This is a genomic window from Streptomyces sp. NPDC044033 (assembly GCF_056434425.1).
Genome location: NZ_JBWKFF010000005.1, coordinates 132,932 through 190,336, shown reverse-complemented (window position 1 = coordinate 190,336; position 57,405 = coordinate 132,932). Strand labels below are relative to the sequence as shown.

The 57,405-nt window shown below is 73.6% G+C and carries 46 protein-coding genes and 2 pseudogenes (1 of these 48 running past the window's edge); 32 read left to right on the top strand and 16 right to left on the bottom strand.

Translation table 11 applies throughout. From position 1 onward, the window contains the following. Positions 1–287, top strand: partial view of a C40 family peptidase gene (locus AC07AB_RS12050; RefSeq protein WP_478564077.1) — the 3' portion only. The gene continues 184 nt to the left of window position 1, outside the view; 287 of the gene's 471 nt are visible here — the last part of the coding sequence; its start codon lies off the left edge, out of view; it ends in the stop codon at positions 285–287. A 725-nt stretch (positions 288–1,012) separates the two neighbouring features. On the opposite strand, the gene AC07AB_RS12045 is transcribed toward AC07AB_RS12050, so the two are convergent. The 4 genes from AC07AB_RS12045 to AC07AB_RS12030 all read right to left on the bottom strand — a co-directional run bounded on the left by AC07AB_RS12045 (position 1,013) and on the right by AC07AB_RS12030 (position 11,902). Beyond that, positions 1,013–2,626 (bottom strand): PfaD family polyunsaturated fatty acid/polyketide biosynthesis protein, encoded by a 1,614-nt coding sequence (locus AC07AB_RS12045; RefSeq protein ID WP_478564074.1) that lies wholly within the window; start codon positions 2,624–2,626, stop codon positions 1,013–1,015. Further along, on the bottom strand, positions 2,623–4,878 hold the full coding sequence (locus tag AC07AB_RS12040) for a 3-hydroxyacyl-ACP dehydratase (RefSeq protein ID WP_478564071.1): 2,256 nt from the start codon (positions 4,876–4,878) through the stop codon (positions 2,623–2,625). The genes AC07AB_RS12045 and AC07AB_RS12040 overlap by 4 nt, the downstream gene beginning before the upstream one ends. After that, positions 4,875–11,000 carry a beta-ketoacyl synthase N-terminal-like domain-containing protein gene (locus AC07AB_RS12035; protein WP_478564068.1) on the bottom strand — a complete coding sequence of 2,042 codons (6,126 nt, stop codon included), beginning with the start codon at positions 10,998–11,000 and terminating at the stop codon, positions 4,875–4,877. Before AC07AB_RS12035 ends, AC07AB_RS12040 begins: the two co-directional genes overlap by 4 nt. 470 nt (positions 11,001–11,470) lie before the next feature. Then, the gene (locus AC07AB_RS12030) at positions 11,471–11,902 is read right to left on the bottom strand and encodes an ATP-binding protein (protein WP_478564065.1); all 432 of its coding nucleotides are present in this window, start codon (positions 11,900–11,902) and stop codon (positions 11,471–11,473) included. A 222-nt stretch (positions 11,903–12,124) separates the two neighbouring features. Here AC07AB_RS12030 and AC07AB_RS12025 point away from each other — a divergent pair, with 222 nt between their 5' ends. Beyond that, on the top strand, positions 12,125–12,994 hold the full coding sequence (locus tag AC07AB_RS12025) for a helix-turn-helix domain-containing protein (RefSeq protein WP_478564062.1): 870 nt from the start codon (positions 12,125–12,127) through the stop codon (positions 12,992–12,994). Between the two features lie 9 nt (positions 12,995–13,003). Continuing rightward, a complete protein-coding gene (locus tag AC07AB_RS12020) occupies positions 13,004–13,228 on the top strand; it encodes a DUF397 domain-containing protein (RefSeq protein WP_478564059.1) in 225 nt (74 codons plus the stop codon). An 81-nt stretch (positions 13,229–13,309) separates the two neighbouring features. Here the strand turns inward: AC07AB_RS12020 and AC07AB_RS12015 are convergent, their stop codons facing one another. After that, positions 13,310–14,452, bottom strand: a complete 1,143-nt coding sequence (locus tag AC07AB_RS12015) for an 8-amino-7-oxononanoate synthase (protein WP_478564056.1) — start codon at positions 14,450–14,452, stop codon at positions 13,310–13,312. A 148-nt stretch (positions 14,453–14,600) separates the two neighbouring features. Here AC07AB_RS12015 and bioB point away from each other — a divergent pair, with 148 nt between their 5' ends. The 14 genes and pseudogenes from bioB to AC07AB_RS11945 all read left to right on the top strand — a co-directional run bounded on the left by bioB (position 14,601) and on the right by AC07AB_RS11945 (position 28,134). Further along, positions 14,601–15,848, top strand: coding sequence for a biotin synthase BioB (bioB, locus tag AC07AB_RS12010; protein ID WP_478564053.1), 1,248 nt, complete (start codon positions 14,601–14,603; stop codon positions 15,846–15,848). Next, positions 15,841–17,145, top strand: a complete 1,305-nt coding sequence (locus AC07AB_RS12005) for an adenosylmethionine--8-amino-7-oxononanoate transaminase (protein ID WP_478564050.1) — start codon at positions 15,841–15,843, stop codon at positions 17,143–17,145. Before bioB ends, AC07AB_RS12005 begins: the two co-directional genes overlap by 8 nt. A 45-nt stretch (positions 17,146–17,190) precedes the next feature. After that, on the top strand, positions 17,191–17,904 hold the full coding sequence (gene bioD / locus AC07AB_RS12000) for a dethiobiotin synthase (RefSeq protein ID WP_478564047.1): 714 nt from the start codon (positions 17,191–17,193) through the stop codon (positions 17,902–17,904). Between the two features lie 207 nt (positions 17,905–18,111). After that, positions 18,112–18,789, top strand: coding sequence for a class I SAM-dependent methyltransferase (locus AC07AB_RS11995; protein WP_478564044.1), 678 nt, complete (start codon positions 18,112–18,114; stop codon positions 18,787–18,789). A gap of 168 nt (positions 18,790–18,957) precedes the next feature. Then, complete coding sequence (locus AC07AB_RS11990; RefSeq protein WP_478564041.1) at positions 18,958–19,383, top strand: GNAT family N-acetyltransferase; 426 nt, start codon at positions 18,958–18,960, stop codon at positions 19,381–19,383. Between the two features lie 211 nt (positions 19,384–19,594). Further along, a complete protein-coding gene (locus AC07AB_RS11985; protein ID WP_478564038.1) occupies positions 19,595–20,938 on the top strand; it encodes a hemolysin family protein in 1,344 nt (447 codons plus the stop codon). Beyond that, positions 20,935–21,954, top strand: coding sequence for a hemolysin family protein (locus tag AC07AB_RS11980; RefSeq protein ID WP_478564035.1), 1,020 nt, complete (start codon positions 20,935–20,937; stop codon positions 21,952–21,954). Before AC07AB_RS11985 ends, AC07AB_RS11980 begins: the two co-directional genes overlap by 4 nt. Positions 21,955–22,056: 102 nt before the next feature. Then, on the top strand, positions 22,057–22,497 hold the full coding sequence (locus AC07AB_RS11975; RefSeq protein ID WP_478564033.1) for a GNAT family N-acetyltransferase: 441 nt from the start codon (positions 22,057–22,059) through the stop codon (positions 22,495–22,497). Positions 22,498–22,580: 83 nt separating this feature from the next. Beyond that, complete coding sequence (locus tag AC07AB_RS11970; protein ID WP_478564030.1) at positions 22,581–23,555, top strand: aminoglycoside phosphotransferase family protein; 975 nt, start codon at positions 22,581–22,583, stop codon at positions 23,553–23,555. Between the two features lie 157 nt (positions 23,556–23,712). Continuing rightward, positions 23,713–25,149, top strand: coding sequence for a S41 family peptidase (locus AC07AB_RS11965; RefSeq protein WP_478564027.1), 1,437 nt, complete (start codon positions 23,713–23,715; stop codon positions 25,147–25,149). Positions 25,150–25,197: 48 nt separating this feature from the next. Then, positions 25,198–25,989, top strand: a complete 792-nt coding sequence (locus AC07AB_RS11960) for an SGNH/GDSL hydrolase family protein (RefSeq protein WP_478564024.1) — start codon at positions 25,198–25,200, stop codon at positions 25,987–25,989. Between the two features lie 59 nt (positions 25,990–26,048). Next, entirely contained in the window at positions 26,049–27,482 is a 1,434-nt protein-coding gene (purB, locus tag AC07AB_RS11955; RefSeq protein ID WP_478564021.1) for an adenylosuccinate lyase, read from the top strand. 1 nt (position 27,483) lies between these two features. Then, positions 27,484–27,648 (top strand): annotated as a pseudogene (locus AC07AB_RS11950) (uracil-DNA glycosylase family protein); the annotation flags it as partial. Positions 27,649–27,768: 120 nt separating this feature from the next. Further along, positions 27,769–28,134 (top strand): hypothetical protein, encoded by a 366-nt coding sequence (locus AC07AB_RS11945; RefSeq protein ID WP_478564018.1) that lies wholly within the window; start codon positions 27,769–27,771, stop codon positions 28,132–28,134. Between the two features lie 58 nt (positions 28,135–28,192). Here AC07AB_RS11945 and AC07AB_RS11940 read toward each other — a convergent pair whose 3' ends face one another. Together AC07AB_RS11940 and AC07AB_RS11935 are read right to left on the bottom strand one after the other, a co-directional pair. Further along, positions 28,193–30,658 carry a tyrosine-type recombinase/integrase gene (locus AC07AB_RS11940; RefSeq protein WP_478564015.1) on the bottom strand — a complete coding sequence of 822 codons (2,466 nt, stop codon included), beginning with the start codon at positions 30,656–30,658 and terminating at the stop codon, positions 28,193–28,195. Beyond that, the gene (locus AC07AB_RS11935; protein WP_478564012.1) at positions 30,651–31,847 is read right to left on the bottom strand and encodes a tyrosine-type recombinase/integrase; all 1,197 of its coding nucleotides are present in this window, start codon (positions 31,845–31,847) and stop codon (positions 30,651–30,653) included. The genes AC07AB_RS11940 and AC07AB_RS11935 overlap by 8 nt, the downstream gene beginning before the upstream one ends. Positions 31,848–31,898: 51 nt before the next feature. Between AC07AB_RS11935 and AC07AB_RS11930 the strand changes: the two genes are divergently transcribed. The 3 genes from AC07AB_RS11930 to AC07AB_RS11920 all read left to right on the top strand — a co-directional run bounded on the left by AC07AB_RS11930 (position 31,899) and on the right by AC07AB_RS11920 (position 34,135). Then, entirely contained in the window at positions 31,899–32,294 is a 396-nt protein-coding gene (locus AC07AB_RS11930) for a mismatch-specific DNA-glycosylase (RefSeq protein ID WP_478564009.1), read from the top strand. Between the two features lie 76 nt (positions 32,295–32,370). Further along, the gene (locus AC07AB_RS11925) at positions 32,371–33,231 is read left to right on the top strand and encodes a helix-turn-helix domain-containing protein (RefSeq protein WP_478564703.1); all 861 of its coding nucleotides are present in this window, start codon (positions 32,371–32,373) and stop codon (positions 33,229–33,231) included. Positions 33,232–33,271: 40 nt separating this feature from the next. After that, positions 33,272–34,135, top strand: coding sequence for a dioxygenase family protein (locus AC07AB_RS11920; RefSeq protein ID WP_478564700.1), 864 nt, complete (start codon positions 33,272–33,274; stop codon positions 34,133–34,135). A gap of 230 nt (positions 34,136–34,365) precedes the next feature. Here the strand turns inward: AC07AB_RS11920 and AC07AB_RS11915 are convergent, their stop codons facing one another. Both AC07AB_RS11915 and AC07AB_RS11910 read right to left on the bottom strand, forming a co-directional pair. Then, positions 34,366–35,103, bottom strand: coding sequence for an ABC transporter permease (locus AC07AB_RS11915; RefSeq protein WP_478564006.1), 738 nt, complete (start codon positions 35,101–35,103; stop codon positions 34,366–34,368). A 2-nt stretch (positions 35,104–35,105) separates the two neighbouring features. After that, positions 35,106–36,035, bottom strand: coding sequence for an ATP-binding cassette domain-containing protein (locus AC07AB_RS11910; RefSeq protein WP_478564003.1), 930 nt, complete (start codon positions 36,033–36,035; stop codon positions 35,106–35,108). A 108-nt stretch (positions 36,036–36,143) separates the two neighbouring features. On the opposite strand from AC07AB_RS11910, the gene AC07AB_RS11905 reads away from it, so the two are divergent. From AC07AB_RS11905 to AC07AB_RS11895, 3 genes are all read left to right on the top strand, one after another. Beyond that, on the top strand, positions 36,144–37,505 hold the full coding sequence (locus AC07AB_RS11905; protein ID WP_478564000.1) for a sensor histidine kinase: 1,362 nt from the start codon (positions 36,144–36,146) through the stop codon (positions 37,503–37,505). Between the two features lie 9 nt (positions 37,506–37,514). Continuing rightward, complete coding sequence (locus tag AC07AB_RS11900; RefSeq protein ID WP_478563997.1) at positions 37,515–38,165, top strand: response regulator transcription factor; 651 nt, start codon at positions 37,515–37,517, stop codon at positions 38,163–38,165. 112 nt (positions 38,166–38,277) lie between these two features. Continuing rightward, positions 38,278–39,435, top strand: coding sequence for an ROK family transcriptional regulator (locus tag AC07AB_RS11895; protein WP_478563994.1), 1,158 nt, complete (start codon positions 38,278–38,280; stop codon positions 39,433–39,435). 31 nt (positions 39,436–39,466) lie between these two features. Here AC07AB_RS11895 and AC07AB_RS11890 read toward each other — a convergent pair whose 3' ends face one another. Next, on the bottom strand, positions 39,467–40,207 hold the full coding sequence (locus AC07AB_RS11890) for a GntR family transcriptional regulator (RefSeq protein WP_478563992.1): 741 nt from the start codon (positions 40,205–40,207) through the stop codon (positions 39,467–39,469). Between the two features lie 265 nt (positions 40,208–40,472). On the opposite strand from AC07AB_RS11890, the gene AC07AB_RS11885 reads away from it, so the two are divergent. Further along, positions 40,473–41,219 (top strand): SDR family oxidoreductase, encoded by a 747-nt coding sequence (locus AC07AB_RS11885; RefSeq protein ID WP_478563989.1) that lies wholly within the window; start codon positions 40,473–40,475, stop codon positions 41,217–41,219. A 37-nt stretch (positions 41,220–41,256) separates the two neighbouring features. Here the strand turns inward: AC07AB_RS11885 and AC07AB_RS11880 are convergent, their stop codons facing one another. Then, entirely contained in the window at positions 41,257–42,141 is an 885-nt protein-coding gene (locus AC07AB_RS11880) for an RNA polymerase sigma-70 factor (protein ID WP_478564697.1), read from the bottom strand. Positions 42,142–42,335: 194 nt separating this feature from the next. Between AC07AB_RS11880 and AC07AB_RS11875 the strand changes: the two genes are divergently transcribed. The 4 genes from AC07AB_RS11875 (at position 42,336) to AC07AB_RS11860 (ending at position 48,167) form a co-directional block, all read left to right on the top strand. After that, complete coding sequence (locus tag AC07AB_RS11875; RefSeq protein ID WP_478563986.1) at positions 42,336–43,238, top strand: alpha/beta fold hydrolase; 903 nt, start codon at positions 42,336–42,338, stop codon at positions 43,236–43,238. A 204-nt stretch (positions 43,239–43,442) separates the two neighbouring features. Further along, positions 43,443–44,834: a dihydrolipoyl dehydrogenase family protein gene (locus tag AC07AB_RS11870; protein ID WP_478563983.1), complete on the top strand. Its 1,392-nt coding sequence runs from the start codon at positions 43,443–43,445 to the stop codon at positions 44,832–44,834. Positions 44,835–44,922: 88 nt separating this feature from the next. Further along, the gene (locus AC07AB_RS11865) at positions 44,923–46,359 is read left to right on the top strand and encodes an N-acetyltransferase family protein (RefSeq protein WP_478563980.1); all 1,437 of its coding nucleotides are present in this window, start codon (positions 44,923–44,925) and stop codon (positions 46,357–46,359) included. A 125-nt stretch (positions 46,360–46,484) separates the two neighbouring features. Continuing rightward, entirely contained in the window at positions 46,485–48,167 is a 1,683-nt protein-coding gene (locus AC07AB_RS11860; RefSeq protein ID WP_478563977.1) for a DUF885 domain-containing protein, read from the top strand. A gap of 226 nt (positions 48,168–48,393) precedes the next feature. On the opposite strand, the gene AC07AB_RS11855 is transcribed toward AC07AB_RS11860, so the two are convergent. Both AC07AB_RS11855 and AC07AB_RS11850 read right to left on the bottom strand, forming a co-directional pair. Further along, positions 48,394–51,411 carry an AAA family ATPase gene (locus AC07AB_RS11855; protein WP_478563974.1) on the bottom strand — a complete coding sequence of 1,006 codons (3,018 nt, stop codon included), beginning with the start codon at positions 51,409–51,411 and terminating at the stop codon, positions 48,394–48,396. Further along, on the bottom strand, positions 51,408–52,598 hold the full coding sequence (locus AC07AB_RS11850) for an exonuclease SbcCD subunit D (RefSeq protein ID WP_478563971.1): 1,191 nt from the start codon (positions 52,596–52,598) through the stop codon (positions 51,408–51,410). The genes AC07AB_RS11855 and AC07AB_RS11850 overlap by 4 nt, the downstream gene beginning before the upstream one ends. A gap of 248 nt (positions 52,599–52,846) precedes the next feature. On the opposite strand from AC07AB_RS11850, the gene AC07AB_RS11845 reads away from it, so the two are divergent. Further along, positions 52,847–53,599 carry a PepSY domain-containing protein gene (locus AC07AB_RS11845; protein ID WP_478563968.1) on the top strand — a complete coding sequence of 251 codons (753 nt, stop codon included), beginning with the start codon at positions 52,847–52,849 and terminating at the stop codon, positions 53,597–53,599. Positions 53,600–53,669: 70 nt separating this feature from the next. Here the strand turns inward: AC07AB_RS11845 and AC07AB_RS11840 are convergent, their stop codons facing one another. Further along, complete coding sequence (locus AC07AB_RS11840) at positions 53,670–54,053, bottom strand: RNA-binding S4 domain-containing protein (protein ID WP_478563965.1); 384 nt, start codon at positions 54,051–54,053, stop codon at positions 53,670–53,672. A 285-nt stretch (positions 54,054–54,338) separates the two neighbouring features. Here AC07AB_RS11840 and AC07AB_RS11835 point away from each other — a divergent pair, with 285 nt between their 5' ends. Beyond that, complete coding sequence (locus tag AC07AB_RS11835; RefSeq protein WP_478563962.1) at positions 54,339–55,250, top strand: phosphatidylinositol-specific phospholipase C; 912 nt, start codon at positions 54,339–54,341, stop codon at positions 55,248–55,250. Positions 55,251–55,286: 36 nt separating this feature from the next. Here the strand turns inward: AC07AB_RS11835 and AC07AB_RS11830 are convergent, their stop codons facing one another. Further along, positions 55,287–55,913, bottom strand: coding sequence for a YigZ family protein (locus AC07AB_RS11830; protein WP_478563959.1), 627 nt, complete (start codon positions 55,911–55,913; stop codon positions 55,287–55,289). A gap of 86 nt (positions 55,914–55,999) precedes the next feature. Here AC07AB_RS11830 and AC07AB_RS11825 point away from each other — a divergent pair, with 86 nt between their 5' ends. Beyond that, positions 56,000–56,407, top strand: coding sequence for a CoA-binding protein (locus tag AC07AB_RS11825; RefSeq protein ID WP_478563956.1), 408 nt, complete (start codon positions 56,000–56,002; stop codon positions 56,405–56,407). An 86-nt stretch (positions 56,408–56,493) separates the two neighbouring features. Continuing rightward, positions 56,494–56,982, top strand: a complete 489-nt coding sequence (locus tag AC07AB_RS11820) for a GNAT family N-acetyltransferase (protein WP_478563953.1) — start codon at positions 56,494–56,496, stop codon at positions 56,980–56,982. Positions 56,983–57,006: 24 nt separating this feature from the next. Here AC07AB_RS11820 and AC07AB_RS11815 read toward each other — a convergent pair. Next, a pseudogene (locus AC07AB_RS11815) lies at positions 57,007–57,297 on the bottom strand (YbaK/EbsC family protein); the annotation flags it as partial. Positions 57,298–57,405: the final 108 nt, after the last annotated feature.

Here is a 57,405-nt window from a genome sequence, read left to right as displayed (position 1 = left end):
CCACCGGCCCCTACCGCTTCGACTGCTCGGGCCTGACCCTCTACTCGTTCAAGCGCGCCGGCAAGCGGCTGCCGCGCACCGCGGCCGGGCAGTACAACCGCGCCCGGCATGTCCCGGCCTCCTCCCGCAAGGGCGGCGACCTGGTCTTCTTCCATTCCCGCGGTGGCGTCTACCACGTGGGCATCTACGCCGGGAGGGGCCGGATCTGGCACGCGCCGAAGAGCGGGACGGTGGTGCGCCTGGAGAAGATCTGGACACGGAGCGTCAGTTACGGGCGCATGGGCTGACCACCCGCCGGTGTCGGTGACCGAGGGTGGTTCGAGCGCGGCAGGACAGCGCCCGCCCGGCCCTTGAGGAGTCACCTGCCCTTTCACGGTCCGGCGGTGGGACGGCCCCGCACTCGCCTCGTCGCTCACCGACGTGGCGAAGGGGCCTTCCCGCCGCTGACGGCCGTGTCGACGCAGTGCGGCCCCTAGAAACCGCCGTGACGCGGGGGCCCTTTCGCTGACGGGCCGCGCCGTGGCCCTCGCCGAAGCCGACTGGGTACGCGTCCCGCTGCCTCCGGGCGGCCTCCGCGCCCCGCTCGACCCGCCCTTTCCGAGCGCCCGGTGTGCCCTGTCCCCGCACCGGCCGGGTGGTGAACGGCATCGGCCCGCTCACGGTCGCCGAAGCGCTCCCGGGCCCACCCCCGCTCACGCTCGCCCCGACACGGGACCACGGGCACCCGCGCGTCGTACGTGCGCTACGCCGCCGTGATGACGCACGCGTGTGGACACCGTCCCGGCGGCGCGGCACTGGTCGGCCGCGGGTCCGCCGGGCGCCGGGAAACGGCCGTAGAGGTGGAACCGCGCGCCCGAGGCGCCGGCCTCGGGCAGCGGCTCGCGACGGCCGCACGCCATCCGGTGCCGCCCGGTGAGCCCTTACAGGCCCAGGCAGCGCGGCGGGCGTACGGACCCTGCTCGCGGCCGGGTTCACGCCCGTGGGCACGGGGACGCCCCCGGCGGCGGGACGGTCAGGGGGCGGCAGCCGCCGCCCGGCCGACTGGCTCCCGTGCAGGCCCCGGAACAGCGGGCGGCAGGCGGTACGTGCTCGACGCCGCGGGCAACCGCACCCCGGCGAGCCGCAGTTGCGTCACCCGGCTGTGGAAGGCACCGCCGCGCAGCAGCTGTCCGGCGATGGCGGTGACCCGGCGCTGTTCCGGCCGCGCCAGCAGACTGCCCGCGGTCCAGTCGTTGAACGCGCCCATCGCCGGGCCGCACCAGATCTGCCAGTCGCCTCGGCGCTCGGCGTCCCCGGCCATGGCCCAGCGCGAGCCCATCGCCAGATACCAGCGGAAGACCATCGCCATCCGGTATTTGGGGTCCCGCTCGGCGCGCCGCAGCCCTTCGGGGTGACGGTCCCTCAGAAAGTCGGCGGTGTCCTTCCAGACCGCGTCCAGCGGACGGCGCAGGATGCGCTCCTCCACGTAGGCGCGTTCGGCGGCCGGCAGCTCCGCCAGGCCGCCGTGGTCACGGTAGAGGCGGTGGAGGCGGTCGGAGTGGCCCGCGAACATCGTGCCGCGGCCCAGCACCTGTACCCGCACCCCCTGCTCGAACATGTCCGCCGCCGGGGCCATGACGCAGTCGGCCGTACCGGCGTCGGCCAGCAGCCGCTTGACGGCGAGCGAGGTGCCCGCCTCCGTGGCGGCCTGGTTGACCGAGCCGGTGACGACGTACGCCGCGCCCATGGCGAAGGCGGCCACCACCGCTTCCGGGGTGCCGATCCCGCCGGCCGCGCCGATGCGTACCGGTGCGGCGTACGCGCGCTCGCGGGCGATGCGGTCCCGCAACCGGATGACGGCGGGCAGGGCGACGGTGAGCGGGCGGCGGTCGGTGTGGCCGCCGGAGTCGGCCTCGACGGTGATGTCGTCGGCCATCGGGACCGAGCGGGCCAGCTCGGCCTGTTCCGCGGAGATCAGGCCGCGGGCCAGGAGGTCCGCCGTGAGGGCTTCGGGCGCCGGGCGCAGGAACAGCTCGGCGATCTCGGGGCGGGAGACCTTGGCGATGAGGCGGTGCCCGGCCAGGATGCCGGTCGCGCCGGGGTCGCGGCGCAGCCCGGCGAGCCGGTAGCGCACGAGGTCGGGGGTCAGCTGGACGAAGGCCGACGCCTCCACGCACCGCACGGCGTGGCGCAGGCACGCCTCGACGCAGGCGCGCTCCCGGTCCGGCGCCATGGGGCTGTGGATGAGGTTGCACGCGTACGGCGCCTGGTCGCGGCCCAGCTCGTGCTCCAGCCGCGTCAGGGCCTGTTCGACGCGGTCCTCGGACAGCCCGGCGGCGCCGAAGGAGGCGAGGTATCCGCCGCGCGCCATCGCGATGACCAGTTCCTCCGAGGAGATGGCGCCGGCCATCGCCCCGGCCATATAGGCGTAGCGCACCCCGTGGTGGCGCCGGAACTCCGCGGAGCCGAGTCCTTCGGGGTGCTGGGGAGCGGCGGCCGCCAGGATGGCGATGCCGCTGCCCGGGGCGGGCGCGTCGTGGGTGGCGCCCACCCGGCCTCCGCTGCCGACGATGTAGCAGGGCCGGTCGAGTCCGGCCAGTACGGTGTGGACGCCGTCCGGGTCGTGCCGCACGGTGTTCGGGGTCATCGGCCGTCCTCCGTGGAACGCTGCTCGGCGGGCCGGATCTCGACCGCGATGTTGTTCACCTCGTAGATGCGCAGGTCGTCGCGCCAGACGCTGCCGTCGGCGCGGAGGAAGACGCCCGCGTCGTCCCGGCGCACCTCGCGGATGTGCACCTCGCCGCGTACCCGCCGGTGCTCGCGCAGGATCTGGCCCCGGTAGGACCAGCTCAGTTCCTCGCCGACGGCGACGGAGCAGCGGGGGTCCCGCAGGTGGTCGGCCAGGCCCGTGTACAGCGCGTAGGCGTGTACGGCCTGGTAGAGCATCTGCACGCCGGCGGAGCCCGGCATCACCGGGTCCCCGAGGAAGTGCTGGTCGAAGAACCAGTCGTCGGGGCGGACCGGCTTCGTCCCCAGCAGGTAGCCGCGGCCGTGGTCGCCGCCGTCCGGCACGAGGACCGCTTCCGCCGGCGGCGCGAGCCGGCCGCTGCCCAGCCGGCCGTCCTCCCGTAGATCCAGCTTCCGGATGCCGGCGGGCGTCCGGGGCCGGCGGTCCAGCCACGGCGGGACGTGGTCGCCGTCGTCGAGGCCCTGCTGACGGGCCAGCAGATCCGAGGTGAGGTAGCCATGGACGGCCTCGCCGGTGTAGAAGGGCTCGCCGCCGGTGCGCAGTTCGAACCCGTAGCGGTGCAGGATGCCGCCCGGCACGGCGGAGTGCGAACGCAACGTGATGTGCTGTTCGACGGTGGCTCCGGCCGGCTCGGCCGCGCGGAGCAGGCGGGCCCTGCCGTCGAGGTTGCGGCAGCTCAGATTCCGGTCGGGGTACTCCCCTCCGACGCCGAACGACACGCCGAACAGGCCCGCCGGCTGCAGGGCGGTCTCGATGAGCGCCAGTGGTGGCACCGTGCCGCCGTTCTCCCGCACGTACCAGGGGTCTTCCGGCACGTCGTACTCCGCGACCCCCCGGCTGCCGGTCCGGTATTCGCCCCAGGCGCCTTCCAGCAGAACGGTACGGTCCAGCATGCGCATGTCCCCGCGCGGCAGCCGTGGACGGACCGGAGCGGTGATGTGCGGGCCGGCGACAGCATCGGGCAGCTGGACGCGGTCTCCCTCGGCGAACGCCGCCGAGAGCAGTTCGTCGAAGAGCACCCGTCCTCCGCCCAGGGCCCTACGGTAGCTCCCCTGGCCCGGGGGTCCGATGTCCGGGCCCTCGCGGAGCACGAGGCCCACGTCGCGCAGCAGGGCGAGGGGCCGGCCGGCCGCGGAGACCCGGCAGTCGGCGGTCAGGTGCGGCCGGGGGGCCATTCCGGCCCCGGTCACCTCGACGTCCAGGAGCAGTTCGGCGCCGGGCGGCGCCGCACCGTCGAACACCTCCACGAGGACGGGGCGTTCGGTCGGCACAGTGGCGCGGGCCCCGGGAAGACAGAGGTGGAGCCCGCTGTGGAAGGCGTGGACGCGAAGGACCTCCAGGGCCGCCCCCACCAGTCGGGGCCAGGTTTCCGCGGCCTCCTCTCCCTCGTGGGCGGGCAGGTGTGCCGTGGCAAGCAGGCGGCCCTGCCCGTACCGGCCGCCGCGGGGCTCGATGGCGGTGACCTCGTCGAGCAGCCGGGCGGGCCAGCGGGCCGGCAGCGCCTCGGCCGGCACGTCGTGCTGGTCGAAGGCGGGGCCGAGGACCCGGGCGATGTCACCGGCGGCGAGCGCGTCCAGATCGGCGGCGGTCAGCCGGGCCACCGTGGTACGGGCCAGGGGGCGGGGGTCGGGCAGGTAGCGGGGCACGGGGCGTCGGGGCCATGCGCGGCTCACCTCACCGGAGTGCGCGGGCCCGGCGGCGGTGAGCGCGGCGACGGCCCGTTCGCCGTCGAGGATGCGCCACTCGTCGCCCTCCTTCTCGACGCGCGGCACCGCGGGCCCGTGCGGCGCGTCGCCGTGCCAGACCACGACGACGCTGCCCGGGGCCGGGCTCGCGCCGTCGGCCGCCAGCGCCGCGGCGGCGGTCCGCAGGACGGCGGCCACGCCGTCCTCGGCCGACGGCGGCACGGGGAACGGCGTGCACGGCGCCGTCGCTCGCGCCATCTGCCAGGCGATGACGGCCTGATGGGCTTCGAGTACGGACGCGTGCGCGCGCTGCATCCGCTGGGCCAACCGCACGGCCGGCGCCGATGGCGCCGGTCCGGGCGTCCTGTCGTCCCGGGGCACGGGCACGGGCACGGGCACGGTGGACGGCTCGGCGAGCGGCACGCCCTCGAAGACGAGCTCTTCCGTGTTTCCTCCCGCGCTCACAGCCGGCCGCCGTCGCCGGATCCGGCCTGCTCGGCGATGCTCCGGGCGAGGACGACCGGGTCCAGCCACAGCATCCGTACACCGCTCCACCGTTGGAGGACCCGCCCGTCCGGTGTGCACGCCGTGACCGTGAACTCCGAGAAGACCGGTTCGGGCGACTCGTCGGCGTGGGCGTCGGCCGAGATGACGAATCCCCCGTCGTCGGGCAGCGGCGCGAACAGCTCCACGTGCGCTACGGCCACGGGCATCGGGAGATCGCTCCGCCCGGCCCGCGACAGCACCGCCAGCGCGCCGGTCTGCAACAGCAGGTCGGCCAGGGCCGGGCTGAACAGCCGCCCCGCGTACGCGCCCCCGGCCAGTCCGGGGTCGGGCAGCCGCGCGGCGACCACCAGCCGGCCGGGCCCCTCCAGCAGGACGTTCCGCAGCCCTCTCAGAGACGGCCCGTGGAAGAGCAGTCCGTCGCGGTAGCCGGGATGCGGCTCGTCGCCGAGCACATACGGCGGCAGCTCCGCGCGTGGCTGCTCGGAAGCCGCGTCGGCCTGTTGGAAACGGCCCTCGTAGCGCAGTCCTCCGTGCTGACCGGCGTCGTGGACGGTGACGCGCGTGGCGGCGGGGCCCGGGCCGGGCTCCGGGGTCAGCCGGACACGGAACAGTTCCTCGTGGCCGCTGGGGAAGAAGACTCCGTGCGCGATACGGAAGTCGTGGCACTCGACCACCGGCCGGCTGCCGCCGTGGGCGCGTTCGACGGCGTTCAGCGCCCAGCCCACGGCGGCCGTCATCGGCAGCACCGGCGTTCCGTCGAAGCAGTGGTCCCCGACCACCGGCTCGGTGCCGAGGCCGGTCAGCGTGCGGTGCGCGGTGCGCCCCATGCCGGGAAGCCGGTCGACCCGGTGGTACAGCGGGCCGGTCGGGCCGATGACGACGACCCCGCACGCCTCCTTGCCCTGGGCCATCTGCGCGAGGAAGTACTCGCACCCCTCCTCGCGGGAGAGCACCGGCACCCCGGCGTCCGTGAACAGCTGCTGTACGGCGGTCGCCATGCCGCCGGTCCATGGCCCCCAGGCGAGGGGCAGCACACGGCAGCGGGGGTGGGCGGCCTGGAAGGCACAGCCGAATCGGTTCAACCCTTCGTTGGCGAGCGCGTAGTCGGCCTGCCGCAGATTGCCCCAGATGCCCGCGACGGAGGAGAAGAGCACCAGGTGGCGCAGGCGTTCGGTGTCCAGCGCGGCGAGCACATGGTGCAGCCCGCTCAGTTTGGTGTCGACCACGGCGGCGACCGATTCCGCGGTCACCTCCGCCAGCGGACGGTCCCGCAGGCTGCCCGCGCCGTGCAGCACACCGGTGATGCGCGCGGCGTACGGCGCCAGGACCGTGGCCACCGACCGCGCGTCGCGGACGTCGGCCGCCACGTACTCGGCCTCCACGCCGTGGGAGCGCAGCGTGGCGAGGGTGGACCGGATGCCGCGCTGCTGGACGACGCGTCGGCCGTGCCGCTCGATGCGCGCGTGGACCAGCGGTTCGCCGGGGTCCTCGCCGGATTGCCGCGCCCGTTCCTCCAGGGCGCTGTGGAGTTCTTCGGCGCTCTCCAGGCCGGTGGCCCAGTCCGGCTCGTCCTCCAGTGGTGTGCGGCCCAGCAGCACGTATCCGCAGGGGTGTTCGCGGGCCAGTGCCTCGACGCACCAGGCCGTGATGCCGCCCGCGCCGCCGGTGACGAGCAGGAGATCGTCCGCGGTGAGTTCCGTGGCCCCTTCCGGGGCCGGAGCGTGCGGTGCGGGGGTGTCGGCCATCTCAGGCGTGCGGCGTCCCGCGCCGTCCACGCCGATCTCCCGTACGTCGGTGGCCAGGTCGGCGACCTCGGCGGCGAACGCCTTGCCGACCGTCTCGGCGGTGAGGCCGGGCGCGAAGTCCACGGCGCGGCAGAACAGCGTCGTCGCCTCCAGTGCGACGGCCTTGACCAGTCCGCCGAGCCCGCCCGCGAGGGCGGCCACCGGGTCGGCGCCCGCGCCGCCGTAGCCGAGCGAGCCATCGAGCTGAGTGACCGTCACCAGACCGGCACGGGTGCCCGTGCCGGCCGCCGTCTTCAGGAGGGGAACGGCATGCTTGGCGACGAGGACCGCGTGCCGCAGCCGTGCGACGGCCTCCTGGGCGTCCCCGTCCCGGTCGCGGCTCACGGGCAGGACGCACAGGTCGAGGCGGGGTTCGTCGGCGAGGAGTTCGGTGAGGCGCGCGGACAGCGCTTCCTCGCCCCAGTTCTCCAGTCGCCGGCCGTCGGCGTCGCCGTCGGGTGCGGCCCCGGGCAGCGGCAGGCGGCTGACGCGCCAGCCGCGAGCGGACAGGGCCGCGGTGAGCGCGGCGGGCAGCTCTCCGCCGTCGTCGAGCAGCAGGGCCCGCGGCCGCTCGGCGTACGCGTCGGTGCACACGTCGGCCGGGGGCAACTCCTTCAGGGCGACGAAGGCGCGGCCGGCCCGGGTGCCCAGCACGGCGGGCAGCAGTTGGGGGCCGTTGTCGGTGAGGGCCGCGAGGATCAGTTCCATCAGCTCGCGAACGGTCCTGGCCTCACTGAACCGGTACATGTCGCTGCGGGCGATCGCCGGATAGCGCCGCATCAGCTCCGCGCCGATCTCCACCTGTTTGAGCGAGTCGATGCCCAGGTCGGTCTGGATGTACATGTCGGGTTCGATCATGTCGACGTCGTAACCGGTCTTCTCCGCCACCACGGCGCGGAAGACCCGCTCCAGCTCCTCGGGGTCCAGCGCCCCGGCGTCCACGGGGCGCTGTGCCACCGTGCCGTCGCCCTGGCCGGCGGCCCACAGCTCGGCCAGCGCCGACTTCGGCGCGGTCGCGGCGTCCCGCGCCGCGGCGGACTCGGCCGGGGAGGGTCCGTTCTGCTGCGGGAGCAGCGGGACCACGGCAGTCGCCGCCGGTTCGGTGTCCGCGCGCGGTACGTCCCCCTGCCATGGCTCCTGTCTGCCGTCCGGTAGCCGCAGCAGTCCGCTGACGGCCTCCCCGGCCCTGGCGTGCGCCTCCCCCAGCGCGAGACTGTGTTCGGTCACCGTGTTGACCACCGCGATCAGGGACTCGTCCAGCGGTCCGCGCGCACGGCCCTCCCGCAGCAGTTCCGTCAGCTGCTCGGCCGTACGGACCTGGCTGTCCAGGTAGCGGGTGTGCGCGGCCAGGTGCTCGGCGGCCGCGCGCGACAGCGGGTCGCTCGCCTCGGCCCGCGCGGCGGGTACGGGCAGCTCCCGCGGCGGCTCCGGCTCCGCGTGCCGCACGGTATCCGCCTTCGCTGCCAGCATCTCCTCGTACGCGGGCCGCAGGTTCTCCATCGCGAAGAAGGGCCCCTCCAGGGCGCGGGCCACCCGGGACGGCTCGGGGCGCTCCGGCCGCGGCGGCGGCGCGTACCGGTCGGCCAGGGACAGCGGCAGCCCCAGTACGGCCAGCTGTACAGCGGCCTGCTTCAGCGCCGCGCAACTGTCCGTACCGGCGCCCGCGTCGCAGGCCACCGTGTGCGCGCCGCGCTCGCCGAGGGTCCGTTCCACCAGCTGGGTCAGTACGCGGCCGGGGCCGAACTCGACGAAGACGCGGATGCCGTCGGCGTACATCTCCTCCAGCCGGGCGGCGAAGTCCACGGGTTCGCGCAGCTGCTGGACCAGGGTGCGGCGGTTGGCCGCCGCGTCGGCGCCGTACGCCGCGCCGGCGGTGTCGGCGTACACGGGCAGCGTGGGGGCGTGGAACTCCTCCTCGGCGCAGGCCGTCGCGAACGCCTCGGCGGCGTGGTGCACGCGGGGGGTGTGGAAGGCGGCGGCGACCGGCAGCCGCCGCGCCGGCAGGTCATGGGAGGCGCACCAGTCCACGAAGCGCAGGACGGCGGGGGTGGGGCCGCCGACGGTGTGCTCATCGGGGGCGTTGCGGTTGCACACCGTCAGCTCGGTGTGCTCGGCCAGCGCGTCCTCCAGCGTGCCGCTCGGCATGCGGACGGCCGCCATCGCGCCGGGGTCGCGACCCTGGCCGGGGGGCTGTTCCATCGCCTGCCCGCGGGCGCGTGCCAAAGCCGTGAACGCCTCGTCGTCCAGCACGCCCGCGGCCCAGAGCGCGGACAGCTCCCCGAAACTGTGGCCGAGCAGCCCGTGCGGGGTGAAGCCCAGCTCCCGCAGATACCGGTACTGGCCCATGGAGAGCGCGCCGATCGCGGACTGCGCGTAGGCGGTGCGGCGCAGCCGCTCGCCGTGGGTTGCCGGGTCGCCGCCGCCCGGCGGTGGGAAGACCGTACGGGCCAGGCTGTCCCCGGCGGGGAAGCGGGCGTTGGCGGCGTCGAGGGCGGCGCGCACCGGGGGCAGGGCCATGGCGCCGTGCAGCCCCATCTGGACGTACTGGCTCCCCTGGCCCGCGAAGAGCGCCCCGACTCCGGTGCCGGTCGGCAGCGCGGCGCTGCGGTAGTGGATGCCGCGGGGGTGGCTCCAGCTCTCCCTGCCCGGTCCGTCCCGCAGTCGCTCCACGGCGAGGGCGAGCAGTTCGGCGTGGTCGCGCGGCCCGGTGGAGACGAAGCCGACGCGGGCGTGCGCGGGCGGGACGGGCCCTTCGTGCGGGGCGGCGCCGTCCTCCAGGAGCCGGCACAGCTCGTCGGCGTCGGCCGCGTGCCACAGGCAGGCCCGGGGAGTGGTGTGCAGCGCGTACTCCCGACGCTCCGCTCCGCCGGGCGCGTACTCCTCCAGCACCGCGTGGTAGTTCACGCCGCCGAAGCCGAACGCCGACACTCCGGCCCGGCGCACGGTCCGGGCCGGGTCGCGTACCCAGGGGCGGGCGGCGGTGTTCACGTAGAGGGCGCTGTCCTCGCGCGCGGCCTGGGGGTGCGGGATGTCCACGTTGATGGTGGGCGGGAGCACCTTGTGGTGCAGGGCCAGCGCCGCCTTGATGAGCCCGGCCGCGCCGGCCGCCGCCTTGGTGTGGCCGATCTGCGACTTCACGCTGCCGACGGCCGCGTAGTGGTGGTCCTCTGGGGCCGCCAGGAGTTCGTTGAGGGCGGTGAGCTCGACCGCGTCGCCGGTCAGGGTTCCGGTGCCGTGCGCCTCGATCAGCTCGACGGAGCGCGGCGCGCAGTCCGCGTCGTCGTAGGCGCGCCGCAGCGCCCTCAGTTGGCCCGCGCCGCACGGCGCGTAGATGCTCTGGGCGTTGCCGTCGCTGGAGCTGCCGAGTCCCCGCAGGACCGCGTAGATCCGGTCGCCGTGCCGCTGCGCGTCTCCGAGGCGCTTGAGCGCCAGCATGCCGATGCCCTCGCCCACCAGCGTTCCGTCGGCTTCGGCGGCGAAGGGGCGGACCTGGCCGGTCGGTGAGAGCGCCGGGGTCTTGCTGAAGCACATGAACGACACGAGCGAGTTGTCCGCGTCGCATCCGCCGGTGAGCATCAGATCGGCGCGCCGGCTGACGAGTTCGTCGACGGCGGAGCGCACGGCGGCCAGCGAACTGGCGCACGCCGCGTCGACGGTGTGGTTGGCGGCGCCCAGGTTCAGCCGGTTGGCGATCCGGCCGGAGACGATATTGCCGAGGATGCCGGGGAAGGAGTCCTCGGTCCACGGGGGCAGCGCCGCCAGGCGCGTGCGGACGGCCTCGTCCGCCGTTTCCCGCGGCACTCCGACGGCGACCATGGCCTCGATCATCTGCGGCAGGTAGAGCCGGCTGGCGAGCGGGATCAGCGTGGAGTTGGTACCGCACACGCCGAGCACCACGCCGGTACGGGCCGGGTCGTACCAGTCGTCCCTGCCGAGGCCCGCGTCCCGCAGCAGCTCCTTGGCCACCACCAGGCCCAGCAGCTGGACCAGGCCCGTCGAGTCCACCGTGTTCGGCGGCATCCCGAACTCCAGGGGGTCGAACACCTCCGGGGTCAGGAAGCCGCCGCGGCGGCAGTATGTCTTGTCCTCGGCGAAGGGGTTCGGGTCATAGTGCAGTGCGGTCTTCCACCAGCTCTCCGGTACTACGTCCGAACAGTCGCGGGCCGACATGATGTTGTCCCAGAATTCCCTCACGTCCTCCGCCTTGGGGAATTTGCCGGCCAGTCCCACGATCGCGACGGGGTCGCGGGCGAGACGGCGGTCGATGTCTTCACAAGCCGGGACGTGGGGCTGCACCGGGGTACCTCACTCATTCGGCGACAGGAATACGGCGGTCGACGCGGCGGCGGCTTCCCTGCGGCTTCGGGCGGCCTGCGCGTACGTTCTGGCCCAACGGCGTTCGCCGCGCGCGGTAACGCGGCCGATCCGGTGAATTCCGCCGACGCCCGCGAGCGCGACCGGGGCGGTTGCCGAGTCTCTTGCCGCGTCCGGTGGACGCTTCCGTCCCGCTTGACCGGCCGTGTGCGGTCAAGCGCGCGGCAGGCCCGCGCGGCGGCCTCCGCGAGCGGGGCGGGGGCTCAGCCCGGCGCCGTCCTCGGCGCATTGCCGGCCGGACGGCCGGACACGGCGAGCGCTTTCCGACGCTCGGCCCTCGCGAGGGCGACGGAGCGGACTCACGCGCGGCTCACGGCTCGCAGCTCGCGACGGCATGGGACCGGGCCGGCCGCCGCCCACCGGTCACAGAAGCCTTGGCCGGCCCACCGCGTTCACAGCGCTCCGGGCCCGGTCCACGGCAGGGCGATCCATACGGTCTTGCCGCCCTCGTCCGTCGGGGTGACGGTGAGGTCGCCGCCGAGTTCCTTGGTGAGCGTGCGGATGATGACCATGCCGCGGCCGTTGTCCTGCTGGACGGCGGCCGGGAGCCGCTTGGGCCAGCGCGGGTGGCTGTCGGTGACCCCGACGCGCATCCGCTCGCCCCGGTCGAGCTGGACGACCACCGTGAAGAAGGGCGACCGCCCCAGGGTGTGCTGCACCACATTGGTGGCGAGCTCGGAAACGATCAACCGTACGATGCCGACCGCCTCGGTCCGTTCCGGCATTCCCCACTCGGCGAGCACGTTCGTCACATAAGCCCGTGCCGCGGAGACCGAGGCGGGCGAACTCGGCAGAGAGACGGATGCTTCCTGCAGATCTGCCATGGCGACGTTGTCCCTTTCCCACCGGGCCGGTTCCCGAGGCGCTGCGCAGTGAAATGGGGGGCCTCGGGCGGCTCTTCGCGACAGAGTGCCATCGATGGTGTCGGCCACGCGGCAATCCCGCCGGATATGCATATATCTGTCGCCCGAAGCGGTGAACTCTGCGACGGGAGACCGTATTTGCCCGGCAGACTGACGCATTGGCACCGGGTGAAGGGAGTCATCATGCGGAACGGGCCTGCGGTGCGCCGCCGCAAACTGGGCGCGGAACTGCGGCGGCAACGCGAGACGGCCGGGCTCACCAGCCGCCAGGCCGCGACGGCGGTGGGCTGGCACCAGTCGAAAGTCAGCCGTATCGAGACCGGTCGCAGTGGCGTGAAACCCACCGACGTGGTGCGGCTGCTGGACGCGTACGAGGTAGTGGACGCCGAACGGCGCACCCTGCTGACGGCACTGTGCAGCCCGGGCCCCGCGGACCGGCAGGGGGCGCGGGGCAGGTGGTGGTACGCGTACGGCGAGCTGTTGCCCGTCGGGTACCGGGACTTCATCTCGCTGGAGTCGGCGGCCTCGCGGGCGCGCACGCTGGAGACGACCGTGGTGCCGGGGCTGCTCCAGACGCCCGCGTACGCGCGTGCGGTGACCCGGGCGGCGCTGGGCGACCCGCCGGACGAGCAGGTCGAGGAGTTGGTGGCGGTGCGGATGACCCGGCAGTCGGTACTGCGCGGGCCGGCGCCGCTGCGGCTCTGCGCGGTGATCGACGAGGCGGTGCTGCGGCGCTCCGTGGGCGGACCGGAGGTGATGGCGGGGCAATTGCGGCGGCTGATGGAGTTCGGCTCGTTGCCCCACGTGAGCCTTCACGTGATGCCGTTTACTCGTGGTGGGCACATTGGCATGACCGGGCCTTTCGTAATCTTCTCCTTTTCGCCCATGGCTGATCTGGATGTGGTCGTTCTCGACCATTTGACGAGCAGCATCTACCTTGAGCGAAAGGAGGACCTCCAGGCGTACGACACCGCGTTCGAAACTCTGCGGGCCCGCGCCCTGCCGCACGACGACTCATTGGATTTCATCGCCGAGATCAACGTCGGCGCGTAAGGAGGCACCATGTCCGCAACACCGTGCCCGCTGTCCGGTGATGCGCCGCTGCTCGGCGCCGTCTGGCACCGCAGCAGCCACAGCACCGGTATGAACAACTGCGTGGAGGCCGCCGCCGTCGGATCCGGCCTGCTCGCGCTGCGCGACTCGAAGGCCCCGGCCGGCCCCGTCCTGCTGCTCTCCCCCGCCGCTTGGACCTCCTTCGTCGGGGCTGTCAGCGACGGCTCGCTCTGACGGTCTGACAGGTCCGGCAGGTCTGACAGGTCTGACAGGTCTGACAGGTCCGGTGTCCCCCACGGCTCCGATGCCGTGCGCTCAAGCGGGCGGCGCGGTCGCCACGATCACGGCGACCGCGCGGTCCACCTCCTGCTCCGTCAGATCCGCCCGCGCGGTCAGCCGCAGCCGCGACACGCCGTCGGGCACCGACGGCGGCCGGAAGCACCCCACGGCGAGCCCCGCGCCGCGGCAGTCCGCCGCCCACCGCACCGCCGCCTCGGGCGAGGGAGCCCGTACGGACACGACCGCGGCCGCCGGCCGCGGCACCGCGAGCCCCGCCGCCGTCAGCCGCGCGTGCAGCTCACGCGCGACCGTACGCGCCCGGTCCGCGCGCCCGGGCTCCGCGGCCAGCAGCTCCAGGCCGGCCAGCGCCGCGCCCGCGGCGGCCGGGGCGAGGCCGGTGTCGAAGATGAACGTGCGGGCCGCGTTGACCAGTTGGTCGATGACCTTGGCCGGGCCCAGCACCGCGCCGCCTTGGCTGCCCAGCGACTTGGACAGCGTGACGGTGGCGACCACGTCGCGGGCGCCCGCCAGCCCGGCCGCGTACGGGGCGCCGCGCCCTCCCTCGCCGAGCACGCCCAGCCCGTGGGCGTCGTCGACGAGCAGGGCCGCGCCGCTCGCGCGGCACGCCGCGGCCGTCTCGGGCAGCGGCGCCGCGTCGCCGTCCACGGAGAAGACGGAGTCGGTGACGGCCAGCGCCGGGCCGCCGTGCGCCGCGAGCGCCGCGCGGACTGCCTCGGGGGCCGCGTGCGCGACGACCGCCGTCTCGGCCCGGGAGAGCCGGCAGCCGTCGATGAGCGAGGCGTGGTTGCCGGCGTCGGAGACGATGAGGGTGCCGGGGCGGGTGAGGGCGGTGACGGCGGCGAGGTTCGCGGCGTAGCCGCAGGAGAAGACGAGCGCGGCCTCGAATCCGCAGAACGCCCGCAGCCGCTCTTCGAGCCGGGCGTGCAGCTCGGTGGTGCCCGTGACGAGCCGGGAACCGGTCGCTCCCGCACCCCAGCGCCGCGCGGCGGCGGCAGCGGCCCCGGTGACCTCGGGGTGCCTCGCCAGCCCGAGGTAGTCGTTTCCGGCCAGGTCGATGAGCGGGCAGTCGGCGGGGCGCGGTCGCAGGGTCCGTACGAGCCCGGCTCGTCGTCGCCGGCCGCGCTGCGCGTCGATCCATTCGAACGGGTCCTGGTGCATCGGCCGTCCTTCATCATTCTGTGGGGTTCGCATAGAACGTAGCCCCCGTGACGCGGGGTCAAGGTGCGGCAATACACACACCTCGCTCGATGGCTGTTGTATCAATCCTCCATAGTCCGAGAGGCAGGCGTGGGCGAGGATCGGCACCATGGATCTTCTGCGCACACTGGTGGACAAGGGGCTGCGGCGGGAGCTGCCGACCCGCGAGGAAGCCCTCGCCGTCCTGGCGGCCACCGACGACGAACTCCTCGACGTGGTGGCCGCGGCGGGCCGGGTGCGCCGCCACTGGTTCGGCCGGCGGGTGAAGCTCAACTACCTCGTCAACCTCAAGTCGGGGCTCTGCCCCGAGGACTGCACGTACTGCTCGCAGCGGCTCGGCTCCCGTGCCGACATCCTCAAGTACAGCTGGCTGAAGCCCGACGAGGCGTCGAAGGCCGCTGCCGCCGGGGTGGCGGGCGGCGCGAAGCGGGTCTGCCTGGTGGCCAGCGGGCGCGGGCCGACCGACCGGGACGTGGACCGCGTCTCGCGGACGATCGAGACCATCAAGGAGCGGCACGAGGGCGTCGAGGTGTGCGCGTGCCTCGGGCTGCTCTCGCAGGGGCAGGCCGAACGGCTCCGCGCCGCCGGCGCGGACGCGTACAACCACAACCTCAACACCTCCGAGGCGGTCTACGGCGACATCTGCACCACGCATGACTTCTCCGACCGGGTCTCCACGGTCCGGCAGGCTCAGGCGGCGGGGATGTCGGCCTGCTCCGGGCTGATCGCGGGCATGGGCGAGAGCGATACGGACCTGGTGGACGTGGTCTTCGCGCTCCGCGAGCTGGACCCCGACTCGGTTCCGGTCAACTTCCTCATCCCGATGGAGGGGACGCCGCTCGCCGGGGAGTGGAACCTCACGCCGCAGCGCGCGCTGCGGGTGCTCGCCATGGTGCGGTTCGTCTGCCCGGACGCGGAGGTGCGGCTGGCCGGCGGGCGCGAGGTGCATCTGCGGAGTCTCCAGCCGCTCGCGCTGCACCTGGTCAACTCGATCTTCCTGGGCGACTACCTGACCAGCGAGGGCCAGGAGGGCGGCGCGGACCTGGCGATGATCGCGGACGCCGGGTTCGAGGTGGAGGGCGCGGACACCACGACGCTGCCCGCGCACCGGGCGGACGCGCTCGCCGCCGTCGGCGGGTCCGCGTGCGGATCGCACGGCGCGGGCGGCGGTCGGGGCCCGTGCGGTGCGGCCGATGGGGGCGAGCGGGCGGACGGGGCCGAGGCGGGGACCGGGCGCGCGGCCGGAGAGGCGGACGGCGCCGAGCGAAATGCGGCAGCCGCGGCCCGTGGCGCCCGTACGGATCTGGTCGCGGTGCGCCGCCGGGGCGCGGGCACGGAGCTGCCGCCCAATGCCTGAGCCGCTCGCCCCCGACCGGCTGCTGGCCCTGGACCGGCGGCACGTCTGGCATCCGTACGGTCCGATGCCGGGCCGTCAGGAACCGCTGATCGTCGAGTCCGCGGCCGGGGTGCGGCTGCGGCTCGCCGAACCGGCCTGGGGCGCCGACGAGCTGATCGACGGGATGTCGTCGTGGTGGTCCGCGATCCACGGCTACCAGCACCCCGTGCTCGACGCGGCGGCGCACGGCCAGTTGGAGCGGATGAGCCATGTGATGTTCGGCGGGCTCACGCACGAGCCCGCCGTGGCGCTCGCCGCCCGGCTCGTGGAGATCACCCCCGCCGGGCTGGAACACGTCTTCCTCGCCGACTCCGGATCGGTGTCGGTCGAGGTCGCCGTGAAGATGTGCCTCCAGTACTGGCGCTCGGTGGGCAGACCCCGCAAGCGGCGGCTGCTGACCTGGCGCGGCGGCTACCACGGCGACACCTGGCAGCCGATGTCGGTCTGCGATCCGGACGGCGGCATGCACGGGCTGTGGCAAGGGGCGCTGCCCCGGCAGGTCTTCGCGGACGCGCCCCCGGCGGGCTTCGACGCGGAGCCGGACGCCGGGTACGCGGACCATCTGCGGGGGCTGGTCGCGCGCCACGCCGACGAGCTGGCGGCGGTGATCGTCGAGCCGGTGGTGCAGGGGGCGGGCGGCATGCGCTTCCACTCCCCCGCGTATCTGCGGGTGCTGCGCGAGGCGTGCGACCGGCACGGCGTGCTGCTGGTGCTGGACGAGATCGCGACCGGGTTCGGCCGTACGGGCCGGCTGTTCGCGGCGGAGCACGCGGGGATCACGCCCGATGTGCTCTGTCTCGGCAAGGCGCTGACCGGCGGCTATCTGACGATGGCGGCGACGCTCTGCACGGCGCGCGTCGCGGAAGGCATCTCGCGGGGCGAGGTCCCGGTGCTCGCCCACGGGCCGACGTTCATGGCCAACCCGCTGGCCGCGGCCGTGGCCCGCGCCTCCGTCGACCTGCTGCTCGCACAGGACTGGCGGCTCGCGGTGGAGCGGATCGAGGCGGGGCTGCGCGAGGGGCTGGCCCCGGCCGCGGAGCTGCCGGGCGTACGGGACGTGCGGGTGCTCGGCGCGATCGGCGTGGTCCAGCTCGACCACGAGGTGGACATGGCGGCCGCCACCCGGGCGGCGGCCCGGGAGGGGGTGTGGCTGCGGCCGTTCCGGGACCTGCTCTACACCATGCCGCCCTACATCACCGACGGGCGGGACCTGGCCCGCATCGGCGCCGCGGTGTGCGCCGCCGCGCGTGCCGCCTGACCGGAGAGCCGCCCGAACGGGCGTAAGGCAATGGAGAGTCGAGACATGACGGTGCTGATCGTCACGGGGACGGGCACGGAGATCGGAAAGACGGTCACCACCGCGGCGGTGGCCGCCGCGGCGCGGGCGCGGGGCCGGTCGGTCGCCGTGCTCAAGCCCGCACAGACGGGTGTGGCGGCGGACGAGCCCGGGGACGTCGCGGAGGTCCGGCGCCTGGCCGGTCCGGTGACGGGGGTGGAACTCGCCCGCTTCCCCGAGCCGTTGGCCCCGGCGACCGCCGCGCGCCGGGCGGGGCTGCGGCCCGTACGGCCCGACGAGATCGAGCGGGCGGCCCGGGAACTGGCCGCGGAGCACGATCTGGTGCTGGTCGAGGGCGCGGGCGGGCTGCTCGTGCGGCTCGATGCGGCGGGGTCCACGCTCGCCGACGCGGCGCGACTGCTGGACGCGCCGGTCCTGGTCGTGGCGGCGGCCGGCCTCGGGACGCTCAACGCGACCGCGCTGACGGCCGAGGCGCTGCGGTCGCGCGGCCTCGCGTGCGCCGGGGTGGTGATCGGCAGCTGGCCCGGCGCACCGGACCTGGCCGCCCGCTGCAACCTGGCCGATTTCCCGGAGTCGGCCGGCGCGCCGCTGCGGGGAGCCCTGCCGGAGCGAGCGGGCGCCCTCCCCCCGGCGGACTTCCGCGCTGCGGCGGCCGGCTGGCTCTCGCCGGAGCTGGGCGGGACGTGGGACGCGGGGCGGTTCGGGGCGGAGCAGGGCTGACGGGGCGGGTGCTTCCGGGGCTCTGACGGTACGGGCGTGCCGCCGGGGGCCGGCCCGGTACGGGCGGGCCCCCGCGACCGTCTCGCCCGCCCCGACCGCCCAGCCCCGCCCGCAGGGCCTCCCGCCTGCCGGCCCGTCGGCGGCTGGAAGGGCCGTGGCGCGGGCAGGATCCTCGTACTGACGCACCTACGGGGAAGGGCCATCGCCATGACGGGGCGTACCAGGAAAGTTCCACGTGATGCCGTGCATCACCCGCTCTTCGCACGCTTCTACGAGAAGGTCGGGCCGATCGCCGACGAGCGTGCCGGAGTGGGCGCGCGGCGGCGGGAGCTGTTGTCGGGCGTGTCCGGGCGGGTGATCGAGGTCGGGGCGGGCAGCGGTCTGAACTTCGCGCACTTTCCGGGGGCCGTCTGCGAGGTGGTGGCGATCGAGCCGGAGCGCCGGCTCCGGCAGGCCGCGTTGCAGGCCGGGCGGCGGGCCGGGGTCCCGGTGGACGTGGTGCCGGGTACGGCGGAGGCGCTGCCGGTCAAGAGCGAGGCGTTCGACGCGGCGGTCGCCTCGCTGGTGCTGTGCTCGGTCCGGGACGTGGAACGGTCCCTCGCCGAGCTGTTTCGGGTGCTGCGGCCGGGTGGGGAGCTGCGGTTCTTCGAGCACGGCCTGGCGCCGGGGCGGGTGCAGGCGGCGGTGCAGCGCGCGGTGGACCGTACGGTGTGGCCCCTGCTGTTCGGCGGATGCCACACGTCGCGGGACGTGGTGGCGTCGATCGAGGCGGCGGGGTTCGAGGTCGTCTCGTACCGTCGGCTGCGGGTTCCGGAGGGCAGTACGCGGGTTCCCTCCTCCCCCTGTGTGCTGGGGACGGCCAGGCGTCCGCCCGTTGGGGGCTGAACTCTCCCCGGTGCGGGCGCTGCTGGGCCGCGTGCCGTCCGGCCGCACGGGGTGCCCCCTCGGCCGGTCCTCGCAGGCCGTTCGGCGGCCAGCCACGACCGAGGGGGACCGCGGCGGGGCCTCGCGATCGGTTCGACCGCGCGGCCCGCCCGGTGGTGGGATACCGGCATGAGCGATCTTCGAATACGGGCCGCGGGCCCCACCGACCTCGATGACGTGCTGGCCTTCTGGAAGGAGGCCGCCGAGGGTACGAGCATCAGCGACGACCGGGACGGAGTGGCCCGGCTGGTGGCCCGCGACGGCGAGTCGCTGCTGCTGGCCGAGGTCGGCGGCGAGCTGGCGGGCACCGTCATCGCGGGTTTCGACGGCTGGCGGTGTTCGCTGTACCGGCTGGCCGTCCACCCCGACGCCCGCAGACAGGGAGTCGCCACCGCTCTGCTGGAGGCCGCCGAGCGGCGGTTCGTGGAGCTCGGCGGGCGGCGGGGCGACGCGATGGTCCTGGAGGACAACGTGGTGGCGCAGCGCGCCTGGGGCGCGGCGGGGTACGCGCGTGAGCGGCAGTGGCGGCGCTGGACGAAGCCGCTGGGCGGATGAGGCGCCGGACCACCGCGAGCGGGGCGCTGCGGAGCGGGGCGCAAGGGCGCTTGCGCACCCTCGCGCGCTTTGCTCGTCCTTTACCATGGATGATTCACCCGTTGTCATCCTCTTGTGAAAGGTGTGAGCGTCCGTCCATGGGCGAGCCTCCCAGTAGTCGACATCGCGCGTTCCGTCCCCCCTTGCCCGATCATGGGACGGAGGTGAACCGATGACCGAAGTGATCCTCCTGGTGGTCGCCCTGCTGCTCACCCTCGCGTGCGCGCTCTTCGTGGCGGCCGAGTTCTCCCTGACCACGGTGGAGCGCAGCGAGCTGGAGCGGGCGGCCGAGCGCGGCGACCGCGGCGCCGACAGCGCGCTGAAGGCCGTGCGCGGCCTCACCTTCCAGCTCTCCGGCGCGCAGCTCGGCATCACCGTCACCGGCCTGATCATCGGCATGATCTCCAAGCCGTCCATCTCCGCCCTGCTCACCGGCCCGATGAAGGCGGCCGGGCTGCCGGCCTCCGCCGCCGCCTCCACCGCGCTGGTGCTGGGCACCGTGCTCTCCACGGTGGTCCTGATGGTGGTCGGCGAGCTGGTGCCGAAGAACTGGGCGATCTCCCGGCCGCTGCCGGTCGCCCGGCGGGTCGCGGGGGCGCAGCGCGCCTTCAGCTCCGTCTTCCGGCCGCTGATCAGGCACCTCAACAACACCGCCAACCGCGTGCTGCACCGGATGGGCCTGGAGCCCGCCGAGGAGCTGGCCACCGCGCGCGGCCCGCGGGAGCTCATCGCGCTCGCCCGCCACTCCGCCAAGGAGGGCGCGCTGGAGGCGGACACCGCGGAGCTGTTCGTACGGACGCTGAACCTCGCCGATCTCACGGCGGAGAACGTCATGACGCCGCGCGTCCAGGTCACGGCGCTCGACATCCAGGCCACGGCCGAGGACGTCGCCGACGCGACCCGGGCCACCGGTCTGTCCCGCTTCCCGGTGTACCGGGGCAGCCTGGACACGGTCGTGGGCGTCGCCCACATCAAGGACGTCCTGGCGGTACCCGCCGAGCGGCGGCCCCGCCACCCGGTGGCCTCGCTGCTGCGGGAACCGCTGCTCGTACCGGAGTCGCTGACGGTGGACCGGCTGCTGGACCGGTTCTCCGGGAAGCGGAGCATGGCGGTCGTCATCGACGAGTACGGCGGTACGGCGGGCGTCGTCACGCTGGAGGACATCGTCGAGGAGGTCGTGGGCGAGGTCCGCGACGAGCACGACCCCGACGAGACCCCCGACCTGGCCCCGGCGGGCACGGACGCCGAGGGGCGCGAGCTGTACGACGCGGACGGCGCGGCCCGTACCGACCAGCTCCAGGCGATCGGGCTGCGCGCGCCGGACGGCCCGTACGAGACCCTCGCCGGGCTGGTGGCCACGGAGCTGGGCCGCATCCCGGCGGACGGCGACACCGTCGAAGCGGCGGGCTGGCGGATCGAGGTCGTGGACGCCACGGGCCGCCGGGCGGCCCGGGTGCGGCTGTCGGCGCCGGTGCCCGGCGCCGACGGCGAGAGCGATGAGGAGGCCGGCCGGTGACCGCGGTCCAACTGCTGATCGGCCTGGCGACCCTGGTCGTCAACGCCTTCTTCGTCGGGGCCGAGTTCGCGATGATCTCGGTGCGGCGCAGCCAGATCGAGCCGCACGCCGAGGACGGCGACCGGCGGGCCGGCAGCGTCCTGTGGGGGCTGCGGCACGTATCGGCGCTGATGGCGGCGGCGCAGCTCGGCATCACCCTGTGCACGCTGATCCTCGGTGTGGTCGCCGAGCCGGCCATCGCACACCTGCTGGAGCCGGTCTTCCACGCCGTCGGCGTGCCGGACGGGCTGACGCATCCGATCTCCTTCGTCATCGCGCTGGCCGTGGCGACGTATCTGCACATGCTCTTCGGCGAGATGGTGCCGAAGAACATCGCGCTCGCGGAGCCGGTGCGCACGGCGCTGCTGCTCGGGCCGCCGCTGGTGGCCCTGGCGCGCGCCCTGCGCCCGGTGATCTTCGCGGTCAACGCCTTCGCGAACGGGCTGCTCAAGCTGTTGCGCGTGGAGCCGAAGGGCGAGGTGTCGGCCACCTTCTCGGACGACGAACTGGCCCGTATGGTCGCCGACTCCAGTGAGGCGGGGCTGTTGGACGACCGGGCCACCGAACGGCTGCGGGACGCGCTGGAGCTGGGCCGCCGCCCGGTCAAGGACGTGGTGCTGCCGGTGGAGCGGGTGGTGTCCGCGCGGATCGGGGTGACGCCCGAGGGGCTGGAGCGGCTGTCGGCCGAGTCGGGCTTCTCGCGGTTCCCGGTGGTCGACGCGGGCGGCCGGATCCTGGGCTATCTGCATGTGAAGGACGCCCTCGACGCGAAGCCGCGCGACCTGCCGCTGCCCGCCGAGCGGGTGCGCCCCATCGCGCGGGTGCGGGCCGCCACGCCGCTGGACGATGTGATCACGGCGATGAGCAGCACGGGCACGCATATCGCCGCCGTCATCGGCGAGGAGGGGCGGCTGGCCGGTCTCGTCACGATGGAGGACGTCCTGCGCGAGCTGGTCGGCCGGCCACCGGCCGCCTGACGGCGGGCCGGGCGGGTGCCGGAGCTCGATGAGCTCGGCCCCGCCCGGCGTTGATCGAAATTCGCGTGCTCGGGGGCCATACGGACTGGCATGCTCCGCGCTATGACGACCGAACACGCCCCGCGTCCGGCCCTGACCGTCGGCGGCCTCGACACCGAACTCAGCGACCGCCTGGACGAGGGACTCAACGCCTACAACAAGGCCGCCGCCGGCGCGGACGCCGCCGCCACGCTGTCGGTGAAGGTGACCGACGCGGACGGGCGGTTGGCCGGCGGACTGACCGGGTGGACCTGGGGCGGGCTGTTCGGCATCGAGATGCTGTGGATACGCGAGGACTACCGCGCGGACGGCTGGGGCAGCAGGATCCTGGCGGAGGCCGAGGCGGAGGCGCTGCGCCGCGGCTGCGACCGGGCGGCCGTCTCGTCCTTCACCTTCCAGGCGCCCGGCTTCTACGAGCGGCAGGGCTACACCGAGTTCGGCCGCAACGCGGGCATCCCGGGCGGGCACGCGAAGGTGCACCTCCGCAAGACTCTTACGAGCTGAGGCGGACTCTTGATGCACGGCATCCACGGCATCCACTGCGTCCATGGCGTCCATGGCGTCCATGGCGTCCATGGCATCGAACCGTGAGCCGCCCCGTCATCGAAGTGCCGCCTGTCGTACGGGAGAAGGCCCGGCGGCTCGGCAGGCGCGGGCAGGAGTGGCTGGCCGGCCTGCCGGACCTCGTCGCGGAGCTGGAACAGCGGTGGTCGGTCACGGCCGGCGAACCGCTGGACCGGGCGACGAGCGGGTACGTCGTGCGGGTACGGACCGGGGACGGCCGTCCCGCCGTGCTCAAACTCGCCGTCCCCGAAGCCGCCCGCGACCCGCAGTCCCCCGGCGCGCTGCGAACTCTTCAACGTGCCGAAGGACACGGGTACGTCGGCGTGCTGGCTCATGACGCCCAGCGGCACGCGATCCTCCTGGAGGCGCTCGGAGCGCCGCTCGACCGGCTGGGGCTCCCCGTACACCGGCAGATCGACATCCTGTGCGCCACGCTGCGGCGCGCCTGGCGCGTGCCGCGTCCCGAGAACGCCGCCGCTGTTCCGGAGCCGGAGAAGGCCCGGGCGCTGGCCGCGATGGTCGAGCAGCTGTGGGAGCGCCTCGGCCGCCCCTGCTCGGAGCGCGCCGTCGACCGGGCGCTGGAGTGCGCCGGGCGCCGGGCCGCGGCCTTCGAGCCCAGCCGGTGCGTCGTCGTCCACGGCGACCCGCACCCGGGCAACGCGCTCCGCGCCATCGCCCCTCGGCCCGGCGCGGAAACCGGCTTCGTCTTCGTCGACCCCGACGGGTTCCTCGACGAACCCGCCTACGACCTCGGCGTCGTGCTGCGCGGCTGGTGTGCCGAACTGCTGGCCGGCGACGCGGTCCGGCTGGCCCGCTCGTACTGCTCGCTGCTGGCCGAGCACACGGGCACGGACGCCGGGGCGGTCTGGGAATGGGGTTTCCTGGAGCGCGTGTCCACCGGTCTGTATCTGCTCGACCATGGTGCGCAGGAGCTGGCGCGGCCGTACCTGGACACGGCCGAGCTCCTGACCGAGGCGACGGCCCCGGCCGTCGGCTGACTCCGCGTTCCCGTTCGCCCGCCGACTCGCCGGTCCTGGGGACAGCCCCCCGTACGCCCCTCCTGCCTGCCGGATTCCAGGAGCCGGGCGACGTCTCTAGCGTTTCGCCGGAAGGAACCGGCACCTGACTGAACACCTATACGGGGAGGCTGATCTCATGCGTCGCTTCCGACGCGGGGCGAACGCGGGCATGGTCGTGCTCGCCCTCACTGCGACGCTCGCGGCGGTGGCCGCCGCGCCGGCACCGGAGGCGGGGGCGCGGAACGGCACCGGGCGAACACGCCTGGACGGCGTCTGGCGCACCGACGGCTACGGCAGCGTGCTCCGGATCGAGCACGGACACCTGCGTACCTGGCAGACCACCTCGATCAGCTGCCTGCCCGACGCGGCGACCGCCACCGCCACCGGCGGGCCCGGCGCGGACGGCTCGGTGCGGTTCGAGCAGGATGACGCGAGCGGACTGACCGTACGTCCTGACGGGCCCGGCCGGGCCCGGCTGAGCTACGACGGCAGTGTGGGCGACCGGGAGCTGCGCCGGGTGGACGCGCTGCCGTCCCCTTGCGGCGACCCGGTACCGAAGGACCCGCGGGCTGTCTTCGACGTGTTCTGGCAGACGTATGCGGAGAACTATCCGTTCTTCGCGTTGCACGGCGTGGACTGGGACGCGCAGCGGGACCGCTATCGGCCTCGGATCACCGCGCACACCACCCCCGAGCGGTTGTTCACCGTGCTGCGCGACATGATCCAGCCGCTCCACGACGCGCACACCTCGCTCGTCATGGACGAACAGCACCGCTACGGCGGCCGCCGTCCCGGCACCCCGGACGACTTCAAAGCCTTCAAGAGGCGGGTGGACGCGGCGCTGGCCCGCGAGCTGCCGCCGGTGCGGACCTGGGCGCGGGGGCATGTGGCCTACGCCGAGCTGCCGGGCCGTATCGGCTACCTGCGGATCGACGGGTTCGACGGCTACAGCGACAAGCCGGGTTACGCCGCGGAACTGGCCGAGCTGGACAGGGCCCTGGACTCGGTGTTCTCGGCGGCGAACACGAGCGGGCCGAACCGGATGCGGGGGCTGGTGCTCGACGTACGGCTCAACGGCGGCGGGGACGACGCGCTCGGCCTGCGTATCGCCTCACGGCTGACCGACCGCCCGTATCCGGCGTACTCCAAGCGGGCCCGCGACGACGCGGACGACCCGGCGCGCTTCACCCGGCCGCAGCCAATCACGGTTCATCCCGCGAAAGGGCCGCGCTTCACCGGGCCGGTGGCAGAGCTGACCGGCATCACCTCCGTCAGCGCCGCCGAGACGTTCACCCAGGCGCTCATGGGCCGCACGCCGCATGTCACGCGCATCGGCGAGAACACCCAGGGCGTCTTCTCCGACACCATGGACCGCGCGCTGCCCAACGGCTGGCAGTTCAGCCTGCCGAACGAGCAGTTCACCACCGCGCCGGACAGCGAGCGCGGCTTCGACGCGACCGGCATCCCGCCGGACATCCGTACGCCCGTGTTCACCGACTCCGAGCTGGAGCACGGCCCGGACTCGGCCCTGGACCGCGCCCGCACCCTGCTGACGGCGCACGCCCCGCGCTGAGATCCCGTGGAGCGGGTCCGGGCGGCCCCGGAGTAGGATCGCCGCGCCATGCACATGAATGCCACCTACACCAGTTTCGCCGCGGTCGGCGACTCCTTCACCGAGGGCATGTCGGACGCCCTGCCGGACGGCTCGTACCGCGGCTGGGCCGATCTGCTGGCCGCCCGCCTGGCGGCCCGTACGCCCGGCTTCCGGTACGCGAACCTCGCCGTGCGCGGAAAGCTCATCGCCCAGATCGCCGACGAGCAGGCGGGGCCCGCCGCCGCGATGGGCGCCGAGCTGGTGACGCTGGTCGGCGGCCTCAACGACGTACTGCGGCCGGGGTGCGACGTGGACGCGGTGTGCGCGCGGCTGCGGGAGGCGGTCGAGACGCTCGCGCCGAGCTGCAAGCAGCTGGTGCTGATGCGCAGCCCCGGTCGGCGCGGGCCGGTGCTGGAGCGGTTCCGGCCGCGGATGGAGCAGCTGTTCTCCTTCATCGACGGGCTGGCCGAGGAGCACGGCGCGCTGGTCGTGGACCTGTTCGGCGCCGAGGCGCTGGGCGACCGCCGACTGTGGGCCGACGACCGGCTGCATCTGAACGCCGAGGGCCACCGGCGGGTGGCCGAGGCGGTGTGGCAGGCCCTGGGGAACGAGGCGGAGTCGGACTGGAACGCGGCGCTGGGGCCGTACGTACGGCCCGGGTGGGCGGCGCGGCGCGGCGCGGATCTGCGGTTCGCGCGCGAGCACCTGGCGCCGTGGGTCGGCAGGCGGCTCACGGGCCGCTCGTCCGGGGACGGCCGGCCGGCCAAGCGCGCGGAACTGCTCCCGTACGAGGCGCCGGCCGCCCACTGGGACTCGTAGCAACCCACAACTCGGGCCGGGGCGCCGGCCTGCGTAATCCGCCAGTAGACTGGTCTCTTGTGACTGCCAAGCCCCGCATCCCGAATGTCCTGGCCGGCCGCTACGCCTCCGCGGAGCTCGCCGTCCTGTGGTCCCCCGAGTACAAGGTGACGCTGGAGCGGCGGCTGTGGCTCGCCGTGCTGCGCGCCCAGAAGGACCTCGGGATCGAGGTGCCGGACGCCGCGCTCGCCGACTACGAGCGCGTCCTCGACCAGGTGGACCTGGCCTCGATCGCCGAGCGCGAGAAGGTCACCCGCCATGATGTGAAGGCCCGCATCGAGGAGTTCAACGCCCTCGCCGGCCATGAGCACGTGCACAAGGGCATGACCTCCCGCGACCTGACCGAGAACGTGGAGCAGCTGCAGATCCGGCTCTCCCTGGAGCTCGTACGGGACCGGAGCGTCGCGGTCCTGGCGCGGCTCGGGAAGCTGGCGGGCGAGTACGCCGAGCTGGTGATGGCGGGCCGGTCGCACAATGTGGCGGCCCAGGCGACGACCCTCGGCAAGCGTTTCGCGACCGCCGCCGACGAGCTGCTGGTCGCGTACGGGCGCGTGGACGACCTGCTGTCCCGCTATCCGCTGCGCGGCATCAAGGGCCCGGTGGGCACGGCGCAGGACATGCTGGACCTGCTGGGCGGCGACGCCGCGAACCTCGCCGAGCTGGAGCAGCGGATCGCCGCTCACCTCGGCTTCGGGCACGCCTTCACCTCGGTCGGCCAGGTCTACCCGCGCTCGCTGGACTACGACGTGGTGACCTCGCTGGTGCAGCTCGCCGCCGCGCCGTCCTCGCTCGCCAAGACGATCCGGCTGATGGCCGGGCACGAGCTGGTGACGGAGGGCTTCAAGCCGGGCCAGGTGGGCTCGTCCGCGATGCCGCACAAGATGAACACCCGCTCCTGCGAGCGCGTGAACGGCCTGATGGTGGTCCTGCGCGGCTACGCCTCGATGACCGGCGAGCTCTCCGGCGACCAGTGGAACGAGGGCGACGTGTCCTGCTCGGTGGTGCGCCGCGTCGCGCTGCCGGACGCGTTCTTCGCTCTCGACGGGCTGCTGGAGACGTTCCTGACCGTCCTCGACGAGTTCGGCGCGTTCCCGGCGGTGGTCGCCCGCGAGCTGGACCGCTACCTCCCGTTCCTCGCCACGACGAAGGTGCTGATGGGGGCCGTACGGGCCGGGGTCGGCCGGGAGGCCGCGCACGAGGTCATCAAGGAGCACGCGGTCGCCTCCGCGCTGGCCATGCGCGAGCAGGGCGCCGAGCGCAACGAGCTGCTGGAGAAGCTGGCCGCGGACGAGCGGATTCCGCTGGACCGGGCGCGGCTGGACGAGCTGATGGCGGACAAGCTGTCCTTCACCGGGGCCGCGGCCGACCAGGTGGCGGCGGTGGTGTCGCGGATCGAGGAGATCGCCAAGCAGCACCCGGAGGCGGCGGCGTACACGCCGGGCTCCATCCTCTGACATGCGCCTCACCCCCGAAGAGCTCGAAGCCGCTCGCGACCGCCTCGTCCCGGACGTGGCCGCGAGCGGCCTTCGGGTCCTCTTCTGCGGCATCAACCCCGGCCTCATGTCGGCGGCCACGGGCCACCACTTCGCCCGTCCGGGCAACCGCTTCTGGCCCGTCCTGCTTCTCTGCACTTCACCCGTTCGGGTGTGACGTCGTCCGCACTGACTCCCCGGCCAAGGGCGCTGAATCACATGGACCCTCGCTCGGCGACTGTGATCCACTTCGCCCATGAGTTTGTCAGTGGATGTCTTCGTCGTTGGCGCGGACGGCAAGAGGCAGGTCCTGGACGTTCCGGAGGAATGCTCTGATCTGGCTGGGTTCGAAAGTTGGCGTTCCACCGTGTGGGGATCTGAGGTGGTCCGTTCACTGGGAGCTCGGTTCTTTCCGGTCCTGGCCGACACCGACTTGCAGGTCGAGGCCGGCCAGGTGCCAGAGTTCCGCCGTGAGTGTGCCGCACTCCGCGAGAACCTGGAGGAGATCGTTGCGGGTGGTTCCCCGGTAAGGACGGTCGAGGAACTCCGGCGCCAGATCTCTGAGAGGTTGGCGAACATCGAGGATGCTGCCAGGCGCGCGGAGGGGATGGGTGGGGGCGTTCTCATCTGGTGAGGTGCCTGCCGGCTTCCCTCTGCTTCGCCTTCACGGGGATGCGGGGGTATGTGACTCGTCAAGGTGCCTCCGGGGTTGAGGGGATGATTCGGGGCTTGGGGATGCCCAGGTCAACGGATGGGCGCCGCGTCCGACGTTGGGTTTCCTCGCGCTTGGAGCGGAGGAAGGTGAGCGTGAGGTTGATGCCTTCGACCTCGCCGAGCCAGTTCTCCTCTTCGGCCCGCCTCAGGCGAGCCAAGAGGTCGGCTTCGAGTTCTTCCAGGCGGTCGAGCATCTTCGGGTTGACGTGCAGCACCGGGCAGCGAATGCAGGCGTGTTCGTGCTGGCAAGGGGTGCCGTAGGGGCGTCCGCAGGAACCGAGCTCGACCTTGCGCCGGTCGAAGTGCTCCTCGAACTCAGACCACTCCTCGTTCGTCGCGTCGCGGTACTCGCCGCCGGGTCGGATCTGGCGACGGTGCTGCAAGTGTTCCTGGTAGTGGCGGACGACGTCCTCGTCGAAGACCGCGACGTAACCGCGGGTGGTCTGGATATTGAGGTGGCCCAGCAGGGCTGCGCCGATGTGGATCGGCAGGCCGCTGTTGACAAGTTCCGTGGCGAAGATCCTGCGAAAGTCGTGCGGCGTGAACTTCAGCCCGCGGAACTCGTGGTGCGTCTCAGCGAGCTGTTCGCAGAGCCTCGCGAGCATGACCTGAAAGGTCGCGCTGCTGAAGACCATGGGGGTGGTGCCGTTCTGCCGCTGGAAGAGGAACGGCATCGGCGCACTCCACAACTTGTCGTGGTAGTCGAACCGGCTGACCAGCGGGATCGGGCGGCCAGTGCGGGTGTGCCGACGGACGACCGAGGCGATGACGTGGAAGAGCTCGGCAGACATCGGGATGACCCGTTCGCGGTCGGTCTTCGAGGGAGCGATGACCAGCAGCGCGATGACCTCGCCGTCCGCCCTCTGATACTGGCGAATGCTCAGGTGCGTCAGCTCGCAGAGCTCTTCGATGCGAACGCCGGAATGGCGCAACGTCTCGACGGTGGCCCACTCCCAGAAGGCAGCTTCCTCCTCGGTGCCGATGTGGACGATCCGGCCGCTGGTGACCTCTTGGACGCGGGTCGGAACCGCATCGCCATGGCGAAGCAGTTTGCGGTCGGCCTCGGTGCGGATGCGCCGGTACTCGCTGCCCTCGTGGGTGAATACCTCGCCTTCGGCGACCTTGTTGGCCCGTTCCACGAGGAGGCGGGCACGGTCGTAGCGGGTTTCGACGTGGTTGACCAGGAACGGCAGCAGCGGCTGGCGCTGCCGGGTGCGGTCGGCGGAGCGTTCGTTGATGCGCCGGCGCCGCGCGCCCAGGCCGCGTAGTTCGGCGGGCGGGACCGGGCAGGGGGCGACCCAGGCCGCCCAGCGTTCGGGTTCCTGCGCGGCCCAGGTGTGCAGGTCGTAGTAGAAGCTGCGCAGCGCGATGACGATGCTGTCCTGGCCGACGCGGGGCTTGCCGTCGTCCTTGACCGTGATCATCTGGCGCCAGGCCGTGTAGTCCTCGGGCGAGATCCGCAGGTCCGCCTGATCCGGGTTGATCGTCTCGATGTTCTTCCAGAAGTGGCGGGTGAGCTTGCAGATGAGGTCCTTGAGGGTGGCGTAGTCGGTGTCGGCCTTGCGACGGGTGAAGTATTCGATGAGCAGGCCGCGCACGGGCCGGCTGGAGATCTCGTACTGGTCGACGAGTTCCTCGATGCTGCGCTGCCCACGGAGCAGTGCGGCCCGCATCGACTCGGGCGTGGACGGCGGGAAGTGCCCCATCGCGTGCAGGACGTTCCAGACCCCTCGGCCGATCAGGCGGTTGGACGCCTGACTGCCTGGTTGCAGGATGCAGCGAGCCTTCCGGTTCTCGTGGGTGAAGTGCAGCAACGCGGCGGGCGTGACGTCGCTGAGGGCGACGCCTTGGACGGTCAGCAGCATGCACAACTCGTTGATGGCGTCTCGGCGGTGCACCTGGCGAAACTGATGGGCGCGCACCTGCTCGGCGTACTCGTTCAGGAGCTGATCCTCCTGGGCGGCGATGAACATCGCCCCGTAGTTGGGCAGCGGGTTGCGCCCGAAGGCGAGCGGGGTCGGCTGGACGACGCGCAGGCAGTAGAGAGCCCGGATCCCGGCGATCACGCCGATGCCCGTGGTCCGGCGCGATCCCACTTCGTCGGCAGTGATCTGTCCCTGGCCGAGAGGACTGGCGTCCCATCGCTCCTGCCACGTCTCCCCGCAGAAGTCGAGAAGGTATTCCAGCAGCACGCGGGTGGAGTTCTTCCAGTTCAGACGGGTTGCGCGAGGCGTGTCAGGCCAGATCACGGAGGAGCCGGCAACCTGCGAAAGGAACGAGACGGAGGCCGTGGCGAACTCCCCATGCGGCCGAGGCAAGGTGGCCGCGACGGCAGGTCCGGGCGTGATGGGGCCGCCGACGAAGCGACTGGGGAACTGGAGGCCCTCGGCGACCGGGCCGTGGCGACGGCTCTGGCCGGTGGTACGGAGCTGCGTCTCAGGCACCGAACACCGCCGCGATGTCGTCGGCGTCGTAGCCGGTGGGGTAACTCCGCTCAACACGTGGGGTGTTGTAGTGCTCGGTGATCTTGTCGAAGATCTCCTCGACACGCACCGCCAGGTAGCGGCTGGTGGTCTGGATGTTGGCGTGACGCAGGACGGCCTGCACTTCCGGCAGGGTCAGCTTGCCGCCATTGGCCATGCGGCTGGCTGCGGTGTGCCGCAGGTCGTGCAGGGTCCAGTTGGTGCCCAGGGCCTCGTTCGCGCGCTGGAGAATGCGGCGCATCGCCCAGTAGGACATCGGCCGGTCAGCCCCGCGCCGGGTTCGCCACAGCGGCTCGTCCGCCGGCGGGGTGCCGATCTCGTCGAGGTAGCGGGCCAGGCGCACGAACGCCTGCGGTGAGGCCGGGATGGGCTGGCGTTCGCGTGTGCCCTTGGAGGTCACGTAGATCTTCTGGCCTGCCCAGTCGAGGTCGCCGATGCCAACGCCGAGCAGTTCCTCGGCTCGGGCCCCGCTGGAGACGTAGAACTCCAGCAGGGCTCGGTCCCGTTCGCAGCCCATGTGCTCGAACAGCTCGTCCCACAGTTGGTCAGGGATCGACCGGGGCGGCCGGTCGGCGACCTTCTGCCGCAGCCGGGCCCGGCCGAGCACCGGCTTGGGCTCCAGCGGACTGCGGTGAGCCAACGCACGACGCCGCTGCGGCGAGACGGGAACGGGATTGGTGACCGGACCGTTGCCCTGGTGGGCGTGGAACTCGTAGAACCCGCTGACCACCGACAGGGCGTGGTTGATCGTCCGTGGCGCGTACCCGGCTCGTAGGACCGGCTTGCCGGTGCGCAGGTTCACCGAGCCTGGGGCAGCCGCTCCGGCCGACTTCCGCTGGCGCTGAGGATTCGCTGCCGACCGCAGCAACCCGGCCAGCACCGCAGTCTCCGCTTCGGTCGCCTTCTCCCAGACCACGCCGAGCAGCCACAGCAGCCGGAACCAGCGCAGCAGCCCGTACCCGTAACTGCGGACCGTCAGCGGGCTGCTGTCATTCAGAGCCAGGTCGCGCAGGTACGCGGTGACCGGCTCGATCTCGTCGTCGTACCCATTGACGACGATGTATGGAGGATGGATGCCCCGCGCCGGGAGCACCGCCCCGACGCGGGGAAGTTCCGCCCGCCCCTCCATCAGTTCATGTCGTAGATCCACTTCGCTCTCCTCGTTGGTCTCGGGAACCGTCACCGAGACCAACGAGCAAAGATGGTGCAGATAACTGTGCACCGCTCCGGTTTCACGCCGCGGCAGCTGCGCCCGGACGAGGAGGCGGAGCTGCTGTCGTACGGGCTCGGCATCACCAATGTGGTGGCGCGGGCGAGCGCGCGGGCCGATGAGCTGAGCGCCGAGGAGTACCGCGAGGGCGGTCGCGTCCTCGCGGCGAAGGTCGAGCGGCTGCGCCCGCAGTGGCTGGCCGTCGTCGGGGTCACCGCGTACCGCGTCGCCTTCGACGACAAGCGCGCGAAGATCGGCCCGCAGGAGCGCACCATCGGCTCCACCCGGATCTGGGCGCTGCCCAACCCCAGCGGCCTCAACGCCCATTGGTCCCCGGAAGCGATGGCAGAGGAGTACGGACGGCTGCGCTCCGCCGTCGTACTCTGATGGGGTGACGCGAGGGGCGCAGGAGACGCGGCCTGCGGCGGACGGCCCGGTGCCGCTGCATCGACTTGACGTGCCCATGCCTGGAATTCTGCCGTTCGCCGTGGGGTCCTTCGACACCATCGGGCCGATGTCGCGGGCCGACTTCCCGCACCGGCACACCTTCTACGAGATCGCGTACGTGACCGGGGGCACCGGCCACCACGTCGTCGACCTCGTCCGGCTGCCGCTGGTGCCCCCGCACCTGTGCCTCATCTCCCCCGGCCAGGTGCACTACTGGGAGCGGGCGACAGGGCTGCGCGGGTGGGTGATCCTGTTCACCGACGACTTCCTGCTCGGCCACGGCGGGGACCGGCAGCTGCTGCGCAGGCTCGGCGAGCGCCCCTGGCTCTGCCTCGGCGGCGAGGAGGCGAACCGGCTGACGGCGCTGGTGCTGGACATGCGGCGGGAGTTCGGCCAGCGGGCGGAGGGGTTCATCTCGGTCCTCCAGGCGCATCTGCACGTACTGCTCACCCGGGCGGTGCGGCTCTCCGGGGAGCGGCTGCCGGAGACGGAGACGGGCCGGGCGTCGATGGTGTCGCAGGAATTCACACAACTGCTGTCGCTGCCCGGAGCCGCCGAGCAGTCCGTGGGCGCCCTCGCCGGGCAACTGGGCGTATCCGTCGGCTATTTGAACGAGGCGGTCAAGCAGAGCACCGGACTGACCCCGGGCCGGCTGATCAGAGCCGCCCGCACCCTGGAGGCCAAACGGCTGCTGGCCAGCACGGATTTGACGGTCGGTCAGGTAGCGCGCCAGGTGGGGTTCGCGGACCCCGCCTATTTCTGCCGGTTCTTCCGCCGCGAGACCGGCGTCAGCCCCGGCGACTTCCGCCGCGAGGCACATGGGAATCACCACGTTCGCCGCATCGAGTCCATCGACCCCGCCGGGCTGCCCGCATAACTTCGTTGCCGGAACGGCCATGAGCGACGAGGAGGGCCCGATGGACGACGACCAGGTACAGCAGGACGGGCAGGACGGACAGCGGGAGCAGTCGGCGGGCATCAGCCGCAAGAAACTGCTCAAGGTCGCCTTGGCGGCCGTGCCGTTACCGATGGTGCTCGGCGGGGTGGCCCTGGCACGCGACGCGAAGACGACACAGGAACCCCTGGTACCCACGCCCTACTGCGACGACGGCGACGACCCGACGCCGCAGCAGACCGAGGGCCCCTACTTCAAGCCCAACTCCCCGCTGCGGACGTCGCTGCTGGAGCCCGGCACACAGGGCACCCGGCTCACGGTCAGCGGCTATGTCTTCGGCCTCGCCTGCCGGCCCATCGCCAACGCCCTGCTCGACTTCTGGCAGGCGGACGTGAACGGCGCGTACGACAACACCGGCTTCCGCTTCCGCGGGCACCAGTTCACCGACGCGCGCGGCGCGTTCAAACTGGAGACGATCGTGCCGGGCCTGTATCCGGGCCGCACCCGGCACATCCACGTCAAGGTCCAGGCCCCCAACCAGCGGATCCTCACCACCCAGCTGTACTTCCCCAACGAGCCGCGCAACCAGACCGACTCGATCTTCAACCCGGCGCTGCTGATGAACGTGCGCCAGGTCGGCTCGGCCAAGGAAGGCACGTACGACTTCGTCCTCAACGTCCGGCAGCAGCCGTCGCCGACCGGGCAGCCCACCGGCAACCCGACCACCGGGCCGAGCGAGCCGGGCGGCACCTGGACCGCGGGCACCAACTACAAGGCCGGGGACCAGGTCACCTATGGAGGCACCAGCTACCGGTGCATCCAGCCCCACACGGCCCGCGCGGGGTGGGAGCCGCCGGCGGTGCCGGCGCTCTGGCAGCGGGTCTGACCGCGCCGGGCGGCGCTCCCTCGCCTTCCCCGTGTGACGAGGGGGCGCCGCCCTGTCAGGTCGGACGGCCGGTGCCGCGGGCCGTACGGGCAACACCGGCGCCCGCCGCCGTGGGCCGTGGGCGTGGGCCGTGGGCGTGGGCCGTGCCGACAGCTATCGCCCCGGTGCCACCGTCCGTACGGGCAGCCCCGTCGGACGGTGGCACCGGGTGTACGGACCGACCGCCGGTCTCACACGTCGCGCCGCTCCACCGCGCGCCACCCCGCGAGGGCGGCCAGCGCCGCCCACCCGGCCAGTACCGCCAGGCCCGCCCACGGCCCGATTCCGTCTACGGCGACCGTGTGCAGCACTTCCTGGCCCGCCCGGTCGGGCAGGTACCGGCTCACGCCGCCGGGCAGGTCGCCGAGGACCGGGGAGACGACGCAGACGACGGGGATCAGGACGCTGAGCGAGAGCACCGGGCCGCGCAGCAGCGCCGCGCAGCCCGCCGCGAGGACGGCCAGCAGTGCGAAGTAGACGCCGCAGCCCAGCACGGCCCGCAGCGCGCCCGCCGCTCCCAGGCCGACGCCGCGCTCTCCCAGCGTGGCCTGGCCGCCGAGGAAGGAGGCGAGGGCGGTGACGAGCCCGACGGCGAGGGAGAGAGCGGCCGCGACGGCGAGCTTGCAGGCGTAGAACAGGCCGCGGCGCGGCACCGCCGCGAGGGAGTTGCCGAGCGCCGCGCCCCGGAACTCCGCCGAGACCACGAGGACGCCGAAGCAGAGCGCCGCCATCTGCCCGAAGGTGATGCCGAAGAAGGACGTGAAGACCGGGTCGAACTCCTTGCCGTCGAGCGAGTCCCCGTGGGAGGTCGCGCAGACGAGCAGAGTGACGCCGGTGGTGACGAGCAGCACGCCGGCGAGCGCGCCGAGAATCGAGCGCAGCGAGCGGATCTTGACCCACTCCGAGTGCAGTACCGCGGTGACCGACATGCTCAGCCCTCCTTCGACGCGCTGTGGGCGGCGGCGAACTCGGCCGAGTCCGCGGTGAGCCGCAGATAGGCTTCCTCCAGCGAGGCTTGTGCGTCGCCGAGTTCGAACAGCGGCACCCCGTCGCGCGCGGCGAGCGCCCCGATGTGGGCGGCGCTCGCACCGTCGACGGACCAGCGGCCGTCCCCGTCGCCCTCCCCCGCCAGCCCCGCCCGGTCCAGGAGATCGCGCAGCCGTTCCGGCTCGGTGGTCCGTACGTACACCCGCTGCCGGCTGTGGCCCGCGATGAAGTCGTCCATCGGGGTGTCGGCGAGCAGCCGCCCGCGGCCGAGGACCACGAGGTGATCGGCGGTCAGCGCGGTCTCGCTCATCAGGTGGCTGGAGATCAGGACCGTACGCCCCTCGTCCGCGAGCCGCCGGGTCAGCCGCCGGATCCAGATGATGCCTTCGGGATCGAGCCCGTTGGTGGGCTCGTCGAGCATGACGACCTCCGGGTCGCCGAGCAGCGCGGCGGCGATGCCCAGCCGCTGGCGCATGCCGAGGGAGAGGGTCCGCACCCGCCGGGTCGCGGCCTGCGCCAGACCCGCCTCCTCCAGGACCTCGTCGGCCCTGGCGGCGGGGATGCGGTTGCTGAGCGCCAGCGTCAGCAGGTGGTCGCGGGCGGTGCGGGCCGGGTGCGCGGCGCCCGCGTCGAGCAGCGCGCCGATGTGCCGCAGCGGTTCGTCGAGACCGCGGTACCGGCGCCCCGCGACGGTCGCCGAGCCCGAGGTGGGCCGGTCCAGGCCGAGCACGATGCGCATGGTGGTGGACTTTCCGGCGCCGTTGGGGCCGAGGAAGCCGGTGACGCGACCCGGCCGGACACAGACGGTCAGCCCGTCCAGAGCGCGCGTCGGACCGTACTCCTTGGTCAGTTCCTGTACGTCGATCGAGGTCATGGCTCCACGCTGCCGCGTACGGCCCCTGCCCGGCTTCCCCGATACGGGGGCCGGCCCTCCCCCGGCCGGGGGAGGCGGCGCCGCGGAACGCGCTGGCAGGATGACGTCATGCCGCTGCCCGCGCCGTTGCGCCCGCTGACCCGTACGGTCACCTACACCCGATGGCTGCATCTGTTCAGCAGTACGGTCCTCTTCGGGATCTTCGTCCTGGTCTTTCCGGACCGGCCGCTGCTGGTGCTGGGCTGCTCGCTGTCGCTGCTGATGGCGGCCGCGCTGGTGCCGGCGATGCGGACGGCCGAAGGGTTGCAGGCGCGGCTGCTCCTCACAGGCGACCGGCACGGGGCGTACGGGCACGGCACGTACGGGCAGGACCCGCTCCACCGCCGGGGGTCCGCGGCGGACTCCGGCATCTCCGCGGCGCCGTCCGCCTCCTGGCGGGACCGCCGCCGCACCGCCCTGTGGCTGGTGATCAGGCTGGCGCTCGGAGGCGTCGTCGGGTCCTGCTCCGTCCAGTTGCCGGCGCTCTCCTTCGACCTGGTGCGCGGCACCGGGGTGAGCCTGCTGGGGCCGGGCGGCGCGGGGCCCCACTGGCTGGCGCTGCTGGCCCCGCTGCCGCTGATCGCGCTGTACTCCATGGTGGTGCTCGGGGGGAACGCGGCGGCGGCCGCCGCGCGGTGGCTGCTGGGGCCCTCGGCGGCGGAGCGCATCGCCGCACTGGAGGCGCGTACGGACCGGCTCCTGGAGCACAACCGGCTGGCTCGGGAGCTGCACGATTCGATCGGGCACGCGCTGACGGTCGCGGTGGTGCAGGCGGGGGCGGCACGCGCCGCGGGTTCCGCGGAGTTCACGGAGCAGGCGCTGGCGGCGATCGAGGACACCGGGCGGCACGCGCTGGAGGATCTGGAGCGGGTCCTCGCGGTGCTGCGCGAGGACGCGCCGCACCCGGCCGGGCGTCCGGCGCTCACCGACGCGGAGCGGCTGCTGTCGGCGGCGCGCGGTTCCGGTGCCGAGGTGAGCACGGACATCGACGGCGCGCTCGACGCGGTGCCGGGGCCGGTGTCGCGGGAGGGGTACCGCATCCTTCAGGAGGCGCTGACCAATGTGCTGCGGCACGCGGGCCCGGTGCCGGTCACCGTGCGGATCGCGGTCGCCGGGAACGTACTGGAGCTGGACGTGCGCAACCCTCTGGGCCGGGCGGGCGCGCACGGCGGTGGCGGCGGGAGCGGGCTGCGCGGCATCCGCGAGCGGGCCGCCCTGCTCGGCGGGCGCGCCGACACCGGCCGGCACGAGGGCGGTTGGCGGGTCCATGTGCGGCTGCCGCTCGACGGTCTGGGGCCCGTCGCCGAACTCTCCTCACCCGCCCGAGGGCCGGGCCGCGCAGGCTCTCGCACGGCGGAGGGGCGTCCCCGAACCGGGCCGTACGCGTCAGGAGTGCCCGTCAAGGGGCGGGAGTTCGACAGAGGGGCCTAGGGTGACCGTGTGCCGATATCCGTGCTGCTGGTGGACGACGAACCGCTCGTACGGGCCGGGCTGCGGGCGATCCTCGCGACTCAGCCGGACATCGAGGTGACGGGAGAGGCGGCCGACGGGGCCGCGGTGCTGCCGCTGGTGCGGTCGCTGCGGCCGGACGTGGTGGCGATGGACGTGCGGATGCCGCTGCTGGACGGCATCGAGGCGACGCGGCTCGTACTGCGCTCGGTCGACCGGCCGCCGAAGATCCTGGTCGTGACGACCTTCGAGAACGACGCCTATGTCTACGACGCGCTGCGCGCGGGGGCGGACGGCTTCCTGCTGAAGCGCGCCCATCCGTCGGAGATCGTGCACGCCGTGCGGCTGGTGGCGGCGGGCGAATCGCTGCTGTTCCCGGCCGCGCTGCGCGCGCTCGCCGCCTCGTACGGCAACGAGCGGGCCCGCGCGGCGATGGAACGGGCGGCGCTCACCGGCCGGGAGGCGGACGTGCTGCGGCTGATGGCGCGCGGAATGTCCAACTCGGAGATCGCGCAGAGCCTGATGCTGGGCACCGAGACCGTGAAGTCGCATGTCAGCGCGGTGCTGGCGAAGCTCGGGGCGCGGGACCGCACGCAGGCGGTGATCGCCGCCTACGAGTCGGGATTCGTGGCACCCGGGTGACATCAGACGCTCGCCGCGCCGTCCTGAGCCGGATAGCATCCGGCTCACATGTACATCCGGTCGAACAGACGGTTGATCACGTGTGCGACGGGGGAGACGAAGGAGGCGGTACGTGGGGCGGCTCACCGGTGGGGACCCGTCTTTGCTGCGGCGGATCAACTCCGCGGTCGTGCTGCACGCGCTGCGCGCGGCCGAGGCGGCGACGCTCACCGATCTCGTCCAGGCGACGGGCCTGTCCAGGCCGACCGTGGAGGGCGTCGTCGAGGGGCTGATCGACACCGGCCTGGTGGCCGAGGCGTCGGCCGAGGAGGGCGGTGCGCGCCGTCAGGGGCGGCCGGCCCGGCGCTTCAGGTTCCGGGTCGAGGCCGGGCATCTGCTGGGCGTGGAGATCGGGGCGCACCGTGCGTCGGCGCTCCTGTCCGACCTGAGCGGGCGGGTCCTGGACTCGGTCTCGCTGGACGTCCGGGTGGCCGCGCCGGCGGACGAGCGGCTGGAGCGGGTGGGCAGCGCGGTCGCCGATGTGCTGCGCCGCTCGTCGGTGGCGCGCGGTTCGCTGCGGGCGGTCGGGGTGGCGAGCCCCGGCATCGTGGAGGCCGACGGGACCGTGCGGCTGTGCACGGCGCTGCCGGAGTGGACGGGGCTGCCGCTCGGTGAGCGGCTGCGGAGCTGGTTCACCTGTCCGGTGCTGCTGGAGAACGACGCCAACGCGGCGGCGGTGGCGGAGCACTGGTCGGGCGCCGCGACCTGTTCGGACGACATCGTGTTCGTACGCGCCGGGCTGAGCCCGGGGGCGGGCTCGCTGATCGGCGGGCGGCTGCACCGCGGCTTCGGCGGCGCGGCCGGGGAGATCGGCGCGCTGCATCTGCTGGGCCGGGAGGCCACCCCGGAGGTGGTGCTGTCCACGACCGGGGAGCCGCTGCACCCGCTCGACGACACGCAGGTGGCGCGGGTGTTCGCGATGGCGAGCGAGGGCGACGCCGGGGCGCGGGCGGCCCAGGACCGCTATATGCGGCGGCTGGTGCACGACGTGGCGGCGCTGGTGCTGGCGCTCGACCCCCAGCTGGTGGTGGTGGGCGGCTGGGCCGCCGGGCTGGACGGGGTGCTGGAGCCGCTGCGGTCGGAGCTGGAGCGCTACTGCCTGCGGCCGCCGCAGGTGGTCCAGTCGGCGCTGGGCGAGGCCGCGGTGGCGACGGGCGCGCTGCGCCTGGCCCTCGACCACGTGGAGGAACAGCTCTTCGCGGTCGAGAGCACCGTCACGACGCGCCGCTGAGCCGGGCGCACGTCATAGCGGGCGGGACTCCTCAGCCGGCGAGGAGCTCCATGCCGTTGTCGTCGAAGGTGAGCCGGCAGGTGTCGGCCCGGTAGGTGGCCACGGCGACGGCGGCGGTACGGCCGTCCGCGACGAAGCGGGTGGTGACGACGAGCACGGGCGCGCCGGGCAGCCGGTCGAGCTGCTTGGCGTCGTCCGCGGGGGCGGAGCCCAGCTCCACGGACCGGTCCTGGCCGGCGAGTTCGAGCCGCTGGAGCTCGCGCAGCACGGCGCGGGCGCGGGCCGGTCCGGTGGGCGCGTCGATCGCGGTGAGGGCGGGGACGGTGGCCACCGGCACGTACAGCATCTCGGCGGCGACCGGCTGACCGTGCGTCACACGGGTGCGGCGGACGGCGTACGCCTCCTCGTCGACGGGGAGGCCGAGGAGCCGGGCGACGGCGGCGGGCGGCCGGCGCAGCGTGCTCTCCACGGGCTGCCAGGCGTCGCCGCCGGCGCCCGGCCAGGCGTGCGGGGCCTCGCCGACGGCCACGCCGACGCGGGGCGGGGCGACGGTGGTGCCCACGCCGCGGCGGCGCTGGAGCCTGCCTTCGAGTTCGAGCTGTTCCAGCGCCTGGCGCAGAGTGGCCCTGGCGACGCCGAACCGGGCCGCCAGTTCACGCTCGTTGGGGAGGATCTCCCCCACCGCGAACTCCGAGTCGAGTGCGTTGCTGAGCACGGTCTTCAGGTGCCAGTACTTCGGCTCCGGCAGCGTTTCGAGTTGCGTGGTCCCCACCCTGTCCTCCGCCCCGACGGCACTTATGCGCGCTTCTTTATTAAAGGTTGTTGCAGTATGACTCGGACAATAGGACGGCACGCCACCTTGGTCAAGACCAATCCTCGTTCCGTCACGCACCGCGCACAAGTGGTCCCTCAGAGCGTTCACGCGATGTTGGCGCTCGACCTGCCGGGATGACGCTCCGTCGCCTCGGGTAGCGTCGCGATCCGCCGGGGCGGCGTTCCGCGTTCCCGGTGGGCGGCGGACAGCGAGGAGTACGGGGATGCGGCAGGTCACGGTGGTCACGGGCGGCAGTCGGGGCATCGGTGCGGCGGTGGCCGTGCGGTTGGCGCGCGCCGGGCACGGCGTCGGCATCGGGTACGTGCGGGCACGGGACGCCGCGGAGCGGACGGCCGAGGCGGTACGGGCCGAGGGCGCGCCATGCGTGGCCGTCCAGGTCGACACCGGTGTCGAGGCCGAGGTGGACGCGTTGTTCGACACGGTGAAGGAGGCCCTCGGGCCGATCACCGGGCTGGTCAACAACGCCGGGGTCACGGGTCCGTTGGGACGGTTCACCGAGACGCCGTTGGCGGAGATGCGGCGGGTCGTGGACGTCAATGTGATGGGCGCGATGATGTGCGCGCGGCGGGCGGCGCTGGAGCTGTCGACGCGCCACGGAGGCCAGGGCGGCGCGATAGTGAACATCTCCTCGGCGGGCGCCACGACCGGCAGCCCCGGTGACTACGTGCATTACGCGGCGAGCAAGGCGGCAGTCGACGCCCTCACGCTGGGGTTGGCCAAGGAGCTGGCGACGGAGGGGGTGCGGGTCAACTCGGTGCAGCCGGGGATGATCCTGACCGACATCCACGCCACGATGGGCGACCCCGAGCGGCCGTGGCGCACCGAGGGCCGGGTGCCGGTGGGCCGCCCCGGCGAGGCGGACGAGGTCGCGGGGGCGGTCGCCTGGCTGCTCTCGCCGGAGGCGTCGTACACGACGGGCGCGGTGCTGCGGGTGGCGGGCGGAATGTGATGCGGCGGGCCTTGAGCCTGGGTCGCATCGCCGGCTCCTACCGGCCGAGGCCGGTGAGCTTGTCGGGGTTGCGCACGAGGTAGATGGCCGCGATTCTGCCGTCGGCCACGCCGACGGAGACGACCGTGTCGGGACGGCCCTCGGCCAGGATGAGCAGCGCCGGGGCGCCGTTGATCTCGGTGAAGCGGTGCTCCAGTGCCGCGAGGGACTCCTGGGTGACGGCGGCGAGGAAGCGGCCGACCTTGTCGGCGCTGTGCATCACCCGCAGCGGGGCCTTGGCCTTGCCGCCACTGTCGCTGATGAGCCGGACGTCGGGGGCGAGGAGCGCGAGGAGCCCCTCAAGGTCGCCGCGGGTGGCGGCGGCGAGGAAGCGCTCGGTCAGATCACGCTGCTGGGCCGGGTCCACGTCGTAGCGCGGCTTGCGCTCCTCGACATGGCGGCGGGCCCGGCCGGCGAGCTGCCGCACCGCGGCCTCCGTCCGGTCGAGGGTGGTGGCGATCTCCGCGTGCGGGAAGCCGAACGCCTCGCGCAGGACGAACACCGCGCGCTCCAGCGGGGAGAGCGACTCCAGGACGATGAGCAGGGCGAGGGACACGGAGTCGGCGAGCACGGCCCGTTCGGCGGCGTCGGGGACGGTGGCCGCGGAGCCCGTGCGGTCGGTGTAGTGGGTGGCGATCGGCTCGGGCAGCCAGGGCCCGACGTATGACTCGCGCCGGGACTGGACCTGCCGCAGCCGGTCGATGGCGAGCCGGGTGGTGATCCGCACGAGATAGGCGCGCGGCTCGCGGACCTCGCCGCGATCGGCGGCGGACCAGCGCAGCCACGCCTCCTGGACGACGTCCTCGGCGTCGGCGACGCGACCGAGCATGCGGTAGGCGACGCCGGTCAGTACGGGCCGGTGCGCCTCGAAGGCGTCGAGCATCGCTTCGCCGGTGGTCACCGCTCCATCCCACCCGACGCCGCGGTGGCTTGTCCACGTGAACCCGCTCTCATCGGAGCCGCGCAGCGGCAGCCGGACAGCGGGCGCTACGGGGCCCGCCCCGGGGTCTACCCAGCGGTAACCGTTGCTGACATCCTGTCTCGGAAAGCCGACCGCGGAGGCCGAGGAGCTGCCCCATGACCGAGACCATCTCCTACCCCGTCGAGACGTCGGCCGGCCGGCGCACGGTCGAGGTCGCGTACGAACGGACCGGCGGCGGGGACCCCGTCGTCCTGCTGCACGGCATCGGCCACCACCTGCAGGCATGGCACCCGGTCAGCGGCATACTGGCCGCCGAGCGCGATGTCATAGCCGTCGACCTGCCGGGGTTCGGCGCGTCCCCCGCCCTGCCGGACGGGGTCCCGTACGACCTGGCGGGCGTGGCCCCCGCGCTCGGCGCCCTCTTCGCGGCGCTCGGCGTGGACCGCCCGCATGTGGTGGGCAATTCGCTCGGCGGGCTGCTCGCCCTGGAACTGGGCCGTCTCCATCTCGTACGGTCCGTCACCGCGCTCTCCCCCGGCGGGTTCTGGTCACCGGCCGAGCGGCGGTACGCGTTCGGGGTGCTGCTCGGCATGCGGCGCGGCGCGCGGATGCTGCCCGATGCGGCCGTCGCCCGCCTGGCCCGTACGGCGGTGGGCCGGGCGGCGCTGGTCAGCCCCATATACGCGCGGCCCGGACGGCGTTCGCCGGACGCCGTGGTCGCCGAGACCAGGGCGCTGCGCGCGGCCACCGGCTTCGACGCGACGCTCGCCGCCGGGCGTTCCGTCGTCTTCCGCGACGACGTGCCCGACGTGCCGGTCACCATAGGCTGGGGCAGCGGTGACCGGCTGCTCCCGCCCCGCCAGGGCCTCCGCGCGAAGCGGGCCGTACCGGGGGCCCGGCTCGTGCGGCTGCCCGGCTGCGGGCACGTCCCGATGAACGACGATCCGGCCCTGGTCGCCCGCGTCATCCTCGACGCGACCCGCCCGGCTCCGGACCGCTCAGTTCCGGGTCGCGAGCCGGCCACAGCGGAGGCGGCCGGCCTCGAATCCGGCGGCTGACTCCGGCGTCCGGCGCCCCGGCCTCGCCGGAGGCCCGGCGGGACGGGGGCCGAGCAGGTGCCGCCCACCGGATGGCCGGGACCGATCGGCCCGTGACCGCCCGCGGGCGGCCCGGCGCGTCGTCCGGCTGGCCCGGCGCGCCCGTACGCACCAAGGTGGGGGCGTAACCCGAATGCGGGTCCCGAGGGCGAGAGGTGCGGTGCAATGGCCGAGCAGGTGGATGTCGTCGTGATCGGTATGGGGCCGGGCGGCGAGCACGTGGCGGGGACGCTCGCCGACGCCGGGCTGAGCGTCGTGGGCGTGGAGGCGGAACTGGTCGGCGGCGAGTGCCCGTACTGGGGGTGCGTGCCGAGCAAGATGATGATCCGCGCCGGGAATCTGCTGGCCGAGGCGGGCCGGGTGCCCGGTATGGCGGGGGCCGCGCAGGTCTCACCCGACTGGGGGCCGGTGGCCGCGCGGATCCGCGACGAGGCCACGGACGACTGGAACGACCAGGTGGCGGCCGACCGTTTCACGGGCAAGGGCGGCAGGCTGGTGCGCGGGCGGGGCAAGCTGGCGGGCCACGGGAAGGTGGCGGCGGGCGGCGAGGTGTTCGAGGCGCGGCGCGGGGTGGTGATCGCGACGGGGACCCGGCCGCAGATCCCGCCGGTGCCGGGGCTGGCCGATGTGCCGTACTGGACGAACCGGGACGCGGTCGCCGCCAAGGAGCCGCCCAGGACGCTGATCGTGCTCGGCGGCGGGGCGATCGGGGCCGAACTGGCCCAGGTCTTCGCCCGGTTCGGCTCGCGGGTCACGATCGTCGAGGCGCTGGACGGCCTGATCGCGAACGAGGAGCCGGAGGCCGGGCGGCTGCTGGCCGGTGTGATGGAGTCGGCGGGGGTCACCGTGCGGACGGGGGCGCGCGCCACGGAGGTCCGGCACAGCGGCGACCGGTTCACGGTGGTGCTGGAGGGGGGCGAGGAGGTCACCGGCGATCAGCTGCTGGTCGCCACCGGACGGCGGACGGACCTTTCGGAGCTGGGGCTGGAGACCGTGGGCCTCGATCCCCAGGCGCGTGCGCTGGCCGTCGACGATCAGTTGCTGGCCGCGCCGGGGCTGTGGGGCGTGGGCGATGTGACGGGGCGCGGCGCGTTCACGCATGTCGCGATGTACCAGGCGGCGATCGCGATCCGCGGAGTTCTCGGCAAGCCGGGACCGGACGCCGACTACCGGGCGCTGCCGCGGGTGACCTTCTGCGATCCGGAGATCGGCGCGGTGGGGCTGACCGAGAGCCAGGCCCGCGAGCAGGGGTTGCGGGTGCGTACGGGCCTGTCCCAGGTGCCGTCGACGGCGCGCGGCTGGATCCACAAGGCGGGCAACGAGGGCCTGGTGAAGCTGGTCGAGGACGTGGACCGCGGGGTGCTGGTGGGGGCGACGTCGGCGGGGCCGATGGGCGGCGAGGTGCTGTACGGCCTGGCGGTGGCCGTGCACGCGGAGGTGCCGGTCGACCGGCTGCGGCACATGATCTACGCGTATCCGACGTTCCACCGGGGCGTGGAGGACGCGCTCACCGATCTCCGCTCGGCGACGAAGGGCCACAGCGAAAAGGGCGAATAGAGGGCGGTTAAGGGATGAGCGTGATCCTTTACCCATCGGTCACAGGACGTTCGCGATCACGCAACACCTCTCCGCCAGTGTGGGTGGCATGAGTGATACGACACCCGCGCGAAATGCCCGGCGCCGCCACCACTGGCGGCGCGATGCGGTCGAGCTGGCCGCCCTGTTCACGGCGGTGGCGGTCGCCGACTGCGCCGCCAACATGATCGCCCATGGCCCCGAGGGGCCGGTGCTGCTGGTCTCCTCGGCGGCGGCGCTGCTGGGCACCGCCGGGTTCCACATCTGGTTCTCCCGGCGCCGCGGCCATTCCCCGCCGACGGACGAGGCGGGTGATACCGGCGGGGACGGCCGGCGCGCCGGTGCCACAGGGGCCTCCAGGCCCGGCGCACCGGCCGTCCCCGCCCCCGGCGACGTCGGCGATCTCGCCCTGTGGCGGATGCGTACGACCGTACGAGACGAGCCCGGAACCCTCGCGGCGCTGTGCCTGGCGCTGGCCCACCGCCGCGTCGACATCCTGACCCTCCAGACCCACCCGCTGGCCGCCGGCACCGTCGACGAGCTGCTGGTGCGCGCCCCGGCCGCCCTGCTGCCCGCCGACCTGACGCGGGCGGCCGCCGCCGGGGGCGGCAGCGGTACCTGGGTGGAGCGGGCCGACGCGCACGATCTGGTGGACGCCCCGACCCGGGTCCTGGGGCTCGCGACGCGCACCGCGCTGGACGCAGCGGAACTGCCGCTCGCGCTGCGCCAGTTGCTCGGCCGGTGCACGATCCGCTCACTGCCCGAGCGCCGGACGGACCCTCCGCCGCCCGCCGAGGGCGTGCTGGAGGAGACGGCGATGCGGCTGCGCGACCCGTCCGGCGGGACGATCACCGTGGAGCGCCCGTACCTGCCGTTCACACCGGCCGAGTTCGCCCGCGCACACGCTCTGGTCGGGCTCGACGCCCGGCTCGGGCCCCGGGTGCCGCACCGCCAGGACGTGCTCACCCTGCCGGAGGGCAATGAGATCACGGTGCGCCGGGCGGGCGCCGAGGACATCGAGGCGGCGCGCGAGATGCACGCCCGGTGCACGCCCGCGACGCTGGCGATGCGCTACCACGGCCCGGCCGGCGACGCCGACCGCTATCTCGCCCATCTGCTGAGCCCGCGGCACGGCCGCACCCTGGCCGCGTACACCGCGTCGGGACGGCTGGTGGCGCTCGGCCATCTGCTGTGGGACGGCGACGAGACCGAGGTCGCGCTGCTCGTCGAGGATGCCTGGCAGCGGCGCGGCGTCGGCACGAAGCTGCTGGGGCGGCTGGTCGCCCTGGCGGAGGACGCGGGGTGCGAGAGCGTCTACGCCGTCACCCGGGCGGCCAACACGGGGATGGTCGCGGCCATGCGCGGCCTGGACCTTCCGCTGGACTACCAGGTCGAGGAGGGCACGCTGGTCGTCACCGCGCGGCTGGCGGCCCGGCCCGCGCCGCCGGCTGCGGCGCTCGCGCCCGTACCCACCGTGCGGCAGGCGCCCCCCGCCCCGGGCCACTGAGCACACCGCCCCGGCCGGCGCCGCCGGAACAGCGCGGAAGGCGGCGTCGGGTGTGACCGGCGCATCAGGTGTGTGACGGGCCATGGCAGTGACGAGGCGGACCCTTCCGTACGAGGATGGGCCCCATGGTCCAGAACACTGACAGTCCGCTGCCCCGTCAGGTCGCCGACGCCTATGTCGACGCGCTCATCGAAATCGACCCGATCACCGGGACCTATCTGGGTGTGCCCGAGAGCGCCCGGCTCCTGCCCGACTACTCCCCCGGCGGGCAGGAGGCGCTCGCCGCCCTCGCCCGTACGACCCTCGACCGGCTGACCGAGGCCGAGGCGCTGCCCGGCGCGGACAGCGACGCCGAGCGGCGCTGCGCCCGGCTGCTGCGCGAGCGGCTCACCGCCGAACTCGCCGTCCACGAGGCCCGGGAACCGCTGCGCGCCGTCAGCAACCTGCACTCCCCCGTCCACTCGGTGCGCCAGATCTTCACGCTGATGCCGACCGGGACCCCCGAGGAGTGGGCGTCGATCGCGGCCCGACTGCGCGCCGTCCGGGGTTCGCTGTCCGGCTATCGCGCGTCGCTCGCCGAGGGCCTCGACCGCAAGCTGCCCGCCGGCCCACGCCAAGTGTCCACCTTCATCGGCCAGTTGGGTGAGTGGATCGGCACCGACGGCGGCTGGTTCGCGGAGTTCGCGGCCCAGGGGACCGAGGCGCTGCGCGGCGAGCTGGACGAGGCCGCGGCCGACGCGACCGCCGCGGTCGCCGAACTGCGCGACTGGCTGCGCGAGGTGTACCAGCCCGCCGTCGAGGGGTCGCCCGAGGTCGTCGGCCGCGAGCGGTACGCGCGCTGGGCCCGGTACTGGAACGGCACGGACCTCGACCTCGACGAGGCGTACGCCTATGGCTGGTCGGAGTACCACCGCATCCACGCCGAGATGCGCGCCGAGGCCGCGAAGATCCTCCCCGACGCCACCCCCTGGGAGGCGCTGCGCCACCTGGACACGCACGGCGAGGCGATCGAGGGCGTCGAGGAGACCCGCGTCTGGTTGCAGGCGCTGATGGACGAGGCGATCGAGGCGCTGGACGGCACGCACTTCGATCTGGCGGACCGCGTCAAGCGCGTCGAGTCGATGATCGCGCCGCCGGGCAGCGCCGCGGCCCCGTACTACACGGAGCCGTCGGTGGACTTCTCCCGGCCGGGCCGCACCTGGCTGCCGACGATGGGCGAGACCCGCTTCCCCGTGTACGACCTGGTCTCCACCTGGTACCACGAGGGCGTGCCGGGCCACCACCTCCAGCTCGCCCAGTGGACGCACGTGATCGACCAGCTCTCCCGCTACCAGGCCACGATCGGCATGGTCAGCGCCAACGCGGAGGGCTGGGCACTCTACGCGGAGCGGCTGATGGACGAACTGGGCTTCCTCACCGACACCGAGCGCCGGCTGGGCTACCTCGACGCGCAGATGATGCGCTCGCTGCGGGTGATCGTCGACATCGGCATGCATCTGGAGCTGGAGATCCCCGACCACTCGCCCTTCCACCCGGGCGAGACATGGACCCCCGAGCTGGCGCGCGAGTTCTTCGGCATGCACAGCGGGCGTCCGGCGGACTTCGTCGACAGCGAGCTGGTGCGCTACCTGGGCATGCCGGGGCAGGCCATCGGCTACAAGCTCGGCGAACGGGCGTGGCTGACGGGGCGGGAGGCGGCCCGCGCGGCGCACGGCGACGCGTTCGACGCCAAGGCGTGGCACATGGCGGCGCTCTCCCAGGGGTCGCTCGGCCTGGACGACCTGGTGGCGGAGCTCTCCGCGCTGTGACCTCGGCGCCCGGCGCGGGCGGGGCGGCTTCGGCCGCCTGTCCGCGCCGGGCGGAGCAGTGGGACGCTCGGCGCCGGTGTCACCGCCCTGGCCGGATCGGCGCGCGGCGTGCGATCGCAAGGCGCCGGAAGGTCCTGGCAGCGGAGGAGCCACCAGGGCGTTTCGGCAACGCCGCGAGCGTGCGTGCCAGGCGTCGCGCGACCGGCCAGGGGTATGGCCCCGGCGCTCAGCCCGCGGCGCCCGCCACCCGGTGCCGGACCGCCGAGCCTGCCCGGTCCTTGACGATCTGCAACTGGGCGGGGATGCGCTGCCGCAGGTCGCCGACGTGGCTGACGATGCCGACGGCGCGGTCCCGCTCGCGCAGTGAGTCGAGCACGTCCAGGACCTCGTCGAGGGTCTGCTCGTCCAGGCTGCCGAACCCCTCGTCGATGAAGAGGGTGTCCAGGCGCGCGCCGCCCGCCTCGTCGGTGACGACGTCGGCGAGGCCGAGGGCGAGGGCGAGGGAGGCGAAGAACGTCTCGCCGCCGGAGAGCGTCGCGGTGTCGCGCTCGCGGCCGGTCCAGGCGTCGATGACGTGCAGGCCGAGGCCGGAGCGGCCGCGGCCGCCGGTCCGCGCGTCGGAGTGGACGAGGGTGTAGCGGCCCGAGGACATGCGGCTCAGCCGGGCGGTGGCGGCCGCGGCGACCTGTTCGAGGCGGGCGGCGAGCACATACGACTCCAGCCGCATCTTCCGCTCGTTGTCCGCGGCGGTCCCCGCGGCGAGCGCGGCGAGGCGGGCGAGGCGGTCGTGATCCTCACGGAGCGGGGCGAGCGCCCGGGCGTCGGCGACGGCGCCCCGGGACAGCTCGTCGAGCTGCCCGCAGCGGGCGCGCGCCGCGGCGTCCTCGGCGGAGGCTTCGCGGAGGCGGCGGGTGGCGGCTTCGGCGGCGGCCTGCGCGGCCGCCACGTCGGCGGCGGGGAGCTGGGCCGCGGCGGCGGCCTGTTCGTCGGCCAGCTCGGCGGCGACCGCGCTCTCCTCGGTCTGCCGCTGGTCGAGGCGGTGTTGCAGGCGCTGGTGCTCGTCCTTGGCCAGGCGGGCCCGCGCCGCGTGCCCGGGGGTGTCGAAGCCGGCGCGGTAGGCGGCGTCGGCGAGCCGCGCGTCCGCTTCCTTGAGGCGATCCGCCCCGTCCCGGGCGGCGCGTACGGCCTCGGCGGCGGCGGCGAGCGTGGTCAGTCGCCGTTCCAGCAGTTCGGCGCGGCGGGCGACCGTGGCCGCGCCGCCGCGGGCGCGCGCCACTTCCTCGGCCAGCTCGGCGTGTTGACGGTCGAGGGCTTCTCTGCGGGACGTACGGGCGGCGGTGCGGCGCTCCGCTTCCTGCTGTTCGGCGCGCCGGCGCTCGTACTCCCGTTCCGCGCGGCCGAGGGCTTCCCGGGCGGCGTGCACGTCCGCGCCGGCGCTGCGGGCCGCCTCGTACGAACTCCGCAGGTCGGCGAGGGTCTCGTTGAGTTCGGCGACGGTGGCGCCGCCCGCGGCGGCCGCGGCGCCGGCCAGGGTCTCGCGCAGCGCCTGCGCCTGCCGGTCCGCCTCGTCCCGCGCGGTGTCCGCCCGCTGGGAGGCGGCCAGCGCCGCCTCCTCGGCGGCCCGGTCGACCTGGCCGGCCTCCGCGCGGGCCGGTGCGGGGTGCTCGGTCGCGCCGCACACCTTGCACGCCTCGCCCGGGGTCAGCTCGGCGGCGAGTTCCGCGGCGATGCCGAGGAGCCGCCGTTCCTTGAGGTCGAGCCAGCCCTCGCGGGCGGCCGACGCGCCGTCGCGGGCGGCCCGCAGGCGCTCGGCGGCGGCGTCCGCCTGGGCGGCGAGGCCGTCGCGGCGCTGGGCGGCGGCGAGTTGTCCGCGGGCCGGGTCGATGCGGCCGCCGAGCTGTTCGGCGTGGGCGGCGGCCTCCTGAGCGGCGTCGATGCGCCGCTGATGGCCGAGGCGCGCGGCCTCCCACCCGGCGATCCACTCGGCGGCGTCGGCGGCGATGTCCTCGTCGGCCCGCGCCTCGCGGTCCAGCGCGGCGCGTTCGGCGACGACGGCGGCCGCGCGCTGCTCGGCCCGGCGGGCGGCGGCCAGCGACCCCAGGTCCTCGCGGAACTGCCGCTCCAGCGCGGCGAGCCGGTCGGCGCCCTCGTCGGCGTAGGCGGGGTCCAGGCCGTCGCGGCCGCGGCGTTCGGCGTCGCCGGCCGCGCGCCAGGCGCGCTCCGCGTCGTCGCGCAGGGCGAGGGCGGGGGCGACGGACTCGGCCGCCCGGGCGTTCTCCAGCCGCCGCCTGGTCTCCTCGTACTCCTCGCGGCCGCGCTCCAGGTCTGCGGCGCGCCCGCGCGCGTGGGCGTGCCGCTGTTGGAGGCGTGCCAGTTCGCGGGCGGCGTCGGCGTGTTCCCGGGCGGCGCGGTGGGCGTCTTCTGCGGCGAGGACGGCGGCCGCCGCGACGGCCTCGCGCTCGCGTGCGCTCGTACGGGCCAGGGCGGCCCACGCGAGGACGGCGGCGGCGAGTCCGGGTTCGCCGGGCGCGAGGTCGGGCAGCGGGTTCTCCAGCAGTTCCGTGCTGTGGCCGGCGGCCTGCGCCATCCGGTGGGCGGCGGCCAGCAGCCGCTCGTCCCCGCCGCGCACCCGCTCCTCCGCCGCGCGCCGCAGCTCGGCGAGCCGGTCCTCGACGGCGGCGAACCGGCCGGTGTCGAAGAGCCGGCCGAGGAGCTTGCCGCGGGCGGTGTCCTCGGCGTGCAGGAAGCGCGCGAAGTCGCCTTGCGGGAGGAGGACGACCTGGCAGAACTGCTCCCGGCTCATGCCCAGCAGCTGGCTGATCTCCTCGCCGATCTCCTGGTGGGAACGGCTCAGCGCCTTCCACTGGGCGCTCTCGGCGCCCTGTTCGCGCAGCGCGCAGTACGCCTTCTCCTTGGTGGAGCCGCTGCCCCGCTTCTTGGGTCGGAGCTGTTCGGGCCGCCGGGTGAGCTCCAACCGCCGTCCTCCGGCGGTGAGTTCGAGTATGACCTCGGTCGGCGTCAGCGGCTGCGCGTGGTCGCTGCGCAGCGTCAGGCCCGGGCTCTGGCGGGCGCCTGGCACACCTCCGTACAGGGCGTAGCAGACCGCGTCCAGGACGGAGGTCTTGCCCGCGCCGGTCGGGCCGTGCAGCAGGAAGAGCCCGGCGGCGGACAGTTCGTCGAAGTCGATGTGCTGGGTGGCGCCGAACGGGCCGAAGGCGGTGAGGGTGAGCCGGTGGAGCCTCATCGCGCCACCTCGCCCGCGCTCTCCGCGGCCCGCACCGAGTCGAGCGCGTCGGTCAGCACGCCGCGCTCCACCGGGTCGGGGCCGCGGCCGGCCCGCACATGGGCCACGAAGTCCTCGGCGATCTGCTGGTCGCTGCGGCCGCGCAGCCGCCGCGCGTACGAGGCGAGCGGGTCCTCGGGGGCCCGGTCGGGCTCGAAGACCAGGCTCAGGACGTGCGGGAAGCGCTTGGTGAGGCGGGCCATCGGCTCATCGGGACGGTGCGCGTCGGTGAGCGTCGCCTCCACATAGGCGTCTTCGTGCCGGTCCAGGGTCGGATCGCCGAGGAGCTCGTCGAGGGGGCCGCGGATACGGGCCAGGGCGCGCGGGACGGGGCAGTCGAGCCGTTCGGCGCTCAGCTCGGCGCCGGTGCCGGTGCCGGTGCCGTCGTCGGGGCCGAGGTCCACGAGCCACATCGACTTGCGGTGGCCGGCCTCGGAGAAGGAGTACGCGAGGGGGGAGCCCGAGTAGCGGACCCGTTCGGTGATGCGCTGGCAGCGGTGCAGGTGGCCGAGGGCGACGTAGTCGATGCCGTCGAAGATCTCCGCGGGGACCGCGGAGACGCCGCCGACGGTGATGTCGCGTTCGCTGTCGCTGGTCGCGCCGCCGGTGACGAAGGCGTGCGCGAGGACGACGGAGCGGGTGCCGGGCGGGCGGGTGGCGAGGTCGGCCCGTACCCGCTCCATGGCGGCGCCGAGGACTGCCGTGTGGTTGGCCTTCGGGGCGGCCAGTTCGTCGCGGACCAGCGCGGGTTCGAGGTAGGGCAGGCCGTAGCAGGCGATGTCGCCGTGCTCGTCGGTGAGCAGGACGGGGTCGGCGCAGCCGGCCGGGTCGGTGCGCAGGTGGATGCCGGCGCGCTCGATCAGCCCGGCGCCGACGCCGAGGCGGCGGGCCGAGTCGTGGTTGCCGGAGATCATGACGGTGGGAACGCCGAGGCCGGCGAGGCGGTGCAGGGCGTCGTCGAAGAGTTCGACGGCGGCGAGCGGCGGCACCGCCCGGTCGTACACGTCGCCCGCGACGAGCACGGCGTCGACGCGCCGCTCCCGTACGGTCTCGACGAGGTGGTCGAGGAACCGGCGCTGCGCGTCCAGCATGCTCACCCGATGGAAGGAACGCCCCACATGCCAGTCGGACGTGTGCAGAATTCTCAAGAAACCGCTCCGACCTGCATGTTTTCCCCTTCTCCGCCCCTGTGGCCAGTCCGGGCCCGCGCGGGGTCGCACCATGGCCGTCAACAACGCTAACGCCCTGGTGTATCTGGTCCACCACAGACCTCGGTTTTCGACCGGTCCACCGGGCACGGGCGGGCAGGCTCGATAGCGAGGGCGGGCGCGGTGCCGCTCGGGTGATTTAGCCGGATAGGGGTGAGAGCACTGCTTTGTGGGGAAAGGCTGCGGCTATGAGCGCTGAACCCGGATCTGTGAATCCTCATCGCAATGTGGTCCGCACTCGGCGGGGCCGTGCGGCGGGCGTCCTGTGCGGCGTCGTCGTCTCGGCGGCCCTGGTGAGCGGGTGCGGGGACGACGGCGGGGGCGGCTCGTCCTCCTCCGACTCGTCCGCCTCATCCGGCTCTTCCGCTTCTTCCGGCTCATCCGCTTCTTCCGGATCCTCCGGCTCGTCCGCCCCGGCCTCCGGTTCGGCATCGGCGGGGACCTCCGGGCTCACCGAGGACCAGGCCGAGCGGAAGACCCTGCTGCCGACCGCCAAGGTCGGCTATGAGCGGGCGGCACGGACCGCGGCGGCGGCCGTGCCGGACGGCAAGGTCGCCGAGATCGAGCTGAAGCGGACCGCCGGCGGCGGGTCGGAGTGGCGGTCCAAGGTCGCGGCGCGCGACGGCACGGAGCATGACGTCCGCGTGGACGCGGGCTCCGGCAAGGTGACCCGGTCGCGGACGGAGCCCGACCAGGACAGCGACGACAAGCGCAAGCTCGCCGACCTGCTGAAGAAGGCGAAGGTCTCCGCACAGCAGGCGGTACGCACCTCCTCCGAGCGCAAGCCCGGCACGACCACCGCCGTGGAGATCGACGACAGGGACGACGGCACCACGATCTGGTCCGTGGACCTGGTGAACACCGACAACTGGAACAAGACAACGTTCGACGTGGACGCGGCCAACGGGAAGGTCCTGCGCGAGCACGTGGACCGCGACTGAGGTGACGACGGCGACAGCCGTCACGGCGGGGGCGCGGATCGTTGCGGACGCCGGCGCGGCCCCCCGCCGCCTACGGCGTCTCGCGGCTGCGGAGCGCCTCCATGTCGCGGCGTTCACGCTTCGTCGGACGCCCGGCGCCGCGGTCGCGCTGGGCGACCGGCAAGACGGCCTCGCGGGGCGGCGGGGGCGGGCTGTTGTCGACGAAGCATTCGGCGGCGACGGGGGCGCCGACCCGCTTCCGCACGAGGCGCGAAACGACGACGATCTTCTCGAACCCGGCCTGACGCAGCCGCACCTCGTCCCCGGACCGCAGTGGCTGGGCCGGTTTGGCACGCTCGCCATTGACGCGGACATGCCCGGCGCGGCAAGCGGCGGCGGCCAGCGCGCGTGTCTTCGTGAGCCGTACGGACCAGATCCAGCTGTCGACCCGCACGGTCCCCTCGTCTGAAGCCATGCCACGACTCTATAGCCAGGGTCCGACAGCACCGGCTCTACGGCCAAGGTCCGACAGCACCGGCGCGAACGGGGCCGAGCACGGTGGCGGGCGAGCGCGGCCGGATACGGGCAAGTGCAAGTAGACCCCACGAGCCCTGTAGGCAACCCAGAGCGCATGGGTCTCACTGAGCGGCTTGATTCGCCCCCTTAACGCCACGAGCGCGTTCAGGCCATAATCCGACGGCCAGTGATCGACGGTCCGAGATGCGACGGCCCGTCAGCCGATCGACGAGGGGACGGATACATGAGCGTGGACCGGCGCGGATTCCTGAGGGGCGCGGCGGCGCTGTCGGCCACCGGACTGCTGGGGTACGCGGGCGAAGCCCGTGCCTCGGCCGCGCCCCTCGCGCCCGGGCGCGCTCCGGCCCGTACCCGCTCCGGCCAGGACTGGCTGTCCGGGATCGCGGACAGCACCCCCGTACAGCGCCTCACGCTGCCGGGCACGCACGACTCGGGCGCGCGATTCGGCGGCGCGTACGTGGCATGCCAGACCCTGACCATCGCGGAGCAACTGAACGCGGGCATCCGGTTCCTGGACGTCCGCTGCCGCGCCGTGGACGGCGTCTTCGCCATCCACCACGCCGCGTTCTACCAGCAGCTGATGTTCGGCGACGTCCTCGGCGCCTGCCGGGACTTCCTGCACGCGCATCCCTCGGAGACCGTCCTGATGCGGGTCAAGCAGGAGTACTCGGAGGTCGGCGACGCGGAGTTCCGCAAGATCTTCGACATCTACCTCGACGACAAGGGCTGGCGCCCGCTGTTCCGGCTGGACGGCACGCTCCCGACGCTGGGCGAGGCCCGGGGGAAGGTCGTACTGCTCGGCGACAACGGCGGTCTGCCCGGAGTGCGCTACGGCGACGGGCGGCTCTTCGACATCCAGGACGACTACATGGCGGAGCCCTTCGCCAAGTACCCCAAGATCGAGGCCCAGTTCCGCAAGGCCGCGCACGAGCCCGGCAAGCTCTACATGAACTATGTGAGCACCGCGGCCCTGATGCCGCCCCAGTGGAACGCGAACCGCCTCAACCCCCAGGTCCTGAAGTTCCTGGGCGGCGCCGAGGCCCGAGGCTGGACCGGACTCGGCCTCGTCCCCCTGGACTTCCCGACCGCCACGTCCGGCCTGATAGAAGCAGCGATCAAGCACAATCCGACGTAACACGGGCCCGCCCTCCGGGGCGCTCCCCCAGGCCGCTCACGCGTCCATGTACGTCTCGCCGCCGAGTTCGAAGCCCGCCGTCCCGGCGGTGGTGTTGGCGAGCCAGGCCCGGAAGGGTTCGATGTCGGCCTCCGGGAGGCCGATCTCGATGCGCACGTCGGTGCCGTAACCGACGTCGCGCACCGTGCGGCCGGTGGCGCGCAGGTCGTTCTCCAGCCTCCCGGCCCGTTGGTGGTCGACGACCACCGTCGCCAGCCGGAACCGTTGCCGGGTGGTCGTGCCCAGGGTGTCGAGGGCCTCGCCGACCACCCCTCCGTACGCGCGGATGAGCCCGCCCGCGCCGAGCTTGACGCCGCCGAAGTAGCGGGTGACGACGGCGACCGCGTACCGGATCTCGCGCCGTACGAGCATCTGGAGCATCGGCACCCCGGCGGTTCCGCCCGGTTCGCCGTCGTCGCTCGCCTTCTGGACGCCGCCGTCGGCCCCGATGACGTACGCGAAGCAGTGGTGCCGGGCCGTGGGGTGCTCCTTGCGGACGCGCGCGATGAACCCCTGCGCCTCCTCCTCCGTGGCGGCGGGCGCGAGCGCGCAGATGAAGCGCGACTTGTTGATCTCGATCTCGTGGACGCCTTCGCGTGCCACCGTCCGGTACTGCTCCTGCATCCCGACACCCTATGCCGAACCCCGTCGCTCATCCCGCACGGGCCGAGCTGCGGGAATGCTCCGTCGCGGCCTTTCGTTGAGCGGGCATGTACGCAGACGACGCGACGCTCCGCAAGATCCTGACCTCGGCAGGCGACACCTGGGCCGTGGTCGGCCTGTCCACCAACGAGCAGCGCGCCGCCTACCGCGTGGCCGCGGTGCTCCAGCGCTACGGCAAGCGCGTCGTGCCCGTACATCCCAAGGCCGAGACGGTGCACGGGGAGCGCGGCTACGCGTCCCTGTCGGAGATCGACTTCCCCGTCGACGTGGTGGATGTGTTCGTGAACAGCGACCTGGCCGGCGCGGTCGCCGACGAGGCCGTGGCGATCGGCGCGAACGCCGTCTGGTTCCAGCTGGGCGTGGTCGACGAGGCGGCGTACGAGCGGACGCGCGCGGCGGGCGTCGAGATGGTCATGGACCGCTGCCCCGCGATCGAGATCCCGCGGCTGGGCTGACGGGCCCGCGGCCGCCGCCGTGATAGCGGGGGCCGTACCGCCACGGGGGCGGCCACGCCCGGCGGGGCGTGCGTTAGCGTCGGCCCATGATCGAGATACGTGCCGCGCTCCCCTCCGACGCGCCGGAACTGGTCCGATTGCGCCGTCTGATGTTCGGCGCCATGAGCGGTCAGGACGCCGCGGGCGCGTGGGAGGCCGACGCCGTGGAGATGGCCCGCGCACAGCTGTCCGCGCCCCGGCCTCGCCTCGGGGCGTTCGTCGTGGACGGCGCGGCCGAAGACGGACAGCCACGGCTCGCCGCGTGTGCCGTGGGCAGTGTCGAGGAGCGGCTGCCGGCGCCCCGCCGTTCGTCGGGGCTCTTCGGGTTCATCTTCAACGTGTGCACCGATCCGCGGTACCAGGGGCGCGGCTACGCCCGCGCGACGACCGAGGCGCTGCTCGACTGGTTCGCGGAGCAGGGGGTGTCACGCGTCGATCTGCACGCCAGTGAGGAGGCCGAGCCGCTCTACCGGAGCCTCGGTTTCCACGAGCACTCGACCGCGCTGTCCCTCGATCTCTCCCGGCGCGACCGGTAACGGCCGGGCCGAGTCGGCTCCCGTTCAGACGCCGAGCCCGTCGAGCACGGTGGCGCCGGGGAGTTCGGCGAGCGCACGGCCGGGGACGATCAGCTTGCCGCGGCGGCGGCCGCTGCCGATGAGGACGTACGGGCTGTCGGCGACGGCGGTGTCCACCAGCACCGGCCAGTCGGCGGGCAGCCCGATCGGTGTGACGCCGCCGTACTCCATGCCGGTGGCGCCGAGCGCGGTGTCCATGGCGGCGAACGACGCCTTGCGGGCGCCGAGGTGGCGGCGTGCGACGCCGTTGACGTCGGCGCGGGCGCGGCCGAGGACCAGCGGGGGGGGGAGGGTGGCACTGGCGCTGCTCTTGGAGGCTAGCGAAGCAGAAGTCCCCTAATTTTCTCCCCCCTCCCAGACACCGCCCCCCCCAAAGACCGCTAT

Coding starts and splice junctions, on each gene's coding strand:
- AC07AB_RS11965 (WP_478564027.1), top strand. CDS start 23,713: ATGCGTCGCTTCCGACGCGGGGCGAACGCGGGCATGGTCGTGCTCGCC.
- AC07AB_RS11960 (WP_478564024.1), top strand. CDS start 25,198: ATGCACATGAATGCCACCTACACCAGTTTCGCCGCGGTCGGCGACTCC.
- AC07AB_RS11860 (WP_478563977.1), top strand. CDS start 46,485: ATGGTCCAGAACACTGACAGTCCGCTGCCCCGTCAGGTCGCCGACGCC.
- AC07AB_RS11855 (WP_478563974.1), bottom strand. CDS start 51,411: ATGAGGCTCCACCGGCTCACCCTCACCGCCTTCGGCCCGTTCGGCGCC.
- AC07AB_RS11990 (WP_478564041.1), top strand. CDS start 18,958: ATGAGCGATCTTCGAATACGGGCCGCGGGCCCCACCGACCTCGATGAC.
- AC07AB_RS11835 (WP_478563962.1), top strand. CDS start 54,339: ATGAGCGTGGACCGGCGCGGATTCCTGAGGGGCGCGGCGGCGCTGTCG.
- AC07AB_RS11920 (WP_478564700.1), top strand. CDS start 33,272: ATGGACGACGACCAGGTACAGCAGGACGGGCAGGACGGACAGCGGGAG.
- AC07AB_RS11875 (WP_478563986.1), top strand. CDS start 42,336: ATGACCGAGACCATCTCCTACCCCGTCGAGACGTCGGCCGGCCGGCGC.
- AC07AB_RS11845 (WP_478563968.1), top strand. CDS start 52,847: ATGAGCGCTGAACCCGGATCTGTGAATCCTCATCGCAATGTGGTCCGC.
- AC07AB_RS11865 (WP_478563980.1), top strand. CDS start 44,923: ATGAGTGATACGACACCCGCGCGAAATGCCCGGCGCCGCCACCACTGG.
- AC07AB_RS11925 (WP_478564703.1), top strand. CDS start 32,371: ATGCCTGGAATTCTGCCGTTCGCCGTGGGGTCCTTCGACACCATCGGG.
- bioD (WP_478564047.1), top strand. CDS start 17,191: ATGACGGTGCTGATCGTCACGGGGACGGGCACGGAGATCGGAAAGACG.
- AC07AB_RS11885 (WP_478563989.1), top strand. CDS start 40,473: ATGCGGCAGGTCACGGTGGTCACGGGCGGCAGTCGGGGCATCGGTGCG.
- AC07AB_RS11915 (WP_478564006.1), bottom strand. CDS start 35,103: ATGTCGGTCACCGCGGTACTGCACTCGGAGTGGGTCAAGATCCGCTCG.
- AC07AB_RS11840 (WP_478563965.1), bottom strand. CDS start 54,053: ATGGCTTCAGACGAGGGGACCGTGCGGGTCGACAGCTGGATCTGGTCC.
- AC07AB_RS12045 (WP_478564074.1), bottom strand. CDS start 2,626: ATGACCCCGAACACCGTGCGGCACGACCCGGACGGCGTCCACACCGTA.
- AC07AB_RS11985 (WP_478564038.1), top strand. CDS start 19,595: ATGACCGAAGTGATCCTCCTGGTGGTCGCCCTGCTGCTCACCCTCGCG.
- AC07AB_RS11995 (WP_478564044.1), top strand. CDS start 18,112: ATGACGGGGCGTACCAGGAAAGTTCCACGTGATGCCGTGCATCACCCG.
- AC07AB_RS11880 (WP_478564697.1), bottom strand. CDS start 42,141: ATGCTCGACGCCTTCGAGGCGCACCGGCCCGTACTGACCGGCGTCGCC.
- AC07AB_RS12020 (WP_478564059.1), top strand. CDS start 13,004: ATGTCCGCAACACCGTGCCCGCTGTCCGGTGATGCGCCGCTGCTCGGC.
- AC07AB_RS11930 (WP_478564009.1), top strand. CDS start 31,899: ATGGTGCAGATAACTGTGCACCGCTCCGGTTTCACGCCGCGGCAGCTG.
- bioB (WP_478564053.1), top strand. CDS start 14,601: ATGGATCTTCTGCGCACACTGGTGGACAAGGGGCTGCGGCGGGAGCTG.
- AC07AB_RS12030 (WP_478564065.1), bottom strand. CDS start 11,902: ATGGCAGATCTGCAGGAAGCATCCGTCTCTCTGCCGAGTTCGCCCGCC.
- AC07AB_RS11975 (WP_478564033.1), top strand. CDS start 22,057: ATGACGACCGAACACGCCCCGCGTCCGGCCCTGACCGTCGGCGGCCTC.
- AC07AB_RS11820 (WP_478563953.1), top strand. CDS start 56,494: ATGATCGAGATACGTGCCGCGCTCCCCTCCGACGCGCCGGAACTGGTC.
- AC07AB_RS11825 (WP_478563956.1), top strand. CDS start 56,000: ATGTACGCAGACGACGCGACGCTCCGCAAGATCCTGACCTCGGCAGGC.
- AC07AB_RS12025 (WP_478564062.1), top strand. CDS start 12,125: ATGCGGAACGGGCCTGCGGTGCGCCGCCGCAAACTGGGCGCGGAACTG.
- AC07AB_RS11905 (WP_478564000.1), top strand. CDS start 36,144: ATGCCGCTGCCCGCGCCGTTGCGCCCGCTGACCCGTACGGTCACCTAC.
- AC07AB_RS11910 (WP_478564003.1), bottom strand. CDS start 36,035: ATGACCTCGATCGACGTACAGGAACTGACCAAGGAGTACGGTCCGACG.
- AC07AB_RS12005 (WP_478564050.1), top strand. CDS start 15,841: ATGCCTGAGCCGCTCGCCCCCGACCGGCTGCTGGCCCTGGACCGGCGG.
- AC07AB_RS12015 (WP_478564056.1), bottom strand. CDS start 14,452: ATGCACCAGGACCCGTTCGAATGGATCGACGCGCAGCGCGGCCGGCGA.
- AC07AB_RS11830 (WP_478563959.1), bottom strand. CDS start 55,913: ATGCAGGAGCAGTACCGGACGGTGGCACGCGAAGGCGTCCACGAGATC.
- AC07AB_RS11870 (WP_478563983.1), top strand. CDS start 43,443: ATGGCCGAGCAGGTGGATGTCGTCGTGATCGGTATGGGGCCGGGCGGC.